The 55609-nt window shown below is 44.3% G+C and carries 65 protein-coding genes and 1 pseudogene (1 of these 66 cut by a window edge); 19 read left to right on the top strand and 47 right to left on the bottom strand.

The window, feature by feature from the left end; translation table 11 throughout:
- The 30 genes from ACFO6W_RS03280 to ACFO6W_RS03135 all read right to left on the bottom strand — a co-directional run.
- A protein-coding gene (locus ACFO6W_RS03280; RefSeq protein WP_379993907.1) for a hypothetical protein crosses the window boundary here: on the bottom strand, window positions 1–131 show its beginning. The gene continues 442 nt to the left of window position 1, outside the view; 131 of the gene's 573 nt are visible here — the first part of the coding sequence; the start codon lies at window positions 129–131; its stop codon lies off the left edge, out of view.
- 79 nt (window positions 132–210) lie between these two features.
- Window positions 211–519, bottom strand: a complete 309-nt coding sequence (locus tag ACFO6W_RS03275) for a hypothetical protein (protein WP_379993906.1) — start codon at window positions 517–519, stop codon at window positions 211–213.
- A gap of 146 nt (window positions 520–665) precedes the next feature.
- Window positions 666–911: a hypothetical protein gene (locus ACFO6W_RS03270; protein ID WP_379993905.1), complete on the bottom strand. Its 246-nt coding sequence runs from the start codon at window positions 909–911 to the stop codon at window positions 666–668.
- 74 nt (window positions 912–985) lie between these two features.
- Window positions 986–1399, bottom strand: a complete 414-nt coding sequence (locus ACFO6W_RS03265; RefSeq protein WP_379993904.1) for a hypothetical protein — start codon at window positions 1397–1399, stop codon at window positions 986–988.
- 2 nt (window positions 1400–1401) lie between these two features.
- Window positions 1402–2079, bottom strand: a complete 678-nt coding sequence (locus ACFO6W_RS03260) for a hypothetical protein (RefSeq protein WP_379993903.1) — start codon at window positions 2077–2079, stop codon at window positions 1402–1404.
- Window positions 2080–2096: 17 nt separating this feature from the next.
- Complete coding sequence (locus ACFO6W_RS03255; RefSeq protein ID WP_379993901.1) at window positions 2097–2297, bottom strand: hypothetical protein; 201 nt, start codon at window positions 2295–2297, stop codon at window positions 2097–2099.
- Window positions 2294–2473 carry a hypothetical protein gene (locus ACFO6W_RS03250; protein WP_379993900.1) on the bottom strand — a complete coding sequence of 60 codons (180 nt, stop codon included), beginning with the start codon at window positions 2471–2473 and terminating at the stop codon, window positions 2294–2296. The genes ACFO6W_RS03255 and ACFO6W_RS03250 overlap by 4 nt, the downstream gene beginning before the upstream one ends.
- A gap of 306 nt (window positions 2474–2779) precedes the next feature.
- Complete coding sequence (locus ACFO6W_RS03245) at window positions 2780–2989, bottom strand: hypothetical protein (RefSeq protein ID WP_379993899.1); 210 nt, start codon at window positions 2987–2989, stop codon at window positions 2780–2782.
- Window positions 2990–2991: 2 nt separating this feature from the next.
- On the bottom strand, window positions 2992–3222 hold the full coding sequence (locus tag ACFO6W_RS03240; protein ID WP_379993898.1) for a hypothetical protein: 231 nt from the start codon (window positions 3220–3222) through the stop codon (window positions 2992–2994).
- On the bottom strand, window positions 3209–3835 hold the full coding sequence (locus ACFO6W_RS03235) for a hypothetical protein (protein ID WP_379993897.1): 627 nt from the start codon (window positions 3833–3835) through the stop codon (window positions 3209–3211). Before ACFO6W_RS03235 ends, ACFO6W_RS03240 begins: the two co-directional genes overlap by 14 nt.
- Before the next feature lie 7 nt (window positions 3836–3842).
- On the bottom strand, window positions 3843–4124 hold the full coding sequence (locus ACFO6W_RS03230) for a hypothetical protein (RefSeq protein WP_379993896.1): 282 nt from the start codon (window positions 4122–4124) through the stop codon (window positions 3843–3845).
- Between the two features lie 24 nt (window positions 4125–4148).
- A complete protein-coding gene (locus ACFO6W_RS03225) occupies window positions 4149–4349 on the bottom strand; it encodes a hypothetical protein (protein ID WP_379993895.1) in 201 nt (66 codons plus the stop codon).
- A gap of 9 nt (window positions 4350–4358) precedes the next feature.
- A complete protein-coding gene (locus ACFO6W_RS03220; RefSeq protein ID WP_379993894.1) occupies window positions 4359–4565 on the bottom strand; it encodes a hypothetical protein in 207 nt (68 codons plus the stop codon).
- Between the two features lie 12 nt (window positions 4566–4577).
- Window positions 4578–4850, bottom strand: a complete 273-nt coding sequence (locus tag ACFO6W_RS03215) for a hypothetical protein (protein ID WP_379993893.1) — start codon at window positions 4848–4850, stop codon at window positions 4578–4580.
- A gap of 2 nt (window positions 4851–4852) precedes the next feature.
- Window positions 4853–5074 carry a hypothetical protein gene (locus tag ACFO6W_RS03210; protein ID WP_379993892.1) on the bottom strand — a complete coding sequence of 74 codons (222 nt, stop codon included), beginning with the start codon at window positions 5072–5074 and terminating at the stop codon, window positions 4853–4855.
- Window positions 5075–5079: 5 nt separating this feature from the next.
- Window positions 5080–5325 (bottom strand): hypothetical protein, encoded by a 246-nt coding sequence (locus ACFO6W_RS03205; RefSeq protein WP_379993891.1) that lies wholly within the window; start codon window positions 5323–5325, stop codon window positions 5080–5082.
- Window positions 5325–6842: an LPD5 domain-containing protein gene (locus ACFO6W_RS03200; RefSeq protein WP_379993889.1), complete on the bottom strand. Its 1518-nt coding sequence runs from the start codon at window positions 6840–6842 to the stop codon at window positions 5325–5327. The genes ACFO6W_RS03205 and ACFO6W_RS03200 overlap by 1 nt, the downstream gene beginning before the upstream one ends.
- Before the next feature lie 20 nt (window positions 6843–6862).
- Complete coding sequence (locus ACFO6W_RS03195; RefSeq protein WP_379993888.1) at window positions 6863–7207, bottom strand: hypothetical protein; 345 nt, start codon at window positions 7205–7207, stop codon at window positions 6863–6865.
- Window positions 7208–7328: 121 nt separating this feature from the next.
- Window positions 7329–7607: a hypothetical protein gene (locus ACFO6W_RS03190; protein ID WP_379993887.1), complete on the bottom strand. Its 279-nt coding sequence runs from the start codon at window positions 7605–7607 to the stop codon at window positions 7329–7331.
- A complete protein-coding gene (locus tag ACFO6W_RS03185; protein WP_379993886.1) occupies window positions 7597–7854 on the bottom strand; it encodes a transcription-repair coupling factor in 258 nt (85 codons plus the stop codon). The genes ACFO6W_RS03190 and ACFO6W_RS03185 overlap by 11 nt, the downstream gene beginning before the upstream one ends.
- Window positions 7855–7858: 4 nt before the next feature.
- Complete coding sequence (locus tag ACFO6W_RS03180; protein WP_379993885.1) at window positions 7859–8050, bottom strand: hypothetical protein; 192 nt, start codon at window positions 8048–8050, stop codon at window positions 7859–7861.
- 1 nt (window position 8051) lies between these two features.
- Complete coding sequence (locus tag ACFO6W_RS03175; RefSeq protein WP_379993884.1) at window positions 8052–8519, bottom strand: hypothetical protein; 468 nt, start codon at window positions 8517–8519, stop codon at window positions 8052–8054.
- A gap of 199 nt (window positions 8520–8718) precedes the next feature.
- Complete coding sequence (locus tag ACFO6W_RS03170; RefSeq protein ID WP_379993883.1) at window positions 8719–8955, bottom strand: hypothetical protein; 237 nt, start codon at window positions 8953–8955, stop codon at window positions 8719–8721.
- Between the two features lie 14 nt (window positions 8956–8969).
- A complete protein-coding gene (locus ACFO6W_RS03165; RefSeq protein WP_379993882.1) occupies window positions 8970–9584 on the bottom strand; it encodes a hypothetical protein in 615 nt (204 codons plus the stop codon).
- Window positions 9565–10203, bottom strand: coding sequence for a hypothetical protein (locus ACFO6W_RS03160; protein ID WP_379993881.1), 639 nt, complete (start codon window positions 10201–10203; stop codon window positions 9565–9567). The genes ACFO6W_RS03165 and ACFO6W_RS03160 overlap by 20 nt, the downstream gene beginning before the upstream one ends.
- Window positions 10200–10478, bottom strand: coding sequence for a hypothetical protein (locus ACFO6W_RS03155; protein WP_379993879.1), 279 nt, complete (start codon window positions 10476–10478; stop codon window positions 10200–10202). The genes ACFO6W_RS03160 and ACFO6W_RS03155 overlap by 4 nt, the downstream gene beginning before the upstream one ends.
- Window positions 10479–10530: 52 nt before the next feature.
- Window positions 10531–11118 (bottom strand): hypothetical protein, encoded by a 588-nt coding sequence (locus tag ACFO6W_RS03150; protein ID WP_379993878.1) that lies wholly within the window; start codon window positions 11116–11118, stop codon window positions 10531–10533.
- Between the two features lie 616 nt (window positions 11119–11734).
- Complete coding sequence (locus ACFO6W_RS03145) at window positions 11735–12013, bottom strand: hypothetical protein (protein ID WP_379993877.1); 279 nt, start codon at window positions 12011–12013, stop codon at window positions 11735–11737.
- A gap of 123 nt (window positions 12014–12136) precedes the next feature.
- Window positions 12137–12688 carry an endonuclease domain-containing protein gene (locus tag ACFO6W_RS03140; RefSeq protein ID WP_379993876.1) on the bottom strand — a complete coding sequence of 184 codons (552 nt, stop codon included), beginning with the start codon at window positions 12686–12688 and terminating at the stop codon, window positions 12137–12139.
- Between the two features lie 211 nt (window positions 12689–12899).
- Window positions 12900–13460, bottom strand: a complete 561-nt coding sequence (locus ACFO6W_RS03135; RefSeq protein WP_379993875.1) for a hypothetical protein — start codon at window positions 13458–13460, stop codon at window positions 12900–12902.
- A 1709-nt stretch (window positions 13461–15169) separates the two neighbouring features.
- Here ACFO6W_RS03135 and ACFO6W_RS03130 point away from each other — a divergent pair.
- Entirely contained in the window at window positions 15170–16075 is a 906-nt protein-coding gene (locus tag ACFO6W_RS03130; protein WP_379993874.1) for a hypothetical protein, read from the top strand.
- 174 nt (window positions 16076–16249) lie between these two features.
- Window positions 16250–16473: pseudogene (locus tag ACFO6W_RS03125) on the top strand (helix-turn-helix domain-containing protein).
- A gap of 555 nt (window positions 16474–17028) precedes the next feature.
- Here ACFO6W_RS03125 and ACFO6W_RS03120 read toward each other — a convergent pair.
- The 14 genes from ACFO6W_RS03120 to ACFO6W_RS03055 all read right to left on the bottom strand — a co-directional run bounded on the left by ACFO6W_RS03120 (window position 17029) and on the right by ACFO6W_RS03055 (window position 34607).
- Window positions 17029–19563, bottom strand: coding sequence for a zinc-dependent metalloprotease (locus ACFO6W_RS03120; RefSeq protein WP_379993873.1), 2535 nt, complete (start codon window positions 19561–19563; stop codon window positions 17029–17031).
- Between the two features lie 73 nt (window positions 19564–19636).
- A complete protein-coding gene (locus ACFO6W_RS03115) occupies window positions 19637–20500 on the bottom strand; it encodes a peroxiredoxin family protein (protein ID WP_379993872.1) in 864 nt (287 codons plus the stop codon).
- Window positions 20501–20599: 99 nt separating this feature from the next.
- Window positions 20600–22084 (bottom strand): PKD-like family lipoprotein, encoded by a 1485-nt coding sequence (locus ACFO6W_RS03110; RefSeq protein ID WP_379993871.1) that lies wholly within the window; start codon window positions 22082–22084, stop codon window positions 20600–20602.
- Between the two features lie 35 nt (window positions 22085–22119).
- Entirely contained in the window at window positions 22120–22944 is an 825-nt protein-coding gene (locus ACFO6W_RS03105) for a DUF4843 domain-containing protein (RefSeq protein ID WP_379993870.1), read from the bottom strand.
- A gap of 9 nt (window positions 22945–22953) precedes the next feature.
- Complete coding sequence (locus ACFO6W_RS03100; protein WP_379993869.1) at window positions 22954–24468, bottom strand: RagB/SusD family nutrient uptake outer membrane protein; 1515 nt, start codon at window positions 24466–24468, stop codon at window positions 22954–22956.
- A 12-nt stretch (window positions 24469–24480) separates the two neighbouring features.
- Entirely contained in the window at window positions 24481–27882 is a 3402-nt protein-coding gene (locus ACFO6W_RS03095; RefSeq protein WP_379993868.1) for a SusC/RagA family TonB-linked outer membrane protein, read from the bottom strand.
- 189 nt (window positions 27883–28071) lie between these two features.
- The gene (locus ACFO6W_RS03090) at window positions 28072–29103 is read right to left on the bottom strand and encodes a FecR family protein (protein ID WP_379993867.1); all 1032 of its coding nucleotides are present in this window, start codon (window positions 29101–29103) and stop codon (window positions 28072–28074) included.
- A 430-nt stretch (window positions 29104–29533) separates the two neighbouring features.
- Complete coding sequence (locus tag ACFO6W_RS03085) at window positions 29534–30139, bottom strand: RNA polymerase sigma factor (protein ID WP_379993866.1); 606 nt, start codon at window positions 30137–30139, stop codon at window positions 29534–29536.
- A 1055-nt stretch (window positions 30140–31194) separates the two neighbouring features.
- The gene (locus tag ACFO6W_RS03080) at window positions 31195–31746 is read right to left on the bottom strand and encodes a hypothetical protein (RefSeq protein ID WP_379993865.1); all 552 of its coding nucleotides are present in this window, start codon (window positions 31744–31746) and stop codon (window positions 31195–31197) included.
- Between the two features lie 80 nt (window positions 31747–31826).
- Window positions 31827–32015, bottom strand: coding sequence for a hypothetical protein (locus tag ACFO6W_RS03075; RefSeq protein ID WP_379993864.1), 189 nt, complete (start codon window positions 32013–32015; stop codon window positions 31827–31829).
- An 87-nt stretch (window positions 32016–32102) separates the two neighbouring features.
- Entirely contained in the window at window positions 32103–32561 is a 459-nt protein-coding gene (locus ACFO6W_RS03070; RefSeq protein ID WP_379993862.1) for a hypothetical protein, read from the bottom strand.
- A 15-nt stretch (window positions 32562–32576) separates the two neighbouring features.
- A complete protein-coding gene (locus ACFO6W_RS03065) occupies window positions 32577–33815 on the bottom strand; it encodes a KilA-N domain-containing protein (RefSeq protein ID WP_379993861.1) in 1239 nt (412 codons plus the stop codon).
- On the bottom strand, window positions 33812–34165 hold the full coding sequence (locus ACFO6W_RS03060; protein ID WP_379993860.1) for a hypothetical protein: 354 nt from the start codon (window positions 34163–34165) through the stop codon (window positions 33812–33814). Before ACFO6W_RS03060 ends, ACFO6W_RS03065 begins: the two co-directional genes overlap by 4 nt.
- Window positions 34146–34607, bottom strand: a complete 462-nt coding sequence (locus ACFO6W_RS03055) for a hypothetical protein (protein WP_379993859.1) — start codon at window positions 34605–34607, stop codon at window positions 34146–34148. Before ACFO6W_RS03055 ends, ACFO6W_RS03060 begins: the two co-directional genes overlap by 20 nt.
- Before the next feature lie 283 nt (window positions 34608–34890).
- Between ACFO6W_RS03055 and ACFO6W_RS03050 the strand changes: the two genes are divergently transcribed.
- From ACFO6W_RS03050 to ACFO6W_RS02995, 12 genes are all read left to right on the top strand, one after another.
- Window positions 34891–36210 carry a phage portal protein family protein gene (locus ACFO6W_RS03050; RefSeq protein WP_379993858.1) on the top strand — a complete coding sequence of 440 codons (1320 nt, stop codon included), beginning with the start codon at window positions 34891–34893 and terminating at the stop codon, window positions 36208–36210.
- Window positions 36211–36242: 32 nt separating this feature from the next.
- The gene (locus ACFO6W_RS03045; RefSeq protein ID WP_379993857.1) at window positions 36243–37067 is read left to right on the top strand and encodes a structural protein; all 825 of its coding nucleotides are present in this window, start codon (window positions 36243–36245) and stop codon (window positions 37065–37067) included.
- Window positions 37064–37642, top strand: coding sequence for a hypothetical protein (locus ACFO6W_RS03040; protein WP_379993856.1), 579 nt, complete (start codon window positions 37064–37066; stop codon window positions 37640–37642). The genes ACFO6W_RS03045 and ACFO6W_RS03040 overlap by 4 nt, the downstream gene beginning before the upstream one ends.
- Window positions 37635–38384, top strand: a complete 750-nt coding sequence (locus ACFO6W_RS03035; protein WP_379993855.1) for a hypothetical protein — start codon at window positions 37635–37637, stop codon at window positions 38382–38384. Before ACFO6W_RS03040 ends, ACFO6W_RS03035 begins: the two co-directional genes overlap by 8 nt.
- A 45-nt stretch (window positions 38385–38429) precedes the next feature.
- Window positions 38430–39698: a Clp protease ClpP gene (locus ACFO6W_RS03030; RefSeq protein WP_379993854.1), complete on the top strand. Its 1269-nt coding sequence runs from the start codon at window positions 38430–38432 to the stop codon at window positions 39696–39698.
- 22 nt (window positions 39699–39720) lie between these two features.
- The gene (locus ACFO6W_RS03025) at window positions 39721–40770 is read left to right on the top strand and encodes a hypothetical protein (protein WP_379993853.1); all 1050 of its coding nucleotides are present in this window, start codon (window positions 39721–39723) and stop codon (window positions 40768–40770) included.
- 81 nt (window positions 40771–40851) lie between these two features.
- Window positions 40852–41091: a hypothetical protein gene (locus ACFO6W_RS03020; protein ID WP_379993852.1), complete on the top strand. Its 240-nt coding sequence runs from the start codon at window positions 40852–40854 to the stop codon at window positions 41089–41091.
- Between the two features lie 12 nt (window positions 41092–41103).
- Window positions 41104–42447 carry a DUF2586 family protein gene (locus ACFO6W_RS03015; protein ID WP_379993851.1) on the top strand — a complete coding sequence of 448 codons (1344 nt, stop codon included), beginning with the start codon at window positions 41104–41106 and terminating at the stop codon, window positions 42445–42447.
- An 8-nt stretch (window positions 42448–42455) separates the two neighbouring features.
- A complete protein-coding gene (locus ACFO6W_RS03010) occupies window positions 42456–42908 on the top strand; it encodes a hypothetical protein (protein WP_379993850.1) in 453 nt (150 codons plus the stop codon).
- Window positions 42909–43174: 266 nt separating this feature from the next.
- Window positions 43175–43474, top strand: a complete 300-nt coding sequence (locus ACFO6W_RS03005) for a Rha family transcriptional regulator (RefSeq protein WP_379993848.1) — start codon at window positions 43175–43177, stop codon at window positions 43472–43474.
- Window positions 43475–43501: 27 nt separating this feature from the next.
- Window positions 43502–44248 (top strand): Rha family transcriptional regulator, encoded by a 747-nt coding sequence (locus ACFO6W_RS03000; RefSeq protein ID WP_379993847.1) that lies wholly within the window; start codon window positions 43502–43504, stop codon window positions 44246–44248.
- A 216-nt stretch (window positions 44249–44464) separates the two neighbouring features.
- Window positions 44465–44821 carry a hypothetical protein gene (locus tag ACFO6W_RS02995; RefSeq protein ID WP_379993845.1) on the top strand — a complete coding sequence of 119 codons (357 nt, stop codon included), beginning with the start codon at window positions 44465–44467 and terminating at the stop codon, window positions 44819–44821.
- Between the two features lie 451 nt (window positions 44822–45272).
- Here the strand turns inward: ACFO6W_RS02995 and ACFO6W_RS02990 are convergent, their stop codons facing one another.
- Window positions 45273–45557 (bottom strand): hypothetical protein, encoded by a 285-nt coding sequence (locus tag ACFO6W_RS02990; RefSeq protein ID WP_379993844.1) that lies wholly within the window; start codon window positions 45555–45557, stop codon window positions 45273–45275.
- A 290-nt stretch (window positions 45558–45847) separates the two neighbouring features.
- On the opposite strand from ACFO6W_RS02990, the gene ACFO6W_RS02985 reads away from it, so the two are divergent.
- The 3 genes from ACFO6W_RS02985 (at window position 45848) to ACFO6W_RS02975 (ending at window position 52123) form a co-directional block, all read left to right on the top strand.
- On the top strand, window positions 45848–49648 hold the full coding sequence (locus ACFO6W_RS02985) for a phage tail tape measure protein (RefSeq protein WP_379993843.1): 3801 nt from the start codon (window positions 45848–45850) through the stop codon (window positions 49646–49648).
- Between the two features lie 151 nt (window positions 49649–49799).
- Complete coding sequence (locus tag ACFO6W_RS02980; RefSeq protein WP_379993842.1) at window positions 49800–50783, top strand: DUF6046 domain-containing protein; 984 nt, start codon at window positions 49800–49802, stop codon at window positions 50781–50783.
- Window positions 50774–52123, top strand: coding sequence for a hypothetical protein (locus ACFO6W_RS02975; RefSeq protein ID WP_379993841.1), 1350 nt, complete (start codon window positions 50774–50776; stop codon window positions 52121–52123). The genes ACFO6W_RS02980 and ACFO6W_RS02975 overlap by 10 nt, the downstream gene beginning before the upstream one ends.
- Window positions 52124–52162: 39 nt before the next feature.
- Here ACFO6W_RS02975 and ACFO6W_RS02970 read toward each other — a convergent pair whose 3' ends face one another.
- Together ACFO6W_RS02970 and ACFO6W_RS02965 are read right to left on the bottom strand one after the other, a co-directional pair.
- Entirely contained in the window at window positions 52163–52480 is a 318-nt protein-coding gene (locus tag ACFO6W_RS02970; protein WP_379993840.1) for a hypothetical protein, read from the bottom strand.
- Window positions 52480–52710 carry a type II toxin-antitoxin system prevent-host-death family antitoxin gene (locus ACFO6W_RS02965; protein ID WP_379993839.1) on the bottom strand — a complete coding sequence of 77 codons (231 nt, stop codon included), beginning with the start codon at window positions 52708–52710 and terminating at the stop codon, window positions 52480–52482. The genes ACFO6W_RS02970 and ACFO6W_RS02965 overlap by 1 nt, the downstream gene beginning before the upstream one ends.
- Before the next feature lie 174 nt (window positions 52711–52884).
- Here ACFO6W_RS02965 and ACFO6W_RS02960 point away from each other — a divergent pair, with 174 nt between their 5' ends.
- Entirely contained in the window at window positions 52885–53790 is a 906-nt protein-coding gene (locus ACFO6W_RS02960) for a hypothetical protein (RefSeq protein WP_379993838.1), read from the top strand.
- Window positions 53787–55442: a hypothetical protein gene (locus ACFO6W_RS02955; protein ID WP_379993837.1), complete on the top strand. Its 1656-nt coding sequence runs from the start codon at window positions 53787–53789 to the stop codon at window positions 55440–55442. The genes ACFO6W_RS02960 and ACFO6W_RS02955 overlap by 4 nt, the downstream gene beginning before the upstream one ends.
- Window positions 55443–55609 lie beyond the last annotated feature (167 nt).

The following is a 55609-nucleotide window of genomic DNA, read 5'->3' as shown; positions in this document are numbered from 1 at the left end:
TCGATTTCCTTATCGAGCATGTCGATAGTGCTTTTATGTTCATCGCAACATTCAGGGTCTTTTACGATTGCCTGTTGATGCAAGGGCATGAAAAGGGCTACATTTTGAGGTAATTTATTCAGGTTTATCATAACGGTTTGTCTTTTAGTTTATATTCTGTTTATTGACAATAAGAGGTGTTGCCGGAAAAACTGTTCGTTCTCTTTTATTTTATCCTTTAACTGCCTTCCAATCCAGAGTTTCGATGCCATCTGTGATTTGAGCGAGGGCATCGTCCAGGTTATTAATATATACAGTTGCGTTCTTCTGTTTTCCCCAGCGCTTTTCTTCGTCACTGGCCCTTATGTTTACCCTGGCTTTAATCCCGACAATCCCGGTTTTAAGCGTTCTATCCACATGGCCGACAACTTCATCGAGTGTGGCCTGGCAAAAGCTGACCGAGCGTATTTCTTTTGTTTTCAGGTCTTTGATTTCAACCCGGACTAACGGGGTATAGGTTATAGGAGGATATATTTTCATATGCTGGTTATTAATTACTACCGGTTAAGACTAAGTAAAATGAATTGGGAATGTTTACCGGATGGAATAAAAAAAACAGTTACTTGTTAAGTAGCTGCTGGGTTACAAATAAAAAGCCTGTCTGCCCATGTTAAGATCAAGATTTATTATTTACATAGATCAACATACTTTCCTGCAAGCTTTTGCGCTTCATCTGTCAATCCTTTAGCTTGTATCATTCCGACAGCCTTAGCCGCCTCCTTGGCAAAGGATCCGATTAAAACAGGCTGCATATCTTTCTCCTTTAAATACTTTTCTGCTAAGTCAACCATTCCGATCTTCAAATCTAAATCCCTTGCAACCAGGATTTGTATTGCATGGGCCTCGCCATGCGTTATAATTTTATTATTCATTATTATTTCCGAATTCGTTTAAGCGGGTTAAAAAATATATGCCGGCAATCATCCGGTTACATAAGCCATTCGTTTTATATATCGTACCTGAATTCCACCGGGTTTTGCTCAAAATAAATTTCGCAGATAATCTGGTTACGTTCAGCATCGTCTGTAAATGAATCCCAAGTATAGCCGTAGCTGTCTAAGAGTTCAAGTTTTTCCTCTTTGGTAAAATCATCCGTTTCACTGCCACCATGCAGCCATAACTGCCGGTTGGCCAGCAATGCCTTCAGCTCATTATCCGTTTGGGCATCTTCGAGCAGCTTCTTCGGATCACCCATATATTTCAGTAGCAGCCTGCGTTCCGGGGTAGCGGCATCAGGCATCAGCTTATCGTTGTACCAGTTAGGCTCGCAATACCAGAACTCATTATCAGAAATACGGAGGCAGAACTGTAGCTGGTCGGGATCAGTACATTCCAGTGAGGGATTGAGAATATTTTCCATTGTTATTTATTACTTATCAGTCCATAACCGAACCAGTATATATTCCCGTTAATCTTGCCATCGATGAGTGAAACTACAGAATACATATACCATCGTGCGCTGCACATGCTATGATGCTGGGCATAGCGCACAATGTGGTATTGCTTTCCCATATATTCGAAGTCGAGGAGAAAAGTAGTTTTGAAATCCCCCTTGTCTTCACGGCTAACTTTGCACCCATCGGTCATAAAGTGATCGGGATCAATATTCTTGTAGTGATGGTAGTTCCAATTGAGATTATCGAAGTTGGAAAGGTTATCCGGCTTTACTTCTTCAAGCCATGCTGCAAGTTCCGGTGTACCCACTGTAGGTAGGTGCTGGTCTTTGATAGCATTCCAGTACTTTTGGCAAGCCTGTTCGAATGTAGGGAAGCCATCGGGATACAATTCCCTGTCGTTCCCATCGCGGTAATATTCTATCCAATCGGAATTACAGATAACAATATCGATATTTCTTGGAACAGAGTGCTCAGGTTCACAATCCCCTTCGGGGCCTGAACTGAGGTAACTCCAATCTCCCAACTCAGTATCTCGATGGAGCCAGCGGGTTTTGTCATTCTCAGGTTTTGCCTGCCATATTTCGCCGCAGAATCTAGCATCGCAATAATATCTGACATGTATTTCTTTTTTATATTTGTCCATGTTCGGGGGTGTATTTTTTATTCTTTATAAATGATATATCTGTATACAGTACCGTATGTGGTTTTGTCGTTAAACTGGCTGTTGTAAAGGTTAATCAGATTATCCTCCGTACATTCAACCGAGCCAATATAATTACCATCCAAACCATATCTGTCAAGCTCTTCACCTAATAGATTAGTGAACTCAGCTAAAGTCTCTATAGGAGCAATATTTTTCATACTATGTATATTATATTTTCTCCTTTCAGAGAGATGAATAATTGATTAGCAGTCTTTGTTTTCAGGCAGAAATGGAATATCCCATTTTTACAGGAGAATGTTATTATATCTCCAAAATGGTATTTATCATCCACTTTATAGCAAATGTGATTAAAGTATGTTACCTTGTTGTTCATCTTATTTGGTTTTTGTGCGTCTTAGATATAAGCAACACCCACATCATAGCCTGCATTCTGGTATCTTCTTGCATCGCCGGTACTTCCGGCATCGGATTTCCTGCCATGATAATTTACACGGTAAGAGACTTTTCCATCGCGTTCGATTCGTGCAACAGTGGCAGCCCAATAAATACGATTACTTTTACGCGTATCAATAACTTCATCGTTGTCACCGTAAATCGTATATTCATACTTTGTCTTAAGTTACCGAACTGTCATTTTATACGTCTTCATAATCAATGCTTATATTTTATTTGTTTATTTTTAAACCTGTCTTTCGATAATCTGATCGAGGTTTGCACTTGCAGCGTAGAGTAGTCCTACAACGTCTTCGTCGGGATTGCCATCATGATTTTGAGCTTCGTCGTGGATGTGGGCATGTTCTTTGTCCTTGAGTAAGCCTTTAGCCAGATTGTCGCATCTGTCGCGTAAGGCTTCGACGACTCTTAATTGATTTTTTGTAAGTTGTTTCATAATTACCGGAATTTGGGGTATGGTTTGTGGACACTGTGACAGTGTACTCTTGCTTCGAGTTCCCAAGCGAGGGTGTTTTTGCGGATATCCTTTACTTTATCGAGATGCTTTTTGCGATAGACTTCGAAGGGGTAGAAATCTTCATCGCAGCCGTAGCACTGGAAAGCATAACCTTTGACACACGATTTGACAACGGGACGTCCGCAATGGGGGCAGAATCTACGGGTTTTCATCTGTTTTTTCGTTTTGAGGTGTGAGATGTTCTAAATATTTGGTGCAGTTACAATACTCCAAGAGATGGAAATTATACTTTTTAGTCATAAAGTCGCTAATCTGTTCATCTGTCATTGCCCTTCCTATTTCTTTGCCCATGTAAGTATTAATAGGCCCTAATGCTCCGAACGTAGTTACAACTCCATGTTTACATAGTTTTGTACGTTCTTTATCATGATACTGTATAATTTCAGTAATATGCTTCAGAGGGAAAGTAAGCAGTATCTTAACCACGATATATTCTGTTCCGGGTTTGATCTTATCTTCATCGGGATAGTTGTTGCCAAGAATATTTTCCTCCCAGAATGCACCGTCAGTCCTTGTTACGCCATAGCAACCGGCTTCGATGGCATCAATGAAAATATTGTAGATATGGTACCCTAATCCAACAGCAACATAGAAATTGATAATAAACTGATTTTGTATGCCATAGCGGGAGAAGCCATATTCGATGTTATCCTCATTCCATTTGTGGCTACAAATACCTAACTCTGTGATGTATTTGTCGGCTTTTTCTTTACTTGGGATTTCGATAAAGGCATATGGGCCGAGCTGTATGTAGTCTTTAATCATGATTCTATCAGGATATGGGATTCAACATTATAATTTCTATGGAGTAGTAGGTTCCGTTAGCCATAGTGGCTTTGAGGTTCAGTAATTCTTGGCGGTCTTGTTCGGTCATCCTGCCAAACTGTACTTTGTCATCGAGGTAATAGTTCAGTTCTTCGTCTAATGTGAAGATGCCTTCCAACCGTTTCTCTTTCATTACAGGCAAATGCTGGCGGGAGAACAGGACGATAACGTGGTCTTTCGCCAAAATGATAGGGTTTCGCTGTTCAGTATTCAGATTAGTATTCTTCATCTTTCCCTTTTATTTCCAGTCCAGTTATGTGATTGATAATTCACCTTTGAACAATTGCTCAAATTGCTCCAGTGTAACTTCTGCTGTTATCCATCCATGGGAAGTATCATCTATGGTAAACAGGTCTTCACTTACGCGGATTACATTGCGGATGCAAAGCCCGAACTTCCAGTCTCTTTGTTCGTGGGGCTCCATTCGCTTTACATCTTCTATTGTCTTTATCATGTCCGTTATTTATAAATCTTGTAACTTCAATTGTAAGTCTTTCTTAAGTTCCTGCCTCCTGATCCTCTTCATGGTGATTCTCAGTAACCGCTTTTTACGGGAATTGCGAAGCATGTTTTTGGCAACACCACTCTTTCCTTTCAGGTTCCATTTTGCAGAGGGAACAACATAATACCCACTGATTACACCTTTACTTGTTTTTCCGTATGTTTTCATCGATACATGTTTTTACGCGTTTCTTTCGTTTATATTGCAACAGGTAATCCAGAGTATGCGTACCAGGTTATCGTTGTGGTTGTTTAACTCTTCGTCTGTCCAGGCACCATATTCCTTCAGTTCCAGCTTCAGGTTCTCCGCATCGATTTTTCCAAGCTCATCCCTGACTTCGTCTATCTGCATGAGCCTGGCTAAGTCTTTATAGCAGTCTCCGGGATGGTCTGTCCATTCGGCGAGCTTGTCCGGAATGTCTATACAGCCGATATAATCGTAAGCTATTTGCATGGTTACATGGTTGCTAAAATTTTACATAATGTATCTTCATCGAAATAACCTAACGGAACCAGTGCACATGGAGTATCATCCTTATTAATAGCCAAATCGGGAATAGGAATATCCATATTGTCATCATATACGACAGGTTCTCCATTATCATCCGTCAAGTCCCATTCCCCTCTGTTTTTCAGGATATTTTCTTTTATTCTAAGTAGACTTTCTCTCTTTTCCATAATGATTATACAGATAATGCAGGATTCAACATTTCTTCTTCGATCATATAGTTTTCTTCAAGGCCCTGTGTCTGGCGGTCTCGCAACAAGTCTTCAGTAGTTTCTTCTGAGAGTTGCCCGGAGGATTTCATGTCGCTGATATAATCGATAAAACTGTCATTGTCGGTGAACACTCCAAGCAATTCTTTACTGGAGTGTTCATGCCAAGCATTACAGCTATATAGTAATAGGGCGTGACCTTTTTCTATCATTATGCTGTTTGTTTGATTTCTTCTTTTAATACCCCGAATATCTGTCCGAACAATTGATCGTAGTAAGGGGCAATCTCCCTTATCTCTTCATCCGTTGGGTAAGGATACACATCGGGACGGAGGAATTCAGATACAGTCTTTACGTTAGCCAGATAATCATTGATATGCCCTTTCTCCGCAAGCTTTGTGATAACGTACTTTTCGAATGCCCGGGCGGTAAGTTCCACCATTGTTGCCCAGTAAGGTTTTGACTTGTATTGATCTATCTTTTTGGAGCGGGAATAGAAATCCGTTTGCTTGATTTTTGTCCTTAGCTGGGAAAGGACGCCGGAAAGGGATGCGACTGTCGTTGGATTTTCGGTTGCATAAAGCAGGCTTTGGCCTTCTTTGATGCACAAATAATTATCCAGTGCATGGAACCATTCGTGAGCCAGAGAACCCGCGCCTTTCTTTTTGGTCAGGTTGATAACCCTTTTCAAAGTTTCATAATGGGCTAATGCCTTGCCGCTTCCCCTTGCCCCGAAAGCCAAAGCCAACTGGTTGTCAAGGGTTATCGCTTGCGGGCTTATTTCTAATATTCCGGCTAAATCATAGAGCGCGTCGTATGCCTCGTTAAGGCTGGCGGCTCTCTCCAGTTGTGTCACCCAGTTTCCGAATTCAACACCCCGGAATGGAAAGACAGCCGAGAATTGCTCCGGGGTCTTATCTATCCCGTTACGGTAATTCGTTCCTGTGCGGGGACGGTTCCAGTCACGGCGTTCTTCGGGGATTGTACGCAGCTCCCTGTAGATTCTTTCAAGCTCGTCCATATGCTCCTGGCGGAAAGCAAATGCTTCTTCCCTGGTTGCAAATGTTTTAAGGACAATGCCACTCTTATTTACAGGGGTGATATAATAAGTATCCGCCTGAGGATTGCGCCATACCGAGCATTGGAATACCGTGGCTTTCTTTGATGTTCCGGCATTATCTTTTATCCATGCAATGCATTCTTCAATGGTATTGGCTTTATGCCTGATATAATTGCCTTTGGCCACAACAAAGCATCTGTCCGAACTGAACTGATGTGGATGTACGATGCGGAATGGATACGGGCTGTAATCTTCATGCGGCCAGTTGGCGGCATTCATTTCTTTCCGGAAGTTGGTAAAGCCTTCTTTCAGTACAAATGGCTGGTCGCCGAGTACCTGTTCATTTTCCAGTCCTATTTTAATTATCTGGATAACAGGTATTACCCTTTCAACCCATCTTCTGACGCTGTAACTGTAGCGTGGCTTTGCCGGAATATTGTTATACAGGTATTGCAGTTTTATAGCCGTTTCCCCGGTGATAAGCCCGTCGCGGGACATGCGGGCGAAGTCGGGACGCGGAAATGATTTGGACAAAGGCTGTCTTGCCAGCGCGTCGTTCGTGATGAGGCTTATTTGCTCCATCGCATTACGGGCGAGGTCTTTTTTGGCGCCGCCTATCTTCTGCCCGAAATCCTGTATGTTTTTTGTGATTGTTGCGGTCTGTTGCATACTGTTGATTTGTTAAGTGATTACTGGTTGTTTTTAAGTGTTTCTATCTGCCTCTTTATCTCATCGGAGGCAAAGCCGAGGTTATGGACATCGCGGTTGAGCGCGCCGGCAGTGCCGCCGCGGGAACGGCCCAGGCGCATCCGGTCGAGAGTCCGCCGCTGTGCTTTTTCCAGCTTGGCTGTGAGCTTGTCAATGGCTGCCTTACGCTGAAGGGGTGTAAGCTTGTCGCGGTTTTCCTTTGCGGCCTGTTCCAGAAAGTCTAATCCGTCTATAAGGGCGTTATAGTCTTTTGTCGTGGCGAACAGGCGTTTTTTGATAATCTGACGTGCTTTTTCGATCATAAAAATTGTATTTATTGCAATCACTTAGTAACGAATAGGAGGAAATGATATGAAAGGATTATAAGTGACGCGGAATTTTAGAAAATAAAAAAGGCGTAAGCTATATTGCCTGCGCCATGTATGGATAAAAGAAATTGTTTTCTGTTCAGATGCAGGGGAACTTTGTTTTCAGTTCTTCATTACCGTTCAGTGCGTTGAATGAGTTTATTACTTTCCGGCACTCTTCGATACTCCGCCTGTTCCGGTCATCAATGCGGTAATTTTCAGCATAGTCTTTTATCCATGCCAATACTAATCCGGCGAATAATTGCTGTGAGGTAGGATGCAGGTTCCGCATCTGTTCCAGGAACTTTTCACGGGATGTGTTAAAGCCCGCGTTGGCAAGGTCACCGGCTATCTGGTGGATTTCTTTTTTATTTGACATGGATTTTATTTTTTATGTGGTCGATATCGAAACCAAAGGCATTGATGTGTCCCTTTTCTGAAATCATTTTATAATAAGGGTTGGCAAGTGATTCATTATCGAGCCTGACAGTGGCACAGTAATCATAATCGCCCTTGCCTGTTTCGATGATGGCAGTTACCTCTCCTTTGAATGGGTTTGGGGTATACTTGTCGGGATCATTCTCTATGACGTGGTCGCCGATGTTGATGTCTTGTCGTTTAATCATATTGCTACTTGTTTTTGTCGTCTGTTTCGACATAGATTGTAAACCACTTTTGAGTGAGCTTCTTTATGAATTTTGCGAATGCTTTGGCTCTGGCTACCCTTGCATTGGGTGCGGTAACATATACATCGTCAGACCATTTCATATCGAAAAAGACTTTGTAGCGTTTATTCTTTTGTTTCTTTTCAGTTTCTTGCATATTATTCTGGTTTAGGAATCATAGACTTCTGCTCTTTGGGTATCAGCTCTAAAGGAACATGTGTTTCGCAGCGGTTACAGTAGCAGTTTTTCCTGTCATCGTCGGAAGGACTGGAGGCACTGCCGGGGTTGTTTGGGTCGTCCCACATCTTCATCCTGACTTCGGTGGAATGACAAAGGATACAACGGAGTGTGGGAACCGGAACGATTGGCTGAATGACTTTTCTTTCATTGATAACTACTTGTTCGTGAGAAAAATCGGGCTGATACTTTTGTTGCAGGAACATCATCCCGGTAACATACTTTTCTTTCGTGTCCGTATGGATACCATCGTATTTCATGGCTTCTTCTTCACTGCCCCAGAAGTATATTTCACGTATGGAGCCAAGGGCTTTCATTTCTTCTTCGTTTTCGGGTACAAGGTTGTAGCCGGCTGTCTTATTGTCTATTTTTACAAGTTCTATTTTCATCGGTTTATTGGATTTTAGGCGGTTTGCTATATTCGCACGGATAGGCTGTTATGGTAGGACATAAATATCCATTGCGCATCCAAACTGCATCTTGTCCACATCGACAAGTAACCATTTGTTTATCATTGTTATATACAAATTGCGGATGCTTACCTTCCTTAATCTGGTTTACTAATTCTATTTTTGGCATATAGCAGGATTATGATAAAATTTCTAATTCTGCCATTGCTGGAAAATGCCTGTTGTACTCTGCCTGCAATTCATCGAGTGTCATGTCCCGTAGTTCCGGGGGTAAAGATTCCCGTCCAATCTCATTCGTAAGAAAACGGAAAATGAGATCAATGGTATTGCATTCGCAGTCTTCGGGGTATGAAATAAACAATGGCCAGGGAATATCCCCGAAGATAAAGAGGGGTTTGAGTTTATTGGCTTTCATGATGGTATGAGTTATTATTCAAAATCAATACTTTGGGCATTACACCAATAAAAGTCGCCGGTGTTCTGATTTTCATAGAGAATCTGAAACCTCTCACCGTCTGTTCCTTCATCAATCCAGCGACATCTTACATTCTGCAAATCACAGGATGGTATACGACGCTCTTCCCGGTAGTTACTGCGGGTCATATCGGCGCATTGCAGCCAAACGCGGTCGTTATCGCCTTCACCCTGAATACGGGCGGATATGATACTTACTTCAAATTCCCGTATTTCTATTTCACCGGATTGGATTGCGGCAGTTAAATACCCTTCGGCTTCCTGAAAGAGTTCATAATCCCATTGCGCCCGGACTTTCTTCAACTCTTCAATGCTTAATCCGTCCCATTGCGGGTAGTTTTTATAAAGCCATTCAAGTGTCTTTTCGCCATCGGCAACACATGCAAGGTCATCGGAGGCCATCACATCGTCACGCCTTTCATAGTCCGGCAAGAGCTGGCAGACGAATCCCCAGGAATCTTTTTCAGCCATGTCTTCCCAAAATCCATATCCACGGGTATATGAGCCGTCGTGGTACTTGCGGCGGAACTGGCTGGAGATCAGTGGGGTATTATTTTGAGTATGTTCCATGTCCTTCTTCAATTATGGTTAGTATATCAAGCACATGATTTGTTGTAAGGTCTTCTTCATAAAGGCTGTACCCATCCTCCAGGTTGAGGGATACTTTTTCATCGTGCTCCAGTTTTATACTGCTTATAAGGCTGGATGTTCCATCGCCGTGGTTATCTACATAGAGGGCAATCCAAAAATCATCCTCATTGAGAGTATACAGGCGGCCGTTTTCTTTTAAATATTCACGTATTTTATCTAATCCCTGTTGTGTCAATTGATGGATTTGCGCATTAATACCCGGCGGATTTTCAAAGCACCATTTGCCATCCCTGAAGAGGTATTCTTTCTTATAGCCGCAGGCAATCTCATCGTTCATAACACGGATGTTCAGCCCTGCGGTATCGAGCATGGAGCTGGTAATCCATTGGAACTTTTCTTCGGGAAATCCGCCTGTCGAGAGGTATGACAGCTTTAAGGTGGATGTAGGATCAGCTATCATGTTATGAACGAGGTCGGATACGGCGAACTGCTTATTCCTGAACTGCTCCAGTAACCTAATAAGCAGCATGTTAATCTGGGATGAGTTGCCTGTCGCCCAGAGTTGATTGATGTCGAGTCCTTCGGGTAATTCTTTCATACGGGTACTCCTTTCTTTAAGATCGCTTTATATATTTCCTGCTTGATTATATCGTTGTCCGGCAGGATAGCGTATTTCCGCTGCATAAACATGACGCGGGAAGTTTTTGCATTATTTCCGAGCGTTACCCCGGCATACTGTATTTTTTCCTGCTTGTTGCTTTCCAGAAAGTGCAGGTTTTGCACGGTCTCCAGCATTTTACTGTCGGTATTGTCTTCCGCTACAAGGTTGTAACCGATAGGCTTGCCATCGGCATAGATAAGTTCCAGTTTCATATTTGTTTTGCACGGTTTTGTCGTGTTGCCCTCACGTTTTTATGGTTATATATTAGAGCCATTGGCATATCAGGTTCTTGTCATGGCTGATGCATTTGCCACGGTTGTCAACTACCAGTATATCGAATATCCTGTTGCCCGCGAGCTTCGCTTTTATAGCTTTAGCAAAGGCTTCGAGTGTCGTATATGGCTCGGATACAGGTATTATCCCCGCTACCTGTTCGTAGAGATGCTGCTGCGCTACTACCGCATTTACATTTCCCCCGGCATCTTCCACTATATACCGTTGCGGAAAGTAATGGCCTGCGCAGTCGTTAGTCCGGTAATTGCCGCTATTGGGTTCCTGGGCAAAATAGTAGATTTTTGCAGTAAGGTATTTGCGGCAGATGTGAAACCATATTTCGGGATGAGGCATAGCACCGGTCTTTACCGAGAATCTTATCTCCCTGCTGTTGTTCTTTTGCAGATCATAGAAATATCCGGCTATATCGTAATTTTTTATCTCCGGGTAAAACATCTCCGCCAGATGTTTCAGCGATGTTTTCTTCCTTTGGCTTAATTTCAGCAAGCTATTGTGCAGGTACCTGATATCTGACATGTTGCCAATGATGATATAACTGGTAATACAAGATCTCTCCATAACAAGGTGCGCATTTTTACCGTGTTGCCTTCACGTTTAATGGTTTGGATATTATACTTCCACAACCTGACGAAGAATAGAGCCTGTCAGGTCGCATTAGTTTATTTTATTTACAATTATTTCCTGTATAATACTTTCCCATAAACACAGTGTAACGGCAAAATCCTGCCGGCACAGTGAAGTGCCATTTAAGCAGGCCTCCTGCACAGGATTCCGCCGTTAATGTTTCCGGGGGGAATGATGTACCTCGCGGTACTTGCAGTAATCGGGAAATTAAATTGTGGTGTAGGCAATCAGGGGTATAATCCCTGCGAAGTTTCGATATTATCGCCTGGAAAACAGAAAGTGCAGGAGTGGTTTGCCTGCACTTCGGATTATATCATGGGGACAGCCTGAATATTTAAGGTGCTTACAGGCCATATACAGCACCGTTTCATTGGCATATCTCCCTACGTCCCACGTTTCGGGTATGCGCTTTCATTTGTTACATATTGGTAAAATTGAAGTTCTTGCAGGGGAAATCCCCTCGTAACATTGAGTTAACATCCTGATAGATGCAAAAAGGGCGCAGAATATAGCTTCCGTGCCCTGATTGTATATTGTACGATGAATATAACTATTTCTTTACTTTCAGATTAACCTCGAACATGGTGGCATTGGCAAAGTGCGTAAAGCGGCTATGATGAATATCCAGTTCCTCCAGCTCGTCGAATTGCTTCAGGAAAGCGATTGCATCCGTTGCCGTGGGAAATGACGTTGCCATGGGATTGCTGTATCCCCATATGGAAACATCCCGCTTCATTTCAAAATCCGCCAGCCAGCAATAGTCTTTTAGCAGTTCGAAGACCGTTTTTACCAACTCTTCCGTTTTCAGGGAATCCGCACTCTTATTCATTTTTATACTTTCACGCTTTATATTATTGCGACAAAATTAATGAAATCCGTGCAGAGATACAGGTCTTTTTCCTGCATTTTTAATATAAAATCCGGAAGTGACTGAGGCAGCGGATAGTACAGGTTACATGTATTGGTAAACTTTTAATCCTAAATTGAGCAACTTGTTTATTCTGTCGAGTATCATTATTCTGTCAAAAACATCCTCGTTGTCAAACCTTATTATCCTAAACCCTGCCTTTCTTATGTGTGCGTTTCTGATTCTATCGGCATTAGCCACTTTTTCTGATTTGTGATAAAGCCCGTCCAGTTCTATGACAGCCTTTGCTTCAGGAATATAAACATCGGCAAAGTATAACTTACCGGATGTTTTTATAGGGTATTGCTTTTCATATTTGATATTTAACAAACCGAGCAAATCATATAATTCTTTTTCGGCTTTAGTCGACTTCGATATAAGCCTTTTCCGTAGAATATCAGCATAATCACATCCTTCATAATCAGACAAGTCAAAATTATCTTCTTTGAATTTGAACTCTTTTAAATATTTTGCGGGCTTTTTCTTTTTGTATAACTTCTTCTTGCCATTATTTAAAAATTCCAACACATCTTTTTGGCCTCCAGAATGTTTTATAATCCACATTCTTTCACTACCAGAGAATTTTACCTTTTTCATAAGATCTGCTATAAGAAGATATTTCTAAACAATAGACAGATGACAGGAAAGAAGTTTGTTTTTTCCTTTTTAGATAGAACAGGCGTCTTAAATCCCGCCGGAAATATTTTCAGGCATGCACGTTTCATACATAATCTATAGAAAAAGAAAAATGCAGATAGCCATTAATGACATAAGGCTACCTGCATTTGATTGCAAAAAGAGAGCCTGTTCAGGCAGCAGCTTCGACAGGCGCAGGCTGGAGTTCCGCTTCCACTTCTTTTGCAGCATTGTCAAGGGCTTCTTCTACTGTATTCACAGGTTTTACATTTAGGTCTACACGGAATCCCAGCGCATCGAAACTGGCTTTTGTAGCTGCGTGGATTGCCTTGTTATAATCACGGGAAGAAACAAGTTTGTCAATGTCCTTTTTAGTCGGTACAAGCCCGATTTTTGCCCACACCGATTCGTCCAGCTCATAGCTTTTTACAAGCTCGCCTTTGGCATTGCGGATAATGATACGGGTTGGAGTACTGGCACGGAATTTCGAGCGGATACCGTCGTTATCCTCACGTAATTTCAGCTCTTCACGCTTTGTTTCCCACATGGTTTTCACAACGTTTTTCCATACACGGAACAGTTCGTTCTCAGACTTGTTTTTGGGTACAAAGTCGTCACCGAAAAAGTGCTGGGCGGTATCTTTACCCTCTTTTCCTGCATACACTAATAAGATACCTGCTGTTTTCGTATCCATCGCAGAATATTGCTCTGCATTTAATTTTGTAGTTGCCATAATGATATAAATTATTTGGATTCTATGCAAAATCGCATATTGCGGGCACCGGGGATTCGAACCCCGCATTTCGCTCGGCTAAGAGGGAAAGACGGCTACCGTGATGCCGTAAGCCCTAAACAAAAATTGCACGCTACCTTTTCGCCGGACAACGTGCAATTTTTTCATAGTTTTTGCCTTGTAACTAAAACGTGCTATATTTGCATTACTTTGATGTATTTCATGCAAACCCAGCCTACTTAATTTGACTTTCACTGGGTTGTTAGTATGCGAACTGTTTAGGGACAATTAAGGCATACCTTCAGCACGTCCCCTATCTTTTCCAATAGGGCAGTTAACTTTTGGCGGTGGCATTCAGGCGGTTAGCCGGGGAGAGTATTGAGCATAGCAATGGCATATACGTTTATCTCCGTCCCTCGTGCGATGTGTTTTTATCGCATCGTGTCTTTTATCTCCGTGCGCACTGGGCGCAATTATGGCATTATTCCGACACTACCAATTCAGTGCTTAAACTCCCAAATATTAACGTTTTTCGCACCCGGTTACAAAGTACACGTACTTTCACCGTTCCAATTTGCTACATTGGTTTGTAGTCCTGCGGGGTGTGGTTATTTAACACCGTCTTTAATCGCTCCGAAGCGAACAGGCGAATTTTTGATTTTCCAAAGCTCAAAAGGCTTGCTTTCGCACAAAAAGGCTTTTTTGTTTCTCTCTTAATTGAGGTTTTTGATTTTTGAAGTTCTTAATGTTTTAGTTTTTAATTACTGTTTCTTTTTGTTTGTTTTCCGACCTGTTTTGTGTCGGTTGCTTATGGTGGTATAATAGAAACAAGTTTTTAAACTGCAAAATATTTTCAATAATTTTTTTGAAAAATATTTTTTGAAGGATAGATTTTTTAAAAGGAATAATCACGTGTACACGCGAAGGTATATAGCTGAAAAACAATTGATTATAAATCCATTTTCTAAAAAGTAAAAAAGTTTTATTTTCATAAAAAACAGAAAAAGACCGGTTATGTGTGTATATCAAAATGATAGCTTGTATTTAAAATGTTAAAACATTCTAATTCAGGTAGTTACAAATAGGTGTAATTCATAACAACCTGCTTGAAATGATAAGATGCTTTCAAAATGTCAGTAAGTTTTACAAAAATGAACAAAAAACGGCTTTTTAGTTTAACTTTTAAGGAAAGTTAAAGTCTTATATTATTGATAATCAACATTATAAAATTTTGAAAAAGAAAGGGGTGGGTATCCCTCCGGGTGCGGATTCGATATCTGTGCTCCGGGCCAAATCTTCAAGTCCCGTTTTTGAAAATGATGTTTTAGAGCATTTTTATGAGTAAAAATCAATCACGGAGATATGGGTAATTCCGGAACAAAGCCCCCCCTTTACAGGGCTTGTACATGGGGTATTTATACTTTAAAACAGAACTGCTTTCCCTGTATATGCCTGGGTATACTAAAATTCATCATAAACGGTTTATTTACAGGTAATTTAATCCATCCGGCTATAATCTGGCGGCTATATATACCGGAACCGTATTTTTACCGGGTGATCCGGTTATATAAATCCAGGAGCTAATATTTTACTTACTTTTTTGGTGTTTTTTTATATTGGAGTTATTAACGTAAAACATTCTTTAATTTTTATCCTAAATACTGTATATTTGTCATTATCATTTTAACAGTAAACAATGTCATGTATCAATGAAAACACGAGACCGGATACTATTATACATTAGTAAGTATTCCCCCGTAAGCGAGGCGGACCGGTCTGCCATAACCCAATATTGCGCGGACCACAAGATTAAGGCTAATGTTCCCAGGATTGATAAGGATAAGGAAAAAATCAGCTTTGAAGAATTCAGGGAATGGATGGAGAAAGACTGCCCTGAAATCAATGATATAATTGTTTTCGGGGACGGGACCCTCATTATCGTAAAGGACGTCACCTTTAAAGGGATTACCGCGGGCGTTACCCTGGCCGGAGACAATACGCTGGGGACAGGTGGTTTTACTTTTAATTACCAGGATTTCAAACAAGCCTCCTTCGACGATAAGGTCAGGCTTCAAAAGGCGTTGAACGGGGCAGGCCTGTCCTGGAACAGGAAAAAGAAACAGGCGGCTCCCCGGATGATCCCGGAGAACAATAAGTATATCCGGGTAAGCGTACTCGGGGATAAAATTGCATTCGGCGTTTTCCGTGAATATAACCCTGAAGGGAAAATTGTCATGTATTGCGTAAAGGAAACAGGTAAAGAAGTCCGCTACTCCCTGTATGATATACTGGACAATCTTCCCGGAGCCTATCAGGTTGAAGCGATCAGCAACCAGGAAAAAAAACTTTTGCGGGAAGAACTGAAGGAAGCCGGCAAGCAATGGAGCGGTTATTCGAGCCGTATCGAGCCTTTGGAATACAAGCAGGAGAAAGGCTCGGTCTATTATTTCCTGGATGATTCCCTGAAGGTACAGTCCAGAGTACATAAATATCCTAAAGACAAGCAACGGTCCTATGGACTGAACTATTTTTTGAACAGGGAAGAAGCCCTGGAAATAGCCGACGCTATCATGGAGCTCCGGTTAAAACAACTCTCCAGAAAAAAGAAAAGCTAAAAAACAGATCCGGTATTTACCAAATACTGCCGGCATTCATTTCGTAATTCTTGCAAATATTATTTCCATACAACACCCTTTTGGGTATCATTATGTAATTTTTCTATATTCCAGCACCCTTTCGGGTATTTATTGAATAAGTTCCTTATACCTGTACCCAAAAAGGTATCGGATATGAATAATCTACCATTAAACGAATATGTGAAGACTAAGCACAAAGCGCTTGGATTCTCTCGGGAAGAGTTCGCCCAGAAAGCAGGTGTAGGGCTTCGCTTCCTGCGTGAACTGGAACAGGGAAAGAAACCCTGAAAATGGATAAAGTGAACCAGGTATTGAAATTGTTCGGGAAGCAGCTTGGTGTTGTACCAATGGACAGGGCTAACTTGATAGAGCCATGAAACAAGCAGGGATTTATGTGTACAATCCAGTTACCGAAAATTCCTTGGTAACTGAATTTTAGTCCGATTCATTTTCCTTGAATATCTTCTTAAGATGCGACGATATATTGTCAGTTGAGTAATCTGCCACTAGATCCCGATGTCAGCGTCTGTTTTAGCTTTTTTTTGCTGGTGCTTTCCAGGATATGTAGACCGCAACGGTATTAACATCAATACGGATGGTATGGATGGCAACGTATGCGAAACACACAAACATATGGAGCGATATATGTGGTCTAGCTCTTCTACCGGTCGGGATTAAGCTTGGATGAGAAATTTTATACCTGAAAAGAGAGACTTCCGTTAGATGCAAAAAAGACACTAATGCATAATGCTTAGCAATAGAAAAGCCATGCTACCGGATAGGTCTATAGGGCGCCAGAAGGCAGTTTCCGCAAGCAGGGCATACCGACTTTTATTGTAAATATTTCGAGGATCTGTGATTAAAAGACAGCCCTTACTTATCGCAAGCAAGGGCCGCTAAGTTATATTATTTACAGGTTATTCTATCAGCTATTATTTCTTTTCTTCTACATCTAATCCTTTCTTAATACGGCTTACGATGTCCTGTAAATGATATTTTGTCAATTCATCGTCCGTTCGTATAATTTCTTTATTTATATCGTCGCAAAGAGAAAGCAGGTGAGCACGGATAATGCTGGAAACATCTGAACGGGTAGGGTCGGGATTTATGTATAGTATCAATCCATTTCCGTTATTTGCCCCGACAATTTCATTCACAGACTTAAAAGATTTGAATGTATTGTCGATGTATAGCTTTTGCAGGTCGCGCCGGTAAATATCGATAGGTTTATGTGTATAGATTTCTGTCCATATTGCTTGTTTAAGGTCATTCAGAAACTCAGAGATTCCATACCCTTTATCTCCTTTGGCCTGGTTTTTTGTGAACCCTAACAGAATATCCGATCCCTGTAAACGCATTAATGCGGCATATTGGGCAGAGCCGATGTATACTGCCGGATTTAAAGCCATGTACGAACCGATCGTATCGTTAAGCAACCAACGGGGCGTTTCGAAAAGATTTTCAGCGAGGAACTTCATTGCGGCTTTTTGTTTCTCATATTCTACCGGTTCATAGATAGATCCATCCTGTTCTATACTTTTGTATGTGGCATATTTACCACCGATCAATTTAAGCACATGCGCCATGTAAAGCCTGTATTGCTTAAGCAATTCGATGTACATTGCCTGCCAGTTTTCATAACCTTCGTTTTCTTCGCGTGTCCAATCTTTGAGCCGGGGCAATATACGTTGCAGGTTTTTCAATCCATAGGAACTTGCAAGGATAGGGTCGTCTCCCAGGTCTTCGCTTTGCGAACGCGGATCGGTACTTTCGTATTCACCGCCGAAGAAATATCGCTTGTCACTCCTCAACTGCTTAATAATCCACTGGTTTAGGTAGGGTTCTTCATCTTCTGGTGTTTTAAATTGAGGAAACCACCTGTATCCCCATTCTATCGCCCATTTATCATAGTCGCCAATACGGGGGAATATTCCTTTTTCACCTATCTTGTCTTCAGGTTGCGCTACGTAGTTGAAGCGTGCATAGTCCATAATAGAAGGTGTATGCCCGTGTTTTTCCACCCAGTTTTTATCACGTAACTTTTCAACAGGTACAGTTGAACTTGAACCGTAATTATGCCTCAGGCCCAATGTGTGCCCCACTTCGTGTGAAGATACGAAACGAATCAGCTGGCCCATCAATTCGTCGTCAAACTGCATGGTATTAGCCCGTGAATCGATAGCCCCGGCTTGTATCATATACCAGTTACGTAATAATTGCATGATATTATGGTACCAGTTGATATGAGTTTCCATAATTTCTCCGCTGCGGGGATCATGCACATGCGGCCCGCTTGCGTTAGCTATAGCCGAAGGTTTATAAACAATCACGTTGTGACGGGCATCGGCAATGCTCCATGTCGAGTCATTCCCGGGTGCAGGCAATGCTTTTATGGCATTCTTGAACCCGGCTTGTTCAAATGCTTCCTGCCAGTCGTTCACTCCGGCGATCAAATAAGGCACCCATTTTTTTGGTGTGGCGGGATCGATGTAATAGACGATTGGATTTTTCGGCTCCACCAGTTCGCCACGCAAATATTTGGCGCGGTCTTCGGCCTTAGGTTCCAGACGCCAGCGGGTAATGAATGCTTTCTCTTTTACCCCTTGGGGATTGCTGTCAAAATCATAAAAACCTCTGGAAAAGAATCCTACACGGGCATCGGCATACCGCGGCCTCATGGGTGTTTCGGGCAGCAATAACAGCGAACTGTTCAACTCATAGGTAATAGGCAGTGTTGATACGCCGGCGTTAGGGTCGGTCGATACTTTCAAGTACGACCGTACCGTACGTATTTCCACATTAGCCGGGTAGGGGCAAATATCGTCTATATAAGACATATCATTTTGGACAGCTCCGATCGAAAGGCTTTTTTTAACTGTCGAATTAAAGTAGAAAACTTCATTTTCAGTTTGCAGGAAGTCGGTAACGTCGATAACAGAGGTTTTGATTTTCAGGCTGTCACCACCGAAAGCCTTAATGGCAAAAGATGCGGATATCGGTTGTATATTCGATCGGACCAACGAACGGTACATTCCGTTTGCTGTGCTGTCCGCCGAGTTCTCGGTAAAAATCATTCTACGGATAAATACTTTGTTAGATGGTCCGCGTTCAAAGCGAATGACGTTTTCTCCTATCTGGTCGCCTGCATAAACATGTATTTGCGGACGAATTCCTGCAGCCGCTTTCGCTATGCGATTCACTACCAGTATGTCGCGGCCTAACAATGTGTCCGGTATTTCCATGAAGAACCGGTCATCTATCCGGTGTACATCCAGTAGGCCATGCTTCGTTATCGCTTTGTCCGTAATGACCTCTTTATAGGGTTTCGGTTGGTTGTTAGGCTTTGTTTCTACCGGTTTTTCCACGGTTTCTTTTTTTACCGTATCTGCCGGTAATACCGTTTGCTGTTGTGCAGAAAGGAATAGTCCGTTTATTAATAGTATAAACAGAATTTTCAATTTTATCATTATTTAAAGTGTATAAGTTTAATTATCAATAAAATAGTTAATCTGAAATTATAAATTCGGGATTAATAACCGCTCATTTCAGTAATTCTTCCAGTTTTTTAATTAACGCCGTTCCACGCATGTTAATAGCGATGATTTTACCTTGCGGGTCTAACAGGAAGTTTTGCGGAATAGAGCGAATGCTATACATTTGGGCTACTTTGCTATCCCAGTATTTCAAATCCGAAACGTGTGTCCATGCCAGCCTGTCATCGTGAATAGCCTTCAACCACGCATCGTATTTGCCGGATTGATCGAGCGACACGGAAAGAATTTCGAAATTTTTGTCTTTGAATTGATGATACGCTTTTACTATAACAGGATTTTCCTCCCGGCAAGGGACACACCAGCTTGCCCAAAAATCAAGCAACAGGTATTTCCCTCTGAAATCATTGAGACTGACAGGTTTACCAATGGTATCATTCGCCGTGAATTCAGGAGCTTGCGCGCCAACGGCAACCCGCAGGAAGCGATCTATCACTTCCCGGGTCTTAAACCCCTCCGGGCTTTCCCTCACGGATTTATCCAGTCCGTTGAATAATTGATCACAAACCCGTATGTCATCGGGTAAATGCCCGATAACATCATTGAGGGCTTTGATGCTGACGTAATAATCCGGATGCGATTTGATGAATGCTATCTCTTTCGTTTTCCGTTCATCCTTCAGTCGTTTCATTTCGTACCGCCATTGGGCCAAACCGACAGTATCATATTTTACCTTATTCTTTTGGGCATCGTAATAAGCCTGTTGGCAGTCCGACAACTTTTTGTCGCTTTCCTGCAAAGCGGCAGCCAACTCGGACTGCTGTTTTGCCAAAACTGTCGAATCAGGTTCTGAAGCCGAAATGCGTGTTACCCAGAGGAACACTAATGCAAGAATCAGTATAAGTTTATTCATTTTACCTATTATTTTCATTATTAAATATATTAATGCCGGGAATATGGAGTATATCCCAACAACAAGAACATTTTTAACATGCACTTTGGGCGCTTGTTTTTAATATATCCTGGAACCGTTTCCTTGTTCTAAGTAATTGACACATGTAACACTTCCATTTCCCTCGATATCAGACATAGATGATGACGGAGCCAGTTCGCCAATGGTGCTGATGTCATAAAATCTTACCTTGTATTTTCCATTGGCAGTAGTTGCTATGACAAAATAGTTAATTGTCGATGCAGCAGACGAATCAGGAAACCTTACATGCTGCATACAGGTAATTGTCTCCCCCGCAGGTAGTGTAAACAACAGTTTTTCAGGAGCTGAATTTATATCGGTCTGGTATATATTATTGTTTTTAGCATAATAAATATAGTCATATTCACAGTTGCCTGCTATTTTATCGGCGTTCATAAGGCCATGTGATGGACTGAAATCTTTTGTACTTTCAATAATGGGCGTGCCACTACCATAAGCGTACAAGTATTGGAAAAGCACATTAAACTTGAATACAGTACCCGAACCATCGGCTTTCCTGACAAGCAGCAAGGCTATAGCCTGGCTTCGAACATTAATATACGAGGCTATCCAGACTATATCGGCATTCATATTAGTCAAATCGGATCCTAGGGAACGCATGGCCTGGAAATTAACGCCGTCGACTAAAACTATCGACTTTGAATTTTCGTCAAACAGGAGGGGCATTGCACCCACAGCCGCAACCGGCGATAACTTATACGTAGAGACCGGAGGATGTGCGAAACGTCCCCCTTTATTTAAAATATACATTTTACCGTCATTAATAAGAATGGAATACATCGTAGAAGTCGGTTGCAATATGGTTTCCGGCTTTTTATTGTCAGGCGCCGTAAAAAACATATCATTATATCCCATTTCTTTTAATCCGTTGTCTATCCGGTAAATACCTGCATCTTTATCGGAGATGACAAAAAACGTATTATATGTATTGGAAGATGTAGGCGTGGGTTTCATCTGCGGCGAAAAAATCGCTTTTATGGCATTACCGTCAAGGCTTTCCCCGTTGTATGACTTTATCCACTTGTCAATCCGGCCCCCGCTGTATATAAAATCGAAATCTGTTTTATTATTCTCTGTAGTAAGAAGATACCAGCCCTTCATATTCAGTGTGGAAACAAATAAATCGGATGTAATTTTAGTGGTTACCTTTGTTTCTTTATCCTGGACATTAAATATAAGAATGTATTGCCCCGGTTCAAGAAATACTTCATAATCCAAATTCTTTGTAAAAGACAGGGTATCTGCCTTCGGTAATGCCGGTTCGTTCGGATTGTATTTGGTGGAATAAACCAGCCAGCAAAATTCGTAGCGATTCTCGTTTTGCACTGTCGGGTCGATCCTCAATATGTCCCGATAGGAGTATACTTCGTATTGATTATCCAGACCGGAAACTAAAACCGGTAAAAGATCGTCCGTTCCATCATCGCTCCTGTCTTCAAAACACGAGTGTAACATGATAGGAAACAAGGCAATTATTAGTAATAAGTTATATGTTTTTTTCATATCTGTAATTAATCTGAATTCATCTTTAAACTTCATTAAGGAAACGTAACCAGGGCGCTGCCGGGATTGCTTGTTTCACGCAATGGCGCTGTACCGTTTGCTATATTAACAGGGTCATTGTTATACTTATTCAGAGCTTCTTTGAGTAGATTCCTGTAATGAGCCTGAGCCTGGACAGCGCTGACCTCCTGCCACCAGGCTTCATCGATCACTTCGCCGGTTACATTTATCATAAACTGGTGCTTGACGGTACTGTAATTACCCAATGTACCATAAGCCGCGGCTTGGTAATTGTCTACCCGCCACGAATAGAAACGTTCTAACCGGTCGGAGAATATGATTGTTTTGGCACGGGCTTTCAACTCGCCTAATCCGAATTCGGCCGATTCGTCCAATTGTACCCGCAGCCGGAAACTGGTATCCTTCAGGCTGGCGTCGCGAAGCAGGACGACCGGAATCAACGCCGTTACTTCATTGGCTTTTATTACGTATATTTTTTTTAGGGAAGCATCGGAAAAGTCCACATAGTGTTGACCCGGAACAGCCTTGTTCGGTAATTCGGTTTCGATGGTATCTGTTATATCTCCTGTTACGGGGTCTCTCTCATATGTGATACTGTATTCCGGTACCTGTATCAATTTTACTTCGCGGTCGTGGTTTGCCACATTCCCGATAGTATTCACCCGGATGTATACGGTATCAACGGTTACGGAGGACAGCTCGTACACAAACGTGAAATTCGTTGTCACGGTGTCACCCATCTGCACACGGTCATCCCCGGCATACGACAGGTACTCTGCTTCCGAGCATCCAGTGGCTATCAGCAAAATGATGACCGGTATATATATAAGTTTCTTCATAATAGTAGGTTATTTATTGTGATATTCTATTTCACGCAATGGTTTGGGAACAATATATTTTGCTGCGCTGCCCGAAAAATATGTATAAGTCCAGCCAGACGGCAGGGTAGTTACATTGTAGCGTTTATAAGTAAAGAACGATTGCCCTTCCGCGTAAAACTCGCGGCAATATTCCCTGACCATCTTGTTGCGCCGGTCTGTTTCCCAATCCAAATCGGAAAATGCGGTAAAAGGAATCCCTTTCTGTCCGCAATAGTATTTATAAGATGTTTCGGCAGCAGCTTTGGTTTCGGCGCATTCGGTAAGAATCAGATACATTTCACTTAACCTCAGCAAAGGAACCTGGAGAATCCGCACATATTCGTTTGCGTTTTGAATGTATTTCTTATACATCACTTCGCTTGTTTTACCTGAAAGAGTTTTATAGCTCCACATCCCGTTCCAGCGGATATCGGATACCCGTTCAGCTACCGGAAACAAATTATTCAGATAATAAAAACCATCTTGTACCGAGAAGTCGTAACGGGCAAGCGAACCGGTTTCGCCAAAAAGGTTGTTGGCTTTGTTCGCCAGGTCATAGACACTCAATGCCATAATGTGTTCGGGCGACATTGTATAATCCTGTGCTACGCGGTCAGCATCTGTTCCCAGGCGGAAAGTCGGTGTTCCGTTATGATCCTTGGCGTCGATTACCATTTGCGCATACCTGGCGCCATTGGCTTTCATGGATCCATCCTGTGCGGATAACCACGTATATACGCGGGCTTTGGTCGCCAGTACAGCATAGTAATTCATCCGTATCTGGCGAACGGCGATATAATCATCCTCCGTTGTAAAATCACCTTTATCCAGGTCATTCATTGCCATATCGGCGATAGAAAAAGTAAGGATCGGGTCGACTTTTTTCAGCAATATTTCCGCTTCGTTCAAATCGCTTATGATAGCTTGCGTATAATCCTTATAAGTAAGCGCCGGGTGTACCTCTTTGGTAACGGTTTTTACGTAAGGCAGCAACCCGTCTTCACCTACGTTCATCGGCATTGGTCCAAACAGGCGTAGAACATCGAAATGGCAGAACGCCCTTATTGCAAGAGCTTCGCCTTTTATCATTTCGTAATTGCCATCGGAGAAAACTGCCTGTTGCGCATCAATTTCCTCCAGGATACTATTCACATCGGCTATTACCTTATAGAGATTTTCATAGATGCCGTCCATCCTGCTCCTGACATTACCATTGTTATAATTACAATTTAATAATTCTGCCAGTATGGTATTGTTTGTCGAAGTATTATACCAATTACAAGCCATATATTCGACATCATTCCATATCAGCGCACCTCCATACACACGTTCTTCGTTCAGACGGATATATGCACCGGTAAGCGCGCTCCGGAAACCTTTCTGGGTTGTAAATAATTTATTTTTCGGATTTTGATCTACCGGCGTTACGTCCAGCCAATCGTTGCATCCCGTGTACAACAGGCCGCCAAGCAGCCATATTATTACAACTATATATTTTTTCATACGTTTTATTGTTTAGAACATTAAGGATAGAGACATTATCAATTGACGGGTAAACGGATAATTCGTGCCGCGTTCCCGCTTAACAGAAGATATATAGAATAACTCGCCTGTACTGGCGGACACTTGCATATTTTGTACGCCCAGCATATCCAGCCATTTTTTTGCGCGTATCTCATACATAAGGGTTGCGTTCTGGCAAATCAACGTATTTTCATTCTGAACAAAGCGGGAGGTGGCCTCAGACATGGTATAGTCATAATCGTTTATACCCCTGAAGAAAACCTCGTCGCCCGGCTGTTTCCACCGGTCGGTAAATACCCTTTCGTCCACGTTCATCAGTTTGTTGGTAACCTCCACCTTATCCCGTAATGTCTGGTTGTATAACTGGCCTCCCCACTGGTAGCCAAATGAAACATTCAGTGTAAAGTCTTTATAACGGAACATTGAACTGAAACTTCCCCTGTATTTAGGCCGGCTGTTTCCTACGGCAATCCTGTCGCGCGCATTCCATGTATAAGTCACTTCACCTTCTTTAGTCAGATACAGTTCCCGTCCCGTACTCGGGTCTATACCCAAAGATTGTACCACATAAATGGTACTTGGCGAATCTCCTTCGCGAAGTATCTTGTTCGGGCTGGAACCTCCAAGCAAAGCCAACTTTTCATTAGCGGCCTTCATCGCTTCCGATAATTTCACGATCTTGTCCTTATCATGGGCAACCATGCCTCTCACGGACCACGACATCCCACGTTTCAGATCCTGTATCAGAAAAACAGTAGCGGATAATTCAAAACCGCGGCTCTCCAGATTGCCCACATTTTCGGTGTAAGTACTGAATCCGTTGGAATATGGCAATTCCAGATCGGATAACAGGTTCGATGTTTTTTCTTTATAGATATCAGCTTCCAGCCTCAGACGGCTATTAAATATATCCGTTTCCAGCCCAAGGTTGTATTTTTTTCGTACCTGCCACTGCAAATCCTTATTGCCTAAGGCAACCTGGTAAGCTCCTGTCCATATATTGTAGCGACGGTCGGTATAGTACCTGTATGTGGCCAGCGCCATATAAGCGGCAAAGTCCTGTGAGCCGGTTGTCCCGATAGAACCACGTATTTTCAGGCGGTTCACAAACTTCAAATTGTCACGGATAATGGCTTCGTTGTGGAGGTTCCATCCTGCTCCAACAGACCAGAACGGTGCAAAACGGCGGTTGGTTCCGTATTGGGAAGCTCCATCCATACGGTAGGAAAAATCAAGCATGTAACGATTGTCGTAAATGTAATTCGCATTTCCCAATACACCGATTCTGCGGGTAGTAGATTCTGACCCGCCGGGACTCCCGTCTTTCTGGTACTGGAGAGCCATTCCCAAAAAGTCTATCGATTCATCGGGGAACCCTTCCGCAAGGAAACTATAACTCCGGCCCCGGTTTTGAGTTACATCTACATTTGCCATCGCGTAAAGCGAATGTTTCTCTGCGTAAACCCTGGAAAAGTTGACGGAGAAATTTACCTGATAATTGAAGTTTTTTCCATTGGAATATGAATAGCTTCCTTTTCTAAACAGGTCCTCATCAGTATATCCGGCAAAATCGGAATGGTCGGCCGGTTTAAAAACATCATGATTACTTGTATTGCTTCCGATGGCAATAGATCCCCTGAAGAATAATTCGCTCAACGGTTTCCATTCGATGGCAAAATTATTGGTAATATCAGTATAATCCGACTTATCGTAGGTGTTCAATGTAGCATTGTACATCGGGTTAGGCCATGCGCCGTTATAACGGGGATTGCCTGTTTGCCCCCAGTAGACGTCACTGTATGGAGTAAAAAAGCGAACCAGATGCCCTTGTTTATCATACGGTTTCCAATACGGGTTTAATTCTGCATACTGGGAGAATGACCCATAGGGGGATTCCTCCTGGTTTGTATGTCCGATCATCAGGGAGTTTCGGAAAGTCAGGCGCTGATGCTTATAGGTCAAATCAATACCCCCGTTAAATACTTTTCTTCCTGATTCTCTCATAACACCTTGCCGGTCGTTATATTGTGCTTTAATTGCGTATTGAAAAGAACGATCGCCACCTTCTAATTTCAGGTAGTGGTTCTGGTCAATACTGTTATGCAAGGGTTTGGCCAGCCAATCGGTATTGACCCCTTTGGCTACTTCTGCCAATACTTCGTTGTAATACTGCTGAAGAGCAATGTTTTGAGCCGGTGTTCTCAGTGCATTTTCATAATAACCCGACATCTCCTCAAGTTTCAATTTATCGCGGGAATTCAGTAAATGATAGCTGCTTAAATCGGGTAAATTCAGGGACATTTCGCTCCTTAACGATAATCTCAGCTTTCCTATCTCCGGTTCTTTGGTCGTAATAACGATGATGCCGTTTGCCCCCCGCGAACCGTATAATGCCGTAGCTGCGCCGTCTTTCAATATGGATATGGATGAAATCTCCTGGTCGTTGAGGTCCATCATACGCTGTAAGTTGGTTTCAAAGCCGTTTAATATAATCAGAGGCGTATTAAGCGCAGTGGAGGTTTGTTCCTGTAACTGATTGATTGAGGGAAGGTTTCCTGTTCCTCGGATTTGTATTTCCGGTAAACGGTTTGGGTCAGCGCCCCAAACATTGTTTTCGATCACATTAAAAGATGGGTCGATGTTGCTCAATGTTGTAAAAATATTTCGTCCGCGAAACAATTGCAGCTCTTCATTGGTAATTACACTTACTGCCCCGGTATAACTGTTTTTCTTTTTTGTCGAAATCCCTGTTATAATAACATCCTCCAATACATTTACCGTATCTTCCAATACGATGTTCAGGTTTTTGCCTGTATACCTTACTTCTTGCGGTTTCATTCCGATAAAGGAGAAAATCAATACCGGATTACTTTCTGTGCCTTGGGGTATTGTAATGGAATATTCTCCGTTAGCATTAGAAAGTACAGCCAGACCTGTGTTCTTCACCTGAACGGATACGCTTGGCAACGGATTATTATCCATGTCTGTAATGACACCTGTAATTACAACATTGTTTGTTTCCGGATCTTGCCGGGACTCAGGCTGAACTGTTTTTGTGTCCTCCCTGGTTTCCGGCTTGGCGATAATCAAAATCTTATCGCTGCTTACACTATAGGTCAGGTTCGTGTTTGTCAGTAATGCCTTCAATGTATTATCAACGGTACGTTCTGACTTTGGCAAGGTAATGTTCTTGTATGTGGAAATAAGGGTCAGTGAATAATTCATCCTGAAACCTGACAATTTCCCGACCTGATCCAAACCGTCTTTCAGCGGTTGGTTTTTCAGTTCAAGCACTATTTTCGTTTGCAACGATTGTGCAGACGCATTAAAGCCGCATAACACCAATAGCATGAACGTCACAATGCAAAGAATATAATGTCGTTTTCTTTTCATATCTTTGTGATTGGTTATAATGAAAAATATTAACTAATAGTAATTTGTTGTAATCCTAAAACCCTTCGTATAATCCCCATCATCGGAGGGTTTTTGTTGTTATTCCTATATTACCGGAATTTAAGATGAATTCATATGTATCATAGTATAGCTACTGTTTTTTTATGATTTATCTCGATGTTTTTACTTTTATTGTTCTATTTGATATATAGTTACTTTATTGTCTTCAATGACGTAGTTTGTCGCCGAATTGATGACGCACAGGATATCCAATATGCTTTCCAAAGATTCCGTCCCCCTGAATGAGGCTACGATTAATGTATTGGTCAGCTTACTGCCCCGGATTTCTATGTCTACATTGTATCGTTTACTCAATACGACAGCAATATCCTTTATACTCATCCCATTGAATTCCATCTCTTGTTTTGTCCAATCCACAGCGTCTTTTGTCCCTTGTTCGTCGACTATAAATTTTTTTCCCGCCAATTTTGTTTTATCGTATTCTATTTCTTCGTTTAACGATAGATTAGCTAACACTTGTTTTGTATTTTCCACCCTGACTTTTCCCCGTGTTACAGTTACCCGGATACGGTCATCGTCAGGCCATGCCTTGATGTTGAAAGATGTGCCCAATACGGTTGTTTTCAATTCTCCGCTATATATGATAAAAGGTTTTCCTGCATTGTATTTAATGTCGAAAAAGGCCTCTCCCACCAATCGTATTTCTCTTCTTTCTGCTCCAAAACCGGGAGCCAGTTCAACTGTACTGTTGGCTTGCAAGACGATTTGCGAACCGTCCGGCAACATAATATTCCGGACATATGAAACCGGTTCATCCATTGGCGTATGCATGACTTTCAAAACAATAGTATTCTCTTGTGGAGGTGTATCCCGGTTTAGTATATAATTGCCTAATCCGGCTAAAATAATCAGCAGGACAGCTGCAGAAGCTATACGGAACCACAGTCTTTTTCGTTTAGGTAGGATAATCGTAGAAACTTTCGGTTCGGAAGTAAGGATAGATGACAAAATTTCTTTAGACCGTTTGTCCGACAGTTGTTCTGTCGGCTCGTACTCGTTCCAGACATTCCACAGGATTTTTCTCAGTTGGTTGTCTGTAAAGAAACGGATCATATCGGCCAGTTTAACTTTATCTTCATTGCTATACGTCCCATTGAGGTAACTACGTAATAAATCTTTGAATATATTTTTTTTCATCATTCAATATATTGTTAATTAATGACAATATGCTTCTTCAATAGAAAATAACACTTTTGTGACAGATAGCTTATATACAGCTTTTTATATTGTAATGTGGATATATAGTCCTAATCGCTATATGGGATTCTTTTGATAAAAATTACCACATTTTAATATATAAGACGAATAAATATAAAAAAACACCTAGTCGGTCGTTATTTTTTTTGAAATTTTGATATTGAATGCTTTGTTAACGAATCATAACGACATGGATATAGATAAAATTGCTTATAAATGCTGTCTTAAATAGGATTTTTTGTCGTTTTGTAAAGTAAATGGAAAAAATAAATATTGTTAATAATATCGGTATGAGAAAAATGCATTGATTAAAAACGGAAGTGAAAATGTAAAGGTTTAAGGTTGTTGCGGTCAGGTTATTATGTTGTTATGGCTATAAATCAAAATATAAATAGACACATAATAACAAAATCGGATAATTATCCGATACATACACGCGTATATTGATGAGCGCCTGTCTCATGTGGTTTTGGACAGTAGAAACGGAGATGTTCATTTTGCCCGCAATTTCAGCATGGGAAAAACCATCTATACAATGGAAGTTAAACACTTTCCTTTGCTGGGAGGGTAATTTCCCAATAGCTTCTGCGATGGCATTACCCAGTTCTTTGTTTATTAAAGATTCGAGAGGTGTTTGAGTTGAAGTATCCGTATCCTCTTTCCCTTTATAATCATCTAAAGAAAATAGGGTATCATTGCTCTTTTTCCTGAGTTGGTCAATAGCATAATTTTGAGCGATATGATAGATATAAGCGTTTATATTTCTAACTCGTATAAGTTTTTCGCGTTTTTGCCATATTTTCATGAAAATTTCCTGAACCATATCTTCTGCTTTTACCGGAGACCGGGTCAGCTCTAAAAAAAATCCATATATTTTATCTTTATAATCATAAAAGAGCGAAGTGAAAGTTTCTTCATCAGAATCTTTTTTATTCAAAAATATATCAGGATGGTCTGTATTGCGTTTTTTATCTTTCATTTTTTTCGCTAAACTTTCATTAATAAAAATACTAAATATTTGAAAAACAAGAAAGTTACATATCTAAATTTTCAAAAGAACAACCAAAGTTTTTCACGGAAAGATATTTATTCTTTTTGTTCAAATATCTATTCGGCGTGTAAACGGAGTGAAAACTGGCACAAAGAACGGTTTCTATTTGTAGTAAAAAGAAAGCGGCCGGACAAATATATATCGCACCGATATAAATCCAGGTAACATATATTCCTCCGAACCGCATATCTTCAGTGTTTCTGCAAAAAAAAACTATTCTGTCGGATCAAACCAGATCAAACCGGTCGATATTCATCACTTTGTTCCATGCCGCTAAAAAATCCTTCACAAACTTTTCACCGGCATCCACACTTGCAAATACCTCGACGAGAGCCCTCAATTCGGAACTGGAGCCGAAGATAATGCCAACTCATGTTCCCCTGTATTTCAGCAAGTCATTTTTCTGTTTTTTCTTCTCTACAAGTACAACTTTTATTCAGTTCAACTCCATTGTCAAATTATTAATATACTTTACAAATATATAGATAAAATCCAGATATATTGTATTTACCTATCATTTGGCTTCCAACAGTATATTAAAATGACATATAGGCCACTACTAAACTCACGGAAGTTACCTATATCAGTCCTGTAACTTGTTCCAGAAATCAAATTAAGGATAAAAATACAGAACATATTTGTGTAAAAAACACAGAATATTAAGTATTTTAAATGGATAACATATAAAATAGCCATGTATGGAAGCCGATTTTGCTTAAAATATACCTGCCTGTCGAATCTTTATTATTCAATCCACCCTACCGGAAAACCTGGATTCTTTTTTATTTAAAAACGCCGCAGGCGTACTATAAGTATGTTTCTTTTGATTCTTTTCTTTACATAAAGAAAAGAATAATCTACTTTTTATCTATATTATCTACTATATCTATTATAGATCCTTTATTTCGGGGTAGTGTTTTCCGGTTTTCATACCAACTTCCCAGTTGAAAAATGAAAGCTTCGCCTGATTTCAGGGGTACTGGCTAAAATCCTGTAATTTCTTCCATTTGCCGTGCGATTTTTATGATTTCCGAACATAAAGGCTTCAGTTTTTCAAATGAAGGATCGTGCTCCGGATCAGTTTCTCCACAAAGTTGTTTTCCGGACTTTTTTATTTTCAGACCGGGTTCTCCTGCAAAAGGTTGTATTTCGTCCCGTGTAATACTTTCAGGCAACCGGGGCGACGCCGTATTGAAATATATATCACAGAAACGGATCAGGCCGTCAATATCCCCGATATTGGACAAAAGCATAACCAGTTTTTCATACCGGTCAACGTTGAATGAATAAAACACCCTGTTCCCCAATTGATTATTCTTCTTAGCCAATAATCCCAGCTTCATCAACCGTTTAACGGACTTATCGAAGCTGTATTCCTTAAGCCCCATCCTTTTCATATACTCTTCCCTGCTCCAGTCTGTATGGAACCCCCTGCCCTTCAAAAACTCTATTTCCAGCATATGCAACACAAAGCGGGACTCCGCCGGGGAAAATAGATAAGAAAGGCATGTATGGTATTTTATAAAAGCCGCCATATTGTTTTATTGTTTAGTTGTAATGATAAAAAAAGGGGAGAACAAGCGTCTCCCCATCAGAAAATAATAACCGGGCCTGGTCAGTCCTTTGCAGGGACACGCTCATTTACATAGAAGAAATGTATTTTCCCCTTTACCATCGGCTTATACGGTTTATACCCCAGCTCCCTGGCGTATTTGCCTACCGTTACTTTACCGGGAAGCTTAAACGAATGCTCTTTCATGTGCCTTGACATTTCATCGAATGTCATCCTTTGCTTCAGTTCCATTTTTTTACCTTTTGGATTAATTGATACTGCTTAATAATAGAACCAGGGCGTCCAAAAGGTTTGTGACCAAAGCCGGAGGAAGGATTATTACTCGATAATCCCCTTTTGATAAAGTTCGATCAAGGCAAAAGCCTTTATCACTTTTGGGAAATTATCCTTATCGATCCACTCTTTGGCGACATTCCAGGCAAGCGATAACTCAAATATGAAATTATCCAGCCTCAGTTCATGGTGGGAGAGCTTTCCTTCGGTGGGTTTCAGACCCGAATCATGCAGTTCGCACAGCCCGTTGCTAAGGAATACGCAGCCGGCTCCTGTTTTTACGGCCTGCACCATCGGCACCGGGCAGGGGTATTTTCCCAGGGCCATGCCCACGCACCAGAAAGTAAGCTTCAGTTTACCGGCATGCCCGGCCCGGATCAGTTTCAATATATCATCCGGCGTTCCCAGGCAGGGAACCCTGCATTGGGCCCTGCATTCCGGGCAATCGCATTCGACAGGCCTCCTGCCCGTATTACCCGCTATCTTAAGCAATGAATTATCCATTTGTGTGTCGTGTTTTTATTTATTCCCCGGATCCTTTTCCCGGTATAAGTCAAGTATAAATTCCCGTCCCGCCTTTGTCCACCGCTTGCCTACGGAGCATACATACGCCTTACCCTTCTTGTTTGTCCAGTAATAGGGATGGTCGCACTGGAGCGCGGCATGGGAAGGGTATGCCACATACTGCCTTTTTTCGAACTTGCATATCCTTTCCTCTATCAGGAACCTGTGCAGTTCAATGGTCGATATTTGCAGTTCCTCGGCGATAAAGGATGTCTTGAAAGACTCCCTGTCTCCGACCATCTTTTGGTAGAACTGCACTTTCGGCCTGTCCGTTTCGATCTGCCTGGTCTTGGCCTCGATCACCTCTTCCTGCTCGATCAGCATCCGGCAGGCTTCCCTGAAGTTCGAAGGGAGCTGCCTCTGTGCCCCGTAAGCCGTCTCAAATCTGATATTGCTTTGTCCGAGCGTGACATATCCCTGCTTCAGCAAGTCTTTTATCCGCTCGTTCATCCAGACGGACAGGTCGGGGGAGAGCCATTCGGCGAACTTAAAGGCCAGGCTGTCCTGTATCCATGTGGCCCCCACGCTCCCCCTTTTGGTTGTGATCTGGCTTTCCAGGCTATGGGATATGCCGTTGTCGACCAGCGACTGGCGGAACCGCTGCGTTTCCGCCAGCAACAGCCATTCCCTCGGGTTCTTATCCTGGCTGCGTGCCATCTCCGTCGCGTTGACATAGATAACGCCGTTGGGAGCCTGGAAGGATATGGGCTGGTCGTGATAGCTGAAAATGACAGGGGTATTGTTTTGCTCCGGCGCTTTATTAACGGCAGCATGTATGACAGTTGCCGTTTCCCTTATTCCGGGGGAAGGGACAGGTTCCGGTTCGGGCTTAGGCTCCGGTTCCTGTTTGGGTTTTGGTTCGGAATCAAGGTCCCTGTTTACAGGCAGTTTGCCCGCCCATTCCTCCAGCTCCCGGCAAATCCGCGCTATTTGTTTATTTTCTTTTTCTATACTCCTTGTAAGCGTATATATATCATAGATTTTAATAAACGGGAAGAGCTTCCCGTTTTTATATACCGGGAATTTTGCAGCTGACCTGCATATTCCGGCAGCCTGCCCGTTCCCGATCATCTCCTGCCTGCACAGTATCCTGCACAGGTCATGCAGGCTTATCCACTTCACGGCTTTACTACCGTCATAAATGACATGTATCCTTGTTCCCTTAAAAGGTATCGTTTCGTTTACAGGTTTCATATCTTGCCTCCTTCCTTATTTGTTTTCTTCCGGTTATCTTCCAGCGCGTACCTTTTTTTTGCCATTTCCCGGACAGTATGGTAGCGCCTTTCCTGTCCGCACATTTTATCGTATTCTTCCAGGCCCAGGGAGTCCAGGTCGCTCAGGTCTATCTCTATGTCGGGATGGATATGCCGGTAATAAAAGCCTCCGGTCGATATGTATTTCCCCAGGCAGCAGAAGGATATGGCCTGCAGGTTCCCCCCGGTCAGCAAAGAGGCCGCGTGGAGGGACCTGGTGATGCCTATCAGCACCTTCGCCCCGTTGAAGATCAGTACGTTCTTGGGTTCCTTAAACTTGCTTTTCCTCATCCCCTTCGTAGAATTTGATTAAGTCTCCTTTCTCGAACCGGTCCTTGACCGACATGACCAGGGCCGTATCCGACAGGCTTACGCCATTGATCAGCATTTCCGAAATCCGCTCCAGCATATAGACCGAGAATATGGGCTCCAGGTAAGCGATAAAGAGCAGGTCCAGAGACTCTTCCAGCAACAGGTGCCCGGTGTCCGCGTCTTCGGCGATCATATCTTCCAAAGGAATGGAACAGGTTTCCGACAGGTTTTTTATCCACCAGTCAAAGTGGCATTCAAAACCGGATATAATATCCACATTGGAAACGTTTACAGCTTCTTCTTTCTTTTGGATATAAAGGGTGGCATCGAAATAGATCCTGCCATCCGATTCCCCGAATAATATACCGGGGAATTCCCTGTACCTGACAGTCAGGCCGGGGGGCATCTTTTTTAACTTCATTTTTGATATATGCTTTTGTTAAAATTCGCGGTAAAAGTATATAAAAATACTTGTAATAAAAATAAGAAATAAGGTATTTTTAATGTGGTATTTCTATTTTAAATATTGATACATAGTAATTTAATTCATATTTAAAATTCATTTAACGATATAATAGGTATCTATTTTTTAAACCTAAAAATACCTGTATTTATTAACGTTTGCGACACTTCCCGCTGTATATGTTAAAACGGTGGTTACAACTATAATTGCCCCGTTTTCCTATTCTTAAAAAAAAATAAAGATGCAGGAAAAAAATCAGCCGGGGACATTCAACCGGGAGTTGCTTGAGAGTATTTTCCGGACGAGCAAGAAAACCATCCGGGAATATGTCTGGGAAATCGAGCGCAACAACAGGTATAAGTCCGCGCGGCAGGACGCCACCCTCGGCGTAGTCCTGGACGACCGTTCCCGGCTGATAGACCTGTATGAAGCGTGCCTGCAGCAGGATGCCCATATCCGGGCTGTCATAGAGACCCTGGAGAGCCAGATACTGGGCGACCGCTATATGCTGGCTAAAATCAATGAAAAAGGGAAGTACGTCAAGGATGTCAGGGAGACACAGAAGGTACAGGGTTCCCAGTTCGATAAGATTATAAAAGGGATCGTCGAGGCCAAACTGTACGGCTATACCCTGCTGGAGATAATGCCGCATACCGATCCAAGGACCGGAAAGCTGGCGGAAGTGAATATCGTCGAGCGCAGGAACGTCCTGCCGGACCAGCATACTGTCGTTAAGAGGCAGGGCATCTGGCTGCCGAACTGGAATATATGCAGCGAAGCCTACCGCAAAAACTATGTGCTGGTAAATACCGGGGACACGGGGCTGTTCTCCGCGACGACGCCCCTTATCCTTGCCAAGAAGTTTACGATCGCCAACTATGTGAATTTTTCCCATACCTACGGCCAGCCGATCATACACGGGAAGACGGTCAGCGAGAGTAATAACGACCGCAAGCGCCTGGCGGCGGATATCGCCAACGCCGCCCAGAACAAGGTTATCGTGACCGGGCTGGATGACGGGATAGACATCAAGACCTTTACGATGTCCAATTCGGAGAAGATATACACCAGCCTGATCGGGATTGTAAACAGCGAGGTCTCCAATATGATACTCGGCTCCGAATCGATGGCCGGGGGCATGCAGTCCTATGTCGGCTCGACCAAGGCGCACCAGGATATTTTCCGGGAACGGATCGAAGTTTACCGCAGGTACATAGAGAATATCATGAATGAGGAGATCGTACCCCGCCTGGCAGCGATGGGCTATATATCCTCCGGGCTGGAGTTCAAGTATTCCAACCGGATCGAGATGAATAATGAAGACCGGATACAGTTATACGGGCTGATCACGGATAAGTACGAGGTGGCTGCGGATGAGATAGAAAAAGAGTTCGGGATAATCGTCGGTAAACAGCTGAATGTAATGGATCCAGGTGGAGGCGCTATGGGTGGTGGTACAAGTTCCAATGGCCGACATGTGATGAGTGACGAAGAATACTACAAACGCTATGGGCGAAATAGAGGCAGTGATGTTTCAAATTTTCTGATGGGGACGGAATAGGCAGCCATTTACCGTCCCCCGGCCTGAAAGATGTGGTTGCAAAAAAGGTTGAAGTAAAGGATACCCACCCCGACAGGGAGCAGTCTCGCAGGGAATACCAGCTCTTATTGGCTGCTTTCCGGCGGTTGCTGGATATACATGAAAACGGCGCTGAACGGAAAGGTGCATTCGAAGATATCATTACCCTCAGGGCCTCATTCCTGGTCGGGAGGGTGATTTCCGGCCTGGGAATGGATTTGGACAGGGCCCTGGATATTTTGCGGAACCATCATGGTTCCGCAACAGGGAGGCGGAAGCAGGAGCGCGGGGTGCTGGCCGCGGCGGTTGACAACCTGGTCGATTTTGCCGCCGCCCAGGAACTTCAGGTATTCAAAGAGTTGCCCGGTACCCGGTATGCGGACCATACGGGCAGCCATGAGGCTGTTTTTGAAAAGTATAACTTAACATATGCCGCCGGGGAAAACATGGACGTGCTTTATGCCGCCGGAATCGCCGCCTGGTGGATGACCGTCCCGGAGAATAACTATATAACTTTTATGACGCAGGGCGACGAACGCGTCAGGCCGTGGCACCTTTCCCATGACGGGCTGACCTTCTTAAAGCGGGACTTTCCCCCGGAATTGATTCCCCCAATCGAATATGGCTGCCGCTGCTTCCTGGTCTCAGGCGGGGTTGGTCCTGTCCATGCATCACTTGGCAAGGGCAAGCCCGTCAGGAACGTAAATCCCGTCTTCAGGGAAAGCCTGGCAACCGGAGGCCGGATATTCTCGCCGGCGCACCCCTATTTCATGAACCTGCCCGATGAAACGGCCAGCGCGGTAATCAAACGCATCAAACAAAAAATGTATGTCCGATGAAAATCACTTTAGAAATATTCTGCCGGCAATGGGTAAAAGACAAAAGGGAACGTACCATTGTCAGCCGCTTTGAAAAAAACATTTTCGACTTTACGACGATTGCGGGGAACCGCAGCAGGATGTTTTTCCAGGCTTCCTTTAACACCGGCGGTTTTTTCAGGAGCGGGTCGGGATGGCGCCCGCGGGAATCCCGATGGGGAAAGAAATTTACGCATCCGGTACTGATCGATACGGGCATGCTGGGCAAGTCCGTCAAAGGGGAGGTCCGCAGGTTTGAATCGACCAATTACCAGAGCCGCAGGGGATTCAGCTCGAAGATATTCAGGCGCGGCGCGAAATACGATATCTGGACCGCGGAAGAAAGCTTTCCCATAAAGGGAAAGCGCGGCAGGAAAGGCAAATACAAGAGCTATGCCGCGATCCATAACTCCGATCCCGGAAAGACCGGTTATACGGTAAACCAGTATTCGGGGAAAAAACCGGTGCAAAGGCAGTTCATCGGGTTCAGCGAACCCCTGGATAAGGATGTCAGCAGGTATATAGACATGATTTTTAAAGGATTCCCCCATGCTTAAGGACAAACGGCCCCGACAACCGGAGCAGGGACAAGCAGGCGGTACGGATAATGCGCTAAGGATAGCCGTCGCCGAAGAAGTTTCCTTAAACCCTTTCGCCGGAATATACCTGGCTGTTAAAAGGGCTATCCTGACAATAAAAGAAAATCCGGAAGCCCCTGCCGGCGATCCTTTTTTTAAGACCGTCGCCATCGATACGGGGCAATTCGCCCGTATTGTCCGCAGCGGGAACCTTGAAACGGAGATCATGTTCCCGGCAGTTTTCATTCATTTTGTCAATGTCCGTTACCTGGTGCAGCAGCAACGGATCGGGGAAGGACGCGCTACCATGCGCGTGAGGTTTATCCTGAACACCCTGAATAACCAGGACCCGGACAGGGAATGCGATGCGTTTTATATCTTCCAGCGGATCAATGTGGCAATACAGGATGCCAAAAGCTATGAACCGGCCCTCAATGAGCGCTGCAACCTGCTCTACTTCGATATGCCCGAGACCACCAATATGCTCCAGGCTTACTGGATAGATTATGAGGTATGGTTCAGGGAAGCATCGGCATGGAAGTACCGGGACTGGGTGGAACGCTACCTGGTAATGCCGCCCTTTACCAATCATGGGGACGCCCCGCAGCATGATGATGAAAAACATGGGGACCATATGTGCCCCGCACATAAAGAAACATCCGGCTATGCGCCTTCCGTGGAAGGGAACGCCCCTCCCGCAGAAGAAAGACAGGATAGCTGAAAACAAAAAATACCCGAGGGTACTATTCTTTGGAAACAGTATTCGATGGATATAAACAGTTTAAAACATGTAGTCGGCAAGGCCAATACCGGCGAGACTGCCGCCATCCGTTTCTTCGGGAAGATCACGGAAGAATCCGCGGGCCGGTTCAACAATGAGTTCGATTTTTTAGAGAATGCCATCCGGCCATCGTTAATCCGGGTACTGATCAATTCCGAAGGCGGCTCGGTTCTCCACGGGATGAGTATTTATTCCACGATCCGGAATTCCACGGTCCCCACCGAATGCGTTATCGAAGGGATGGCCGCATCGATGGGCTCCGTGGTCTGGGCTGCCGGGGATAAGTCTTTCATGCGGGACTATTCCATCCTGATGATACACAATCCGTTCCTGCCCGCCGAAGAAGGGGAGGATATGTCTGACATGGTGCAGGCCTTTACCAAGCAAATCACGACGATATACCGCAAGCGCTTCGGATTGAAAAAAGAGCATGTCGAGGCGATCATGAACGGGGAGGCCGGCAGGGACGGCACTTTCTTCGATTCGCCTGCCGCCGTCAAGGCGGGGATTATCCCTGCCGGGAATGTACTCCATACCTCCAAACAGCTTTGCGATAAAGTGAAAAACGAACTGCCGGAACCCGCCAAAGCAGAAGAAATCCAACTGCTGATGAGCCGGATCTGCATGGAAGCCCCGGCCATCGATGATAAAAATAAACACTCTCCGGAAATATCCCCTAGTCTTATACAAATTTATAAAAACGATACAATGACTGAAGAAAATAACAAATCACCGGAATATACGGCGGTTACAGCTTCACTCGGGATGAAAGACAAATTCGAGATAGGGGATGTAGTAGCCAGGATTTCCGAACTGATGTCCGTCGAAGCGCGGCTGACGGAAGCAAAGAAAGAGCTGAGCGACGCGCAGACCGTAATTGCCGGAAAAGAGGCGGCTATCCGGAACCTCCAGAAGACAAACGACGAGCTCGGTACGGCCCTGGACGGCTACAAGGCCAAGGAAGCGGAAGAAGTCAACGCTAAAATCGAAGTGCTGATCGAAACCGCGGTAACCGAAGGGAAAATAGATAAAGCGGCAAAAGCCCAGTGGGTTGAAATGGCCGCTTCGAATTTCCAGCTTGCGGAAAGTACGCTGGCCTCGATTCCCGCCAGGGAGCAGATTACCAAAGAGATCGCCAAAGACCCGGCCAATATACAGGCCGCCACCGACGCAGCTAAAACAGCCGGAGAAAAAATCGCGGAAAAGGTAAGCGCCGTAATAGGCGAAAACTTCCGGTTCAAAACACTCAGATAAACCTTAACACACACTTTTTGAAATGTCAGATACAGTAACTTTTTTACAGAATGGTTATAACGGGGAAGTCCTCGAAGACCTGCTGACCTATACCGCCCAGGGTAATGACACCTTCAGGGAAGGCCTGATCCATATCAAAAGCGGTATCCAGTATAAATATACCCTTCCGGCGATAAAGCTGGGGGATATTATCCAGGATAACAACCCGGTTCCGACCAGTGCCCTGGGGGCAAAAGGGCCGCAAGGGGAAAATGAATACCAGCTTACGGCCCGCCACCTTATCCCGCAGGATTTCATGGTGTACCTGGAATTCAATCCGAGGGATTATGAAAAATACTGGAAGTTCGCCCAGCCGGAGGGAAACCTGGTTTTCCGCGAGCTCGACCCGAAGATACAGGCTGTCATGCTCAGGCTTCTTATCGAAAAGAAAAACGAATATATCGGCAACGCGATCTGGACTTCCTGCAAGGGAGGGGACGCCGTATCGGGTATCGCAGTTCCCGGAGGAGCTACGCCTATCGGGGGAGGAAAGGAAAAATATTTCGATGGCTTTATCAAGCGCGTTACCGACAATGCAAACGCTACAGACGCCGAGACTATAGCAGGAGGGCAGGTCATTATTTCGGGTAATACGGAACTGACTACCGGTCAAGAGACAGAGGACGCGATGTATACCATGTGGAAGAAATGCCCTAAACAGATCCGCAAGAAGACCGAACTGGTATTCCTCTGTTCATGGGATGTCTGGGACATGTATGACCAATACGTATCCAATAAAACGGTGAAGTATGCGGAGAATGGAGACCTGAACCGCTACCGCTTCAAAGGCAAGAAGGTAATTCCACTTGTCGGGGTACCCGAGCACACCATCATTCTGGGACAATTCTCCAACTCTATGGATTCTAACTTCTGGATGGGCATCGACTATGCCAACGATACAGAGGTATTGAAAATCGACCGCCTGCAGTCGAACTCGGAGCTCTTCTTCTTCCAGATGCGGATGAAGATGGACGTAAACATTGTCCGTCCGGCAGAGATAGTCGTCCACACAGCATACAAAAAAGCGCCTTAATCACAAACAACAGACCTTGGAAGGGGAAGCGAAAGTCTCATACTCCGTTTCCCCTTTTTCCCTTAAAACGACAAACCGACAATGGCTAAGAAAATAATTAACCCGGAAGACCAGGAGCAAAAAGAAACGGTAGAAAATACCGAAAATAAAGCGGAGGAAAATACCGAGGAAATACCTGCACATATCGAAGAAGTATTGAAAAAGAATACGAAATACGAATCCCTGTATATCGACTCCTACGGCGGTTGCTTTACCGGGGATACCCCGGCCAATATCAGGGGCAATGCAATCCTCTATAAAAACCCCTTCTACAAACAATAACGCAAACGACCAATGGCTTTAGGTAATGTATTCATAAAAGACGTGGACGGGAATATCCCGGGCCAGGCCTCCGCAGGTAATGAAAAGGTGACGGGAATCCTCTTCGATATCTCCCTGCAACCTGCGCTGTTTACCGCCGGTTATGGGCTGAACAACGCGGGGAAACTCAATGTGAACGATATCCTGTATATAACCAATTTCAAATCGGCTGTTAAGGATTTCGGGATTATTGAAAGGGTGGCTGTTGAAGAGGAAGAAGAGGGCAACCAAAACTTCATGCACGGTATCCCGGCCTACCATATCAGGGAATTCTTCCGTATGTCCGGAGGCGTTGACAGTTACGGAAAACTCTATGTGATGTTTGCCGATTGTTCGGTTAACTGGGATGCGGTTGAAGTCATGCAAAGGGCATCAGGGGGAATAATAAACCAGCTTGGGATATGGACTGAACAGCCTGTCTGGAAATTAAACGGGGCGGCTGAGAAGTATAACCTGAACCTGGTGAAAGGGCTTAATGACAAGGCGGTTTCCCTTGCGGAGCAAAACCAGCCCCTTTCACTGATTTTATGCGCTAATACATCCAATACCGGGGCGAATACGGCCGAAGGCAGGCAAATAAACCTGAATAAAGTACCAGGTTGTATTTGCGACAGTTCCCGTGTCAGCGTGATATTCGGGCAGGCCCGGACTGATAAAGTATCCATGATGCAGAAACGCAACACGAACAATTCCCCTGTCGGATTCTTAGGGGCTGTGATGGGGGCTATTGCAAGGGCTAATGTGCAGGAATCCGTAGCCTGGGTTAAGCAATTCAACTTGTTCGATGATGCATTCCAGGATATCGAACTGGGTTTCGGGGATATAAACCTGACAGGGGAAGATGAATTCGTCAGCTTAAACCAATACGAATCCTTGTCTCCTGTGTTATTGGACGACCTGGACGACAAAGGATATATATTCCCGGTAAAATATGCCGGAAGGGAAAACGGTATTTATATCTCGAAAGACCAGACCTGCTCGGCAGGGGATTTCCGTACAATCGCCAGGAACAGGACCATCAATAAATCGCGGCGTGCAGTCAGGGGAGCCTTATTGCCTTATGTGAATTCTCCCCTGATGGTTAATCCGGCCACAGGGTTCCTTGCCGCATCTAAAATTACCGCCTTCAAAACCCTTATCGGGGACATACTGGCAAAGATGCAGGCCGACCAGGAAATATCGGGCTATGCGGTCAATATTGATCCGAACCAGAATGTTTTGGTTAACGATACGCTAAAAATATCATATGTAATAGTGCCTGTCGGGGTTGCCGTGAAGATATATGTAGAGGAAGGCTTATCACTAACCGCTAAATAACACAAACTATGCCTATAATAAATAATGTAGCATACTCATGGAGTATGATAACGCTTTCATCTACAGCCCTGGGTATAGATGAAGGCAGCACAACGCTGGAAGGGGTGTCCGGTATCAAGTGGAATAAAAAACGTAAGATAGAAAGCAACTATGGAATGGGTGGTAAACCCATATCACGAGGCTTCGGGAATATTACTTATACTGCCTCTGTCACGATGGACTATGCTACCCAGCAGATGCTTCGCTCAACTTACGGCTCATTGATGGATATCGGGGAGTTCGACCTGATCGTATCTTTTGCCAATCCGATGGCTTCTGATGATTGGACGACTACAACCGTTACTTTAAAAGGCTGTATCTTCTCCGAAGATGGTATGGAAAGCAAGCAGGATGATACGGATATTACGCATGAATTCGATCTGAATCCTTTTGATATTTCCATTGGCAATGATTTTATTTAGGTCTTTTGTCTGGTTATCAATTGGTTTGACTGCATCCGCATATATCTGGGTGCGGTTTTTATTTTTATAAATATATTTTAACACAGAGCTTGCAACCACATGCAGGCTGAGACCACTACTCTTTATAAACACCCTGGACAGGCAGTGATTTTCCGTATGGTGGAACTTACGGGAAGAATGAAATAGAAACGGGGTTCCGGTTTTAGGCGTATAGTTCCACCCTGATATGCCTTTAACCGGGACTCCTTTTTTTAATTATTATAACTATGAATAAAAATTTAGTATCGAAAAACGAGGAAGGAAAACTGATTACTACAAGTAAGATCGTGGCTGGAATATTCGGCAAAAGGCATACAAATGTGTTAAGGGATATCCGTAATTTGGAATGTTCGGAAGAATTCCAATCATCCAATTTTGAATTATTGGTGGAAATGAAAGAGTTACCACAAGGTGGCGCATCCAAATCGACCTGTTATGAGATGACTAAGGATGGGTTCAATTTTCTGGTAATGGGATATACCGGAGCGAAAGCCGCTAAGATAAAAGAGAATATCATCATTTTTTAATTATATACAAATTACCGCATTATGGACATGAATAAAAATTTAGTATTAAAAAACGAGGAAGGAAAACTGATTACCACAAGTAAGATCGTGGCCGGAATATTCGGCAAAAGGCATGATAATGTATTGAAGGATATCCGGGAGATGGAGTGCTCGAAGGAATTCAGACTCCTAAACTTTAAGGAGACATTTGAAATGAGGAAGTTACCTCTTGGTGGTGCAGTAAAATCGCCCTATTTTGAAATGACTAAAGACGGATTTGGTTTTTTAGCGATGGGATACAGGGGAGCGAAAGCCGCCAGGTTCAAGGAAGATTTTATCAGGGCATTCAACCGGATGGAAGATATGCTGAACTCGGATGAATATATCCAGTACCGCTTTGTGCAGATTGTCGAAAAAAAGATAAAGCAGCTGGAAGCAGAGCTGCTTGACAATCAGAAACTGATAGGCTGCCAGCAGGAAAGGATAGCCGGCCTTAGCCCTAAAGCCGAATATACAGAAAATGTACTCAACAGCCCGGATACCTATACCTCTACGCAGATGGCGAAAGAGTTGGGGCTCAGGCACGCCAAACAACTTCATCTGGAATTAAAGGCAAGGGGCATCCTTTTCAAACAGTCGGACCAGTGGATGCTATGCTCCGGATATACGGGCAAAGGATATACGGGCACAAGGACATTCATGTACCCCGATAAGAAAACAGAGATACCCAGAACGAGCACATTTACCGTCTGGACGGAGAAGGGAAGGCAATTCTTACATGGGATTTTCCAATAAACAGGCAGCCGGTGAAAATTATTATTCTTTTACCTGTTTTATGTTGCCGAATGGCTGGTAAGGCTGATCCGGTACAGGAACAGCAAATTGCCTTCCGGCAAGAAAGACCGGAGGTTATTTTCTTCTTTCAGGTATATCCGGTTAAAATAACATCCCTGGAAAACTATTCTTCAACAAGCCCACTATTCTTTGATACAATCCAAAAACATCAAAAGCATGGAAGAACAAAGCCTGACATTAAAACAAGAAGCGGAAATCAGGGCCTTCGCCCTTAAACTCAGGGAAGAAAAGAAACTCAGGAAGGTTTACCCGATGATCGTGTTCGGGGACAAGTCCGCGGGAGAAAAAGATTATTACATCGCCTATATGTCCGAACCGACTTTTCCCCAGTTCAGTAAATTTATGGCCGCCTCCAAAAAAGACGAAGTGATGGCCATGAAAACCCTGGCGAAGGATTGCTTCCTTGACGGGGACAAGGAGCTGGTGGACAATGAGTCGCTGTTCCTGTTCGGCCTGATGGCGCAGCTTTCCGAAATAATAGCCACAAGACAAAGCCTTATTGTAAATTTATAGATCGCTGGGCGGTAAGGGCCGACCAGCGCATCAGGCAACGCCTGATTTATGTCCGCCATTACTTTCCCGGCGTTGATTTAGACAAAATAACGGATGAGGAATTCGCCATGCTGTCGGAAGAAGCATTGTGGCTTCATCAGGAAATGATGGCTGCAAAGACATCCATGCCGCTTCTAAACCCTTGAATTTTCTATTCTTGCAGTCCCTGCACCATTAATATGGTGCGGGGTTTGTTATAAATAATGGAAAGCTGCCCGTTCAGTTCAGGACAGCTTTCCGCCGTAAAAGTGTTTAACCGGTATCAGATATTAAGGACGGGTTTTAGCTTTATTGATTTTGTGAATTTTAACAAAAGCTATATCAACCCCTTTTATATTTAACAGCGTTCCACCCCCGCAGGTTTTACCCTGCCTTCGCGCCGTGATTGTCAATCCGTTATTTAACCTGCCGGTTATTTCAACCCGGTTTCGGCACAGTACCCTCTAAAAACACGAAGGGCGCGTATCCGCAGTACTGAAAGGGAACCGCCAAGCCCCCAACCCACATACGAATAGCGCCCCCGCTTTGCAGCGAGACCACTATTCAATATCTGTGGATTATTTAAAATTGGCGGTTTTATCAGTACAGGATATTGAATAGGCACGTATATTTTAAAAATGTTCTCTAACGGGACAAAGATAGGTATAATCTCCGGGATCACATCCGGGCGGTTCGTTTTAAAGTTTAATCTTTTCATGCTGCATATAAATAGAGAAAGCGTGGCGCACCGGTATTGCAGTGACGGCTCTGGAAAAGCCTTAGCCCCAATAGTCAATGCCCACGCTATATAGCAGCGCGGACATTTAGTATTGTTATAGGGCTATATTCAATTTTCCAGATTTACACTGCCTAATAATACCAAATGCTCTTTCGTATGTTTTAGTCTGATGACGATGCAAATATAACAAAAAAGCGGAAGCAAATAAACCGCCGGGCTTTTAATCACTCCGGCCGGTTTCCGGCTATTCTTTCCTATAAGGGAAGAATATGGCGCAGGAACAAAATTACCAGGTCAATTATACGATCAATGTAGAAGCTTCGGAAGGTACGAAGCAGGTTATGGCTTTCGCCGAAAGCGTAAACAAGCTTAACCAGGCCAAAACCTCCTTCGCTACGGCGATGGAGAATATCAATACGTTCATGAAAGACGTAGACAAGGCTTTCCGTCCCAAAGGGCGTAAGCGCGACTATTCTTTCAGGTTTGATATTAAAACTGGCGATACCGATAAGAAACTGGCGAAGGTTAAGGAACAGCTCCTTGAAATAAAAGAACTGGCCAAAGGCATAACACTTGCGGTCAATACAGACAAGCCGCTCAATACCAAAGCCATCAAGTCCCAGGTCAAAGCTCCTGTTCAACAACCTCCGGCCTCCACACCAAATGCAAAGATAGCAGCCCAAAGTATTACTGAAACCCAACAGAAGATAACAAAAGCTGTAGGCAAAGTAAACGCGGCCCTGATCTCCCTGGAAAAAGGCCGGGAGGTCAGGATAAAGACAGACGCGGCAACAACAAAATTGCAGCAACTGTTATCATTGATGGACAAGATAAAGGGCGCATCTGCGATGAATATGGCCTTATCCGTACCGGGTATAAACCATGGACGGAATATTGTCCCATATGCACCTGAAGCTTTCCGGCTATCGGATAAAGCCGATACACGGCTCCGGGAGAAATTGTATGCCCGCCGGCAACTGCATGACCAGCGCATGGCTTTCCAACAGCAGCAGGATGAAGCCAAAACACAGGCTAAAGCCCGGCAGGAGAATGCGCGAAGGGCAGAGAAGGAACAGGCGAGTTTGCTGCGGCAGCAGGAAGAGATGCGGAAAAAAGCCCTTATCCGCCAGCAACAGGCAGAGAAAGAAACTGAAAAACACAGGCGGAGGAATGCGGCCGACGCCCTCCGCCATATGCAGCGCCAGGCTGGGATTGAAAACAGCCTGTATGGAGGCAAACGCAGGGCTGCCATCAACCGCCTGCAATACTCCAAAGCCCCGACATTGCGCAATATGCCCTTCGCCTATATGCTGAACGGCTATATGATGTATGGGATGATGCGCCGGGAACTGGCCGACGCCGTCGAGTATTCCAATATCATGCAGACCGCGCACAGCATCCTCCGGGTTGCGGATACAGACCTGGGAACATTCGAAACCCGCTTCGACAGCATGGCCCGGTATGTGAGGCAGATCGGGATCGAAACGAAATTCACGGCTATTGAAGTCGCCGGGGCGGTTAAATACCTCTCCATGGCAGGGATGGGAATAGATACTATCAACAAATCCATACGCCCTATCGCCAACCTGGCGCTCATCGGGGATAATGATATCTCCCAGATTGCCGACCTGGCCACCAATATCATGGCAGGTTACGATATCCGTAATTCGAGTATGGATTCCGTCGCCGACATCCTCGCCTCTACGGTTTCCCGCTCCAATGTGAATATCGTAGAGATGGCCGAGTCTTATAAGATGGCGGCGGGATACCTGAAAATGGCCGGGGTGGACTTCTCGGAGAGTGCCGCAGCCATCGGGATACTAGGGAATATGGGTGTAAAAGGCACGATGGCCGGGACGTCGTTAAGGGCGATGGCTACCCGCTTTGCCAAACCGACCAAAGAATCCCAAAAGACAATGGACAGGCTCGGGGTTAAGTTTACCGGATATAAGGATATTTACGGCAAACAGGTGGAACAGCTCCGTCCCCTAGCCGATATATTCCAGGAGCTGGAGCAAAAAGGCGCGACCATGGCCGACATGCAGGCCATTTTCGGGAAGATCGGGGGAAATGCGGCCATGATGTTCCTGAAGAACAGTGATCAGCTAAGGGCTTTAACAGCCCAGAATATAACATCGCATGGCATATCGGAAGAACTGGCTAAAGTCAAGCAGGACACCACCAAAGGATTATGGTACCAGGCCACATCCGGTTTTTCCGAAAGCTTTATGCAGGGGTTCGAGATACTCGAACCCCAGATCAGAAGCCTGTTAAGGGATTTTCTAAGTAAATTCAATGCTCCAGAGTTTGCCCGGGGATTGGCTTCTATTGGCCGCTCATTGATGGATATCCTGTCCGTTATCGGCAATATAGCCACATTTATAACCAAAAACTTTACCTGGATCGAGCCGCTCTTGTTTTCCGGCCTTGTCGCTACACGGTTATTCAGGCTGGCCGGATCCCTGACCAATGTCGGGGTCGCCCTGGGCTTTATCGGGAAACAATCGCTTGCCTCTTCTTCTATGCAGGCTATCAGCGGATTGGTAGGATTAGGGGTCGGTCCTATCGGACGGGGTATGTCGATGGCCAATAAACGAGCTTTGGTAACAGCCATGAGTGCAGCAGGCATCTCCGGCAAGGGAGCGATGACCCACGCATTGGCCCAATCCGGCATGCTTGGCGCCTCCGCATTGCTTGCACGCGGAGGGGCGGCAGGGTTATTTGCCAACCAGGTGGCAATGGGGAACGGCCTTGTAGGCGCCGGAGCATCCATCGCCGCCATCGGCACGGGAGCGGTCGCCGCTACCGCCGGGATTGCCGGGCTGGTAGGGATCATGGGTTACCTGGCCTACAAAACATGGAAGGTAAAAGAGGCGAAAGACGCCGTCCAGGAAGAGATCAATGCCAACCGGAAATACCACTACCCTTCCATAGAAACCCTGCATAAAGCCCTGCGGGATACCTATAACCAGGCCATTTCCACCAAGCAGGCCGTAGACGACGTAACGGCGGGAAAGACAATCGAAGAAGTTTCCGGCCAGAAGATCGGCGCTTTTACGGGCAATTGGTGGACAGCCGTACTCAATACCCTGGGACAGGGAGCCAACAGGGGATATAACCCCTATGCTTCCCAGTATGCATACACCCAGGCCGACGCACGCAACGATGATACAAAGGCGGCCCTGGAAACGATTGCCAAAAAGGACGGGCAAAACCGCCTGAACGCCGCCTGGGGGGATATCGGCAAATTAAAGACCCCGGTGGAAGTCGGAGCCTTTATACAAACCATCGAATCGAAATACGGGCATCCGGAAAGCGCCCTGGACAAATCCCTATGGACGGAGCACAACGGGGTTATCACATATAAAAAAGGCATGGGCGAACTGCCTGCTTCCGACGCAGCCAGGACTTACCATTACGCCAGGTACCAGAACGATACGATCATCCCCATCATAAAAACCGCGGCGCAAACATACCTGGATGCTATCCAAAGCCGGAAGGGAGCCCGGGAGTTTATGCGGAAAAGCGGGTACGACTTCGCTAACCTGCTGCTCAAAGGATTCTACCAGGATGCTAACGGTGAATGGGCGGAGAAGGTTCTAAAGAAAAATGCGACGGATAAGCAGCGGGAGGACCAGCTGGCCAATAAAATGGAAATCCATGACAGGCTGACGAAATTCGCGGCAAGTATGCGCACGGTACTGGGGAATAACCCGGAAGCGGCGGAGAATATCCTGAAGGCCGCGGGCTTCCCTCGCTGGATGTATTCGAATGAGCCCGACTATAATGATCCGGCCCCATTCAACGCCAACGGCATTACCAATTCCGGGCATGGCGGGACAGATGCCGATGACGGCATGGCCGGGGGAAACTATTCGGGTACGGGCAAGCTCTCTTCCGCAGCCCCCAAACAGGTCATTGTCAATATAGCCAGCCTGCTGAGCGTCGAAACGATAGACCTGTTGAAAACGCAGGAAGGACAAACCGTGGAAATACAAAACCTGAAGGAGCAGTTAGCGCAGGCCCTGATCGACGTCGTGCATGATTTTGACGCAAGCTGGAACGGGTAAATAATATGCTAATGTGCCAATTAGCATATCCGGAAATCAGGTGATGTCAATTTGCGCAAAGCGGCCATTTGAAACAATGTCCAATAAAAGTGAAGCGTATGCAAAATTAGTAAATGATAAGGATTGAATATAAACATGGAAAGGATAACAGATGATTGACGGTCAGTTAAAAGGATTAGCGAAAGCCACGCTGCTTTCCGGGGGGATTATCAGCCACGGTAGTGTCAACGGATATATCAGTGACTCGGCAAGGCGTGCCCTTGGCATGGGACTCTCGGAGTTCGGGGACGGTTCGGTGCATTATTTCTCGAAAGATACCCGGATACTGAAACGGGCGCTGATACAGCGGACCCACCAGCTGGCATACGGGGCGCTACGCTCATATCCCCGTTTCCTGAAATACTGGGAACAGAAAGAGCGGGACAAGTACCTGCAGACACAATCCCAGACCAGCATAGCCAATAAAACCGGACAATATTACCAGCTGATAAAGGAGCAACAGGCAGTTGCGGAAAAGAAAAACTATACAGATAGCATTGTCGGGCGGATCGTGCAGGACTACCTCGAACTGGCTATCGGAAGCGGGGGCAGTTACTTCGATACGAAGACAAGGAAGGTAGAAAGCAATACGGCCTATGGCCTGGTGACATTCGTAGACCTGCAGCCGGAGGTACAGGTTTCCACCAGGAATAATATTATCCTGACCACTGTCCAGGGAAGGGACTACACCCGGAAGGAATTTGTTTCCGGCGGCGATTATGAAATATCAATTACCGGCAAGATAACAAGTAAATACCCGGATGTTTATCCCGAAGCGGAAGTGGCAAAGTTCCTGAAGCTGATGCAGTATAAGGGTGTATTGAATTGTGAAAATACCATCCTGCGCCAGTTCAGGATTTCCCAGGTAATCATTACAGGTTATAATTTCCAGCAGGCCGATTGCCGGAATATACAACCCTATTCCCTGACATGCGTTGCCGTGGAGCCGTCCGGGGCTATAGAACTCAGGCTGGCTGCCGGGGAACAGGCCGATGTGGCGGTCAGGCATTCCAACAAATGGATTAAGCTGGTCAAATTCGGCACGGAGGTTATAGATCCTTCTTCCCTGTTGAAAATCTCGAAGCTATGGATATAAACGCCCTGGATGTGCTATGCTGCCGGATTGCCATCGGGGACGCCGATAGCAGCAACCCGATGGTAATTACAAATGAGGTTGTCATAACCGAAGTCGAAACCATTGAAATCACCGAATCTTATAAGGAGCTGACCGGTACGGCGAAACTGGCTTTTCCAAAAGGGACCGTATACAGGAGTACCATCGTGGGAACCGTAACGCTGGAAGGAAAAGACGCGACGCGGATTACCACCGAGGTTATGCAGGATGGGGTAATCGTCGAAAAAAGGAAAACACAGAACGTCATTGAAGAATCGACATTTAAAACAGGCCAGCGGATAAATATAAAGCTGGGATACAACGGCTACCTGAAAAATATGTTCGACGGCTATATCACATCCTATAATTCGGACAGCCATGTGGAAATAGGCTGTGAAAATATGGCTTACAAGCTGAAACTGAAGCAAGCCCCCAAGTTTGAGACCCCTGCAACCGGAACAAAGGTCAACGACGTGCTCGGGGAGAAATACGGCCTGCTGAAGGATACGGGCTTCGGAATCCATAGCGATACTAAAAAATTCGATATACAGATTGGGAAAATAAAGATAACAGACAATTTTACCGTAGCCGATATCCTGGGCGAATGGAGCAAATATAAGATCTATTGTTTCCTCAAATATGACGCGGAATCCCCGGATGAAATGCCGCGCATAGCGGTAGGCCGCCCCTACTCGTCTTCGAAAAGCCAGCCCGTTTTTCCGGATGACCAGACAGGCCCTTATCAGGTTTACTACCATAAGCATGTGGCCGAAAGCGACCTGAAGGTACTGAAAGTAGACCCTAAGTTCCTGGCCGTTACAGGCAAGGCGCTGGGTTCCGACGGGAAATTCTTTGAGGTCACGGTCCGGCTTAATCCGGAATACGATCTGCAGAAAAAAGACAGCAGGGAATTCCAGGTGGTAAACGCAACCCAGGTATCGAAGAAAACCCATAAGAAGACGGGCAATAAAACGGCTAAGGGTGCAGATACGAAAACGAAGGTCGACCTGAGCACCTACACGGTAATCCCTTATATGAGCCCAAATATGAAAATCGATTCGGATAAGCTGGTGGAGGAAACAATTGAATATTTTAAAAACTATAACCTGAACGGGATAACCGGGAGCGTTACCATCTTCGGGGATTTCGGGCTGACTACGGCAGTCCAGGTCGAACTGATCGATGACAGGAACCCCTCGAAGAACGGGGTGTACCTGGTCGAAGAGGTGACGACCACTTTCGGGGTAAATGGTTACCGTCAACAGTTAAGCCTTCCGCATAAAATTTCAAAGGAAACAAATACTTACGGCAGTAAAGGCTAAAACCCATAATACCGGTTATTATTCCTTTACCGTATCAATTTACAGGTATTGGGCGCATGTATGATTATTACCTATATGATAAATATAACAGGCAGCGTCACCGGAGAGGAAAAATATATACCAGGATGTGTTTTTATTCTTATTAATCGTTATATATGAAAGATTCTCCTTGTATTTATTAAAATATCCCGGAGCTTTTTTCTTCGGCAAGTTTTCTATGGAAGCCTCTATTTCATCCCTTAATTCAATTACATAATTTAAAGCGGACTCATAGAAGCCAAAATACTCTTCGTTATAAAGTATTTCTACCAGTTCGAACAAGCTGTCTTCTACAGATTGATGATATAAAACCCTCATTATTTATTGAACAGGGATTTGATGCGGGGCTTCAATCTTTCAATCAATTCATCTCCTGATATGAATTCCCTTAATTCGGCATCACTGATGTATACATCTTTATCCTTTACAGGAGTGATTGCATAAGCCCTGTTCTTTCCCCGTTGGATAATAATCTGCTCGCCATTATCTACCCTGTCCATATATTCGGCCTGCTTATCCCGGAATTCCCGGCTACTGATAACTAACATAATTCAATTTTTTTATGTACCATTGTGGTACAAATATAAGAATAGTTCTTTAAAATAATACCTGAAAATGATAAAATTGTCCTGTTGAAATAACCTTAATGATTATTTGTAACTTTTTGAAAGCCCATCTACCTATTCTTCTTTATACAGAGAGTTTCAGAACAAATGAATATTATGGATCAAAATAACAGAAAGACCGGCAACAACAGCCAGTTGATGATAAGGGAGGCGATCCGCAAGATTGCCCTGGGCCGGAGTATCGAACGCATAAATATGTCGCCCGGCGGAACCGGCGGAGTCGGCACAGCCAGGATGATTCATGGCTATGTCGCTAAGGTACACGATGATGAAAGCGATGATGAATTTGAAGAATATGCCGGGACAATCGATGTCGGTGAATTCCCCGATGAAACAGCCAGCAGCGAGCCGGTCATCCATAAAGGAGTATTGCTTTCAGGCCTGAAAGATAATTCCGGCGGTTTCCTTATCATCCCTACATTATTCTCGGATGTTACCATCATATCGGATGCCGCGACCCGTTATTCTTATGTCCTGAATTTCTCCCATGCCGATTTCATACAGCTCAATGCACATACCGAAGTTGTTATCGGGGTAACGGAAACCGAAGAACTGGACCTGGAAGACAACGATTCCCCTGATTATGATGAACTGGAGAAAACAGGAAATGAAGCATATACAACCTATACCAAAACAACAGCCGTTACCCGGGTAAAGGATAAGCAGGGGAAAGAGTCGGAAGTAGAGCAGGTTCCCGGGCAGATCCGCCACAAGGTTGATAAATCCGAAACCTGCCAGACTACAGACAACTATACGGTAAAGGTCGGAAATGTTTCCGTTACAGTTACGGGTGATAAAGTAACCATCGGGGCGGATGATGCTTCAGAACCTTTGGTACTCGGCAACCAACTGGCGCAACTGATGCTTGACTTCCTGACCGAATGCAGCAAAATCATGACACCGACATTAATGGGAACGATGCCGGCAGTCAATGCTGCCAGTTTTTCAGCCCTGACAGCCAAAATACAGCAATTCCTTTCCAAATCAGCTTATACCAAATGAATACCGTAACCATTCATCCCGCCATAGAGAACCTGGATACAGGCAGCTTGTGTTACAGCATTTATATACAACTGTACCATAACTTCTTTAACGCGCAGGACAAGCAATATATAAAAGAAGGCGATGAAACATCCGTCCGCCTCCGCAATACGGCTTATAATTTTGCCGACGCCATTGCAGGCGGTGTTGCCGGCGAAGGTTCCGGAAACAGTGGAGGCGGCATATTACTGGAATACCTGAAGAAAAGCGGCGGCGATATGTCCGGCATGCTGCGGGCCAACTACGGCTTTGAGGCCGGGATTGGAAATACCCCTGTTATCCGGACCTTTGTAAAAGACGGAGATGTATATGGAGCCAGTTTTACCGGGGATGTCGAAATCGGCGGAAACAACCTGATAATCGGGGGCAGCCGGTTTATATCGTATGACAGGGAGTCGCAGGTTGCCTGTATCAACAACCCCTGTATAAATTTCCTGGATTCCAAACTATTATTGGCCGGGGAACTGATCATAGGCGAGGATAAAACGAAGGGTATTTACCTCTCCCCGGCTGCTCTGCAGATAAACGGAAAAGACGTATATCATGCAGGGAATGCTAACCTTGCGACTGTAGACTGGTCTATGGGGAACGGGTATATAGGGAAAAACCTCTCCGTTGCCGGGAAAGCTGTATTATCCGGGATGCTGGAAGCCTGTTATGGCGCAAGTCTTGGCTATGATGGCAATACCCTGGTCTCTGTAGAACAAGAACAGGTAGGCTTTAACAGCTTCCTGTCCTTCGCTTCCGGCTTCGGTATCAAAATGAAGGGGATTCCGGTACTGATGGTCAGTAATGAACAGCATATACAGCTGGGAGCCGTTGGCGGAGATATACTCCTGGGAAGTGATAATACCAATAAGACAAGGCTGCTTTCCGGCATCTCCGATATTGACGGGGATCATATCCTGCTCAGCAGGTATGGGGCGGCTTATTTTCCGGATTCATTGACCGTAAGGCATAACTACGGGGACATCCTCTTTTCCAGCTACAGGGTGGATAAGGACGATGAAGGCATGATTATCCACAAGAACCTGCGGTTTACGGATTCCAGAGGGGCTTTCTTTACCGGGGACCCGGATGGGATCGCTTTCTCCTCTGCGTTGGTACGCTACGTTGGAGAAGACAACCAAAGGCAGGTATTTACCCATAAGACCATATTCTTGCATAACCCTTCTGTAAGCAGGTACGCTCCTATGGACCGCTTGTCCAACTCATTCTTCATACGTACCGACGCGGATTTTTTCTTTGTAAACAAACCGCTCGAAGCCCAGGGGCATATCGGCATCAATAATTCCTTCACCCGGCTGACAGACGGGGGACTATTCTTCAGTAATGAAAAATACCTGTTGTCGGCAACGGATGGCATTAAACATTATGGCAACGCATATTTTATGGATAACCTGAGTTCCGGATTCTTTTCATCCGGCTTTGCCGGTTCAGGATGGGCGGTTATCCGGAATAAGACATCAGGGAATATTGCCGCCACTTTCGATGAACTGACAATCCGGAAGAAGATGCGCATTTATGAACTGGAAGTACAAAAGATAAGCGCAACCAACGGCGCTCTCTGGGTGAGCGACAATTGCTCCGGGGACACGGTAGAAAAATTATAGGATCAGATGGCTATATTCAAATACGAACGGTATAAAATAATTATAAGCCCGGAGTCGAAAAAGACACAAGGCTTAAGGGTTGGGGATATTGTCCGCAGGCAATATTTTGACAATCCCAACCTTATCTATTCCCTGATGATTGTCCTTGAAACAGGCGTTGATATAAT

Origin of the sequence: Dysgonomonas termitidis (genome assembly GCF_042654545.1) — a bacterium.
Taxonomy (GTDB): Bacteria; Bacteroidota; Bacteroidia; order Bacteroidales; family Dysgonomonadaceae; genus Dysgonomonas; species Dysgonomonas termitidis.
This window is presented reverse-complemented; position numbering and strand designations above follow the sequence as displayed.

Bases quoted from the DNA above. Each gene is read 5' to 3' on its own strand.
- ACFO6W_RS03230 (WP_379993896.1), bottom strand. From the start codon at position 4,124: ATGAAGAATACTAATCTGAATACTGAACAGCGAAACCCTATCATTTTG.
- ACFO6W_RS03260 (WP_379993903.1), bottom strand. From the start codon at position 2,079: ATGGACAAATATAAAAAAGAAATACATGTCAGATATTATTGCGATGCT.
- ACFO6W_RS03200 (WP_379993889.1), bottom strand. From the start codon at position 6,842: ATGCAACAGACCGCAACAATCACAAAAAACATACAGGATTTCGGGCAG.
- ACFO6W_RS03150 (WP_379993878.1), bottom strand. From the start codon at position 11,118: ATGGAGAGATCTTGTATTACCAGTTATATCATCATTGGCAACATGTCA.
- ACFO6W_RS03065 (WP_379993861.1), bottom strand. From the start codon at position 33,815: ATGAAACCTGTAAACGAAACGATACCTTTTAAGGGAACAAGGATACAT.
- ACFO6W_RS03105 (WP_379993870.1), bottom strand. From the start codon at position 22,944: ATGAAGAAACTTATATATATACCGGTCATCATTTTGCTGATAGCCACT.
- ACFO6W_RS03055 (WP_379993859.1), bottom strand. From the start codon at position 34,607: ATGAAGTTAAAAAAGATGCCCCCCGGCCTGACTGTCAGGTACAGGGAA.
- ACFO6W_RS03240 (WP_379993898.1), bottom strand. From the start codon at position 3,222: ATGAAAACCCGTAGATTCTGCCCCCATTGCGGACGTCCCGTTGTCAAA.
- ACFO6W_RS03265 (WP_379993904.1), bottom strand. From the start codon at position 1,399: ATGGAAAATATTCTCAATCCCTCACTGGAATGTACTGATCCCGACCAG.
- ACFO6W_RS02995 (WP_379993845.1), top strand. From the start codon at position 44,465: ATGGAAGAACAAAGCCTGACATTAAAACAAGAAGCGGAAATCAGGGCC.
- ACFO6W_RS03130 (WP_379993874.1), top strand. From the start codon at position 15,170: ATGAAAACACGAGACCGGATACTATTATACATTAGTAAGTATTCCCCC.
- ACFO6W_RS03140 (WP_379993876.1), bottom strand. From the start codon at position 12,688: ATGAAAAAGGTAAAATTCTCTGGTAGTGAAAGAATGTGGATTATAAAA.
- ACFO6W_RS03040 (WP_379993856.1), top strand. From the start codon at position 37,064: ATGAAAATCACTTTAGAAATATTCTGCCGGCAATGGGTAAAAGACAAA.
- ACFO6W_RS03010 (WP_379993850.1), top strand. From the start codon at position 42,456: ATGCCTATAATAAATAATGTAGCATACTCATGGAGTATGATAACGCTT.
- ACFO6W_RS03090 (WP_379993867.1), bottom strand. From the start codon at position 29,103: ATGATGAAAAAAAATATATTCAAAGATTTATTACGTAGTTACCTCAAT.
- ACFO6W_RS03060 (WP_379993860.1), bottom strand. From the start codon at position 34,165: ATGAGGAAAAGCAAGTTTAAGGAACCCAAGAACGTACTGATCTTCAAC.
- ACFO6W_RS03210 (WP_379993892.1), bottom strand. From the start codon at position 5,074: ATGGAAAAGAGAGAAAGTCTACTTAGAATAAAAGAAAATATCCTGAAA.
- ACFO6W_RS03175 (WP_379993884.1), bottom strand. From the start codon at position 8,519: ATGAAAATAGAACTTGTAAAAATAGACAATAAGACAGCCGGCTACAAC.
- ACFO6W_RS03035 (WP_379993855.1), top strand. From the start codon at position 37,635: ATGCTTAAGGACAAACGGCCCCGACAACCGGAGCAGGGACAAGCAGGC.
- ACFO6W_RS03110 (WP_379993871.1), bottom strand. From the start codon at position 22,084: ATGAAAAAAACATATAACTTATTACTAATAATTGCCTTGTTTCCTATC.
- ACFO6W_RS03155 (WP_379993879.1), bottom strand. From the start codon at position 10,478: ATGAAACTGGAACTTATCTATGCCGATGGCAAGCCTATCGGTTACAAC.
- ACFO6W_RS03095 (WP_379993868.1), bottom strand. From the start codon at position 27,882: ATGAAAAGAAAACGACATTATATTCTTTGCATTGTGACGTTCATGCTA.
- ACFO6W_RS03020 (WP_379993852.1), top strand. From the start codon at position 40,852: ATGGCTAAGAAAATAATTAACCCGGAAGACCAGGAGCAAAAAGAAACG.
- ACFO6W_RS02985 (WP_379993843.1), top strand. From the start codon at position 45,848: ATGGCGCAGGAACAAAATTACCAGGTCAATTATACGATCAATGTAGAA.
- ACFO6W_RS03275 (WP_379993906.1), bottom strand. From the start codon at position 519: ATGAAAATATATCCTCCTATAACCTATACCCCGTTAGTCCGGGTTGAA.
- ACFO6W_RS03080 (WP_379993865.1), bottom strand. From the start codon at position 31,746: ATGGCGGCTTTTATAAAATACCATACATGCCTTTCTTATCTATTTTCC.
- ACFO6W_RS03185 (WP_379993886.1), bottom strand. From the start codon at position 7,854: ATGATTAAACGACAAGACATCAACATCGGCGACCACGTCATAGAGAAT.
- ACFO6W_RS03190 (WP_379993887.1), bottom strand. From the start codon at position 7,607: ATGTCAAATAAAAAAGAAATCCACCAGATAGCCGGTGACCTTGCCAAC.
- ACFO6W_RS03100 (WP_379993869.1), bottom strand. From the start codon at position 24,468: ATGAAAAAATATATAGTTGTAATAATATGGCTGCTTGGCGGCCTGTTG.
- ACFO6W_RS03215 (WP_379993893.1), bottom strand. From the start codon at position 4,850: ATGCAAATAGCTTACGATTATATCGGCTGTATAGACATTCCGGACAAG.
- ACFO6W_RS03115 (WP_379993872.1), bottom strand. From the start codon at position 20,500: ATGAATAAACTTATACTGATTCTTGCATTAGTGTTCCTCTGGGTAACA.
- ACFO6W_RS03025 (WP_379993853.1), top strand. From the start codon at position 39,721: ATGTCAGATACAGTAACTTTTTTACAGAATGGTTATAACGGGGAAGTC.
- ACFO6W_RS02965 (WP_379993839.1), bottom strand. From the start codon at position 52,710: ATGTTAGTTATCAGTAGCCGGGAATTCCGGGATAAGCAGGCCGAATAT.
- ACFO6W_RS03235 (WP_379993897.1), bottom strand. From the start codon at position 3,835: ATGATTAAAGACTACATACAGCTCGGCCCATATGCCTTTATCGAAATC.
- ACFO6W_RS03030 (WP_379993854.1), top strand. From the start codon at position 38,430: ATGGATATAAACAGTTTAAAACATGTAGTCGGCAAGGCCAATACCGGC.
- ACFO6W_RS02955 (WP_379993837.1), top strand. From the start codon at position 53,787: ATGAATACCGTAACCATTCATCCCGCCATAGAGAACCTGGATACAGGC.
- ACFO6W_RS03225 (WP_379993895.1), bottom strand. From the start codon at position 4,349: ATGATAAAGACAATAGAAGATGTAAAGCGAATGGAGCCCCACGAACAA.
- ACFO6W_RS03245 (WP_379993899.1), bottom strand. From the start codon at position 2,989: ATGAAACAACTTACAAAAAATCAATTAAGAGTCGTCGAAGCCTTACGC.
- ACFO6W_RS02960 (WP_379993838.1), top strand. From the start codon at position 52,885: ATGGATCAAAATAACAGAAAGACCGGCAACAACAGCCAGTTGATGATA.
- ACFO6W_RS03015 (WP_379993851.1), top strand. From the start codon at position 41,104: ATGGCTTTAGGTAATGTATTCATAAAAGACGTGGACGGGAATATCCCG.
- ACFO6W_RS02980 (WP_379993842.1), top strand. From the start codon at position 49,800: ATGATTGACGGTCAGTTAAAAGGATTAGCGAAAGCCACGCTGCTTTCC.
- ACFO6W_RS03250 (WP_379993900.1), bottom strand. From the start codon at position 2,473: ATGAACAACAAGGTAACATACTTTAATCACATTTGCTATAAAGTGGAT.
- ACFO6W_RS03145 (WP_379993877.1), bottom strand. From the start codon at position 12,013: ATGAATAAGAGTGCGGATTCCCTGAAAACGGAAGAGTTGGTAAAAACG.
- ACFO6W_RS03170 (WP_379993883.1), bottom strand. From the start codon at position 8,955: ATGAAAGCCAATAAACTCAAACCCCTCTTTATCTTCGGGGATATTCCC.
- ACFO6W_RS03120 (WP_379993873.1), bottom strand. From the start codon at position 19,563: ATGATAAAATTGAAAATTCTGTTTATACTATTAATAAACGGACTATTC.
- ACFO6W_RS03085 (WP_379993866.1), bottom strand. From the start codon at position 30,139: ATGAAAGATAAAAAACGCAATACAGACCATCCTGATATATTTTTGAAT.
- ACFO6W_RS02970 (WP_379993840.1), bottom strand. From the start codon at position 52,480: ATGAGGGTTTTATATCATCAATCTGTAGAAGACAGCTTGTTCGAACTG.
- ACFO6W_RS03160 (WP_379993881.1), bottom strand. From the start codon at position 10,203: ATGAAAGAATTACCCGAAGGACTCGACATCAATCAACTCTGGGCGACA.
- ACFO6W_RS02990 (WP_379993844.1), bottom strand. From the start codon at position 45,557: ATGAAAAGATTAAACTTTAAAACGAACCGCCCGGATGTGATCCCGGAG.
- ACFO6W_RS03075 (WP_379993864.1), bottom strand. From the start codon at position 32,015: ATGGAACTGAAGCAAAGGATGACATTCGATGAAATGTCAAGGCACATG.
- ACFO6W_RS03220 (WP_379993894.1), bottom strand. From the start codon at position 4,565: ATGAAAACATACGGAAAAACAAGTAAAGGTGTAATCAGTGGGTATTAT.
- ACFO6W_RS03180 (WP_379993885.1), bottom strand. From the start codon at position 8,050: ATGCAAGAAACTGAAAAGAAACAAAAGAATAAACGCTACAAAGTCTTT.
- ACFO6W_RS03005 (WP_379993848.1), top strand. From the start codon at position 43,175: ATGAATAAAAATTTAGTATCGAAAAACGAGGAAGGAAAACTGATTACT.
- ACFO6W_RS03255 (WP_379993901.1), bottom strand. From the start codon at position 2,297: ATGAAAAATATTGCTCCTATAGAGACTTTAGCTGAGTTCACTAATCTA.
- ACFO6W_RS03135 (WP_379993875.1), bottom strand. From the start codon at position 13,460: ATGGCAACTACAAAATTAAATGCAGAGCAATATTCTGCGATGGATACG.
- ACFO6W_RS03000 (WP_379993847.1), top strand. From the start codon at position 43,502: ATGAATAAAAATTTAGTATTAAAAAACGAGGAAGGAAAACTGATTACC.
- ACFO6W_RS03070 (WP_379993862.1), bottom strand. From the start codon at position 32,561: ATGGATAATTCATTGCTTAAGATAGCGGGTAATACGGGCAGGAGGCCT.
- ACFO6W_RS03205 (WP_379993891.1), bottom strand. From the start codon at position 5,325: ATGATAGAAAAAGGTCACGCCCTATTACTATATAGCTGTAATGCTTGG.
- ACFO6W_RS03165 (WP_379993882.1), bottom strand. From the start codon at position 9,584: ATGGAACATACTCAAAATAATACCCCACTGATCTCCAGCCAGTTCCGC.
- ACFO6W_RS03050 (WP_379993858.1), top strand. From the start codon at position 34,891: ATGCAGGAAAAAAATCAGCCGGGGACATTCAACCGGGAGTTGCTTGAG.
- ACFO6W_RS03270 (WP_379993905.1), bottom strand. From the start codon at position 911: ATGAATAATAAAATTATAACGCATGGCGAGGCCCATGCAATACAAATC.
- ACFO6W_RS02975 (WP_379993841.1), top strand. From the start codon at position 50,774: ATGGATATAAACGCCCTGGATGTGCTATGCTGCCGGATTGCCATCGGG.